This window comes from Comamonas denitrificans (assembly GCF_042654745.1).
GTDB classification, from domain to species: Bacteria; Pseudomonadota; Gammaproteobacteria; order Burkholderiales; family Burkholderiaceae_C; genus Comamonas; species Comamonas denitrificans.
Genome location: NZ_JBHSEY010000001.1, coordinates 111,096 through 161,346, shown reverse-complemented (window position 1 = coordinate 161,346; position 50,251 = coordinate 111,096). Strand labels below are relative to the sequence as shown.

Genomic DNA, 50,251 nt, shown 5'->3' with positions numbered 1-50,251 from the left:
CGCTCAAATCCGCGCCGCGATGCCCCGCTGCGCACGCCGTTGGCTACATGCGTGAAATATCCGGGCTAAATCCAGCTCAATCATGGCCACCACGCGATTCAAGGCGCTGACGATGCCCTCAAACTCGGCCCGGCGCAGCTTGGCGGCGGTGATGTCCATCATCACCCCATCCAGATACAACTGGGCATCGGACTGGCTGTAGGCCGCCCGGCCCGTTTCCGACACCCAGCGCACCCCGCCATCGCGGTCCAGGATGCGGTACTCCAGGTGGTAGGGTTGGCGCTGCGCAACGGCTTTTTCAACGGCTGCGCCCACCCATTTTTCATCGTCTGGATGCAGGATTTGGGCAAAAGAAACCTTGCCCTCGATAAATGCTTGGGCTGGCCAGCCGGTCAGGGGCAGCACCGAATCGCTGATGAACACCATGCTCCACAGCGCATCAATGCGGCAACGAAAAGTCGCCCCCGGGGTGTTTTTCGCCAGCGAGCGGTACTGCTCCTCGCTGCGGCGCAACAACTCTTCTACCGCTTCCTGGTGTTTGCGGGCCGCCCGCATTTCATCAAGCAAGTAGCGGTAGCGCAGATTGCCGTTCATGACCAGCACCAGCAGGCTCAGGCCCACCGTGACAATCGCCACCGCAATCGACAACACGGTTTGCACAGAAATGGCCATCGCTTGGCCAGCGGCGTACAGCTGGGCGATCGGCTCGGTAAAGCGCAGCGCGGCAATGCCGGTGTAGTGCATGGCGGCAATCGCACTGCCCATCATCACCCCGGCCAGCACCCCGTTGGCCCAGGAGCCAAGCGGCAAAAACCGCTGCAGCCCAAAGCGCACCCACAGCGCCAAGGCCGCCAGCACCACGGCCACCACCAAAGACAGCACAAAGCCCCCCAGGTCGTAGCGCATGAACGGGGCCAGCTCCGAGGCGGCCATGCCCACATAGTGCATGGTGCCAATGCCCGCGCCCACCAGCACGGCAGCCGCCCACAGCACCGGGGCCGAAAGCACCGGCCGCATGAGTACACGCAGCGCCACCCACGAGGCAAAAATGCTGGGCAGCACCAGCCACGGGTCGTGCTGCGCCCACAGCAAAGGATCGGGGGCCCAGCCTTGCACAAAAAACTGTCCCAGCATCAGCCCTCTCCTTGCTACGTTTTAGAACGCGTTCATGATCTCAAATGAAGGTGTGGGGGATGCGGTTCGGGATGGGCTGCAAGGCGCAAACCACAGCAATAGCTTGGCTATTGCGAGGATTTGCAACGACGCAGACCGCCCGAAGCCGCGCCCGCACACCCATGAGGAGATCGTGAACACGTTCTTAGAACGTGTTCATGATCTCGAATGAAGGTGTGGGGGATGCGGTTCGGGATGGGCTGCAAGGCGCAAACCACAGCAATAGCTTGGCTATTGCGAGGATTTGCAACGACGCAGACCGCCCGAAGCCGCGCCCACACACCCATGAGGAGATCGTGAACACGTTCTTAGGGGTGACTACAGGCCGCAATCCAAAGGAGAAAAGTCCAGTTGGTAGTTTTGCGGCCCTTGGGCGGCCACTTTCAGTGCCCCCATGCGGTTGCCCAAGGCCGCACAGCGGGGCAAATCCCAGCCCTGCAGCAATCCAAACAGCAAGGCACCACGCCACGCATCGCCACATCCGGTGGGATCGACCACGGCCTTGGGGGCCACGGGGGGCACCTGCACGGCTTGGCCCTGCTGCCAGACCTGGCAGCCTTGTGCGCCCAGCGTCACGACCAAGCCTTGCACCTTGTGGGACAGGGCGCTCAAATCCAGCCCCGTGCGCTCGCAGAGCATTTGGGCCTCGTAGTCGTTTACCGCCACCCAGCTGGCCTGCTCGACAAAGGTGAGCAGCTCCTGCCCATTGAACATGGGCAAGCCTTGGCCGGGGTCAAACACAAAGGGGATGCCCGCCGCATGCAATTGGGCCGCGTGCTGGAGCATGGCATCGCGCCCATCCGGGGCGACGATGGCGATTTTTGCCCCCAGGCTGGCATCAATCGTGTTCAAGTGCGCGTGGTTCATGGCCCCGGGGTGAAAGGCGGTGATCTGGTTGTTGTCCCGGTCGGTCATGATCATGGCCTGGGCGGTGTAGCTGTCCGGCACCTCCCGAATGCAATGGGTCGCAATGCCCAAGTTTTGCAAGCGCTGCACATACTCCACACCGTCTTGGCCCACGGTGGCCATGGGCACGGCCTGGCCGCCCAGCAGGTTCAAGCTGTACGCAATATTGCCTGCGCAGCCACCAAAATCGCGGCGCAGCGAGGGCACCAGGAAGGACACATTCAAAATGTGTAGCTGTTGGGGCAGGATTTGATCGGCAAAACGGCCTTCAAAGCCCATGATGGTGTCAAACGCCAGGGAGCCACAAATCAGGGCGGTCATAGCAACAATCTTTCTTCAGTTTTTTCAGTCTTAGGGATAAAACAGCTCCATGCGGTAGCCAGAAATAGGCTGCGGCAAGGCCTGTACCTGCATGGGCAAGGTGCCATTCCACTCGGCCCGAGGGCCCAGTTCAGGCGGCATGCCCAGTTCGGCAGGCAAAAATATTTTGCGCACCAACGGCTGGTCGCTGGCATCGGTCAGCGTCAGCTCCAGCGCCGGGGTGGCGACGATGCTGCTGGCCTGGTTGCGCACACTCAGGCCCAAGCGGTAGCGGCCCGGCGCAGTTTCCTGGTTAAAGGCCGAGCCTGCCACCACTACCATGCCAATGTTTTGCGGGGCGGCAATCGTGCATCCCAGGGCTGCGCACAGGGCGCTGAGCGCCGGACGCAACGCCGGGTTTTGTGCAGCCAGCGGGTTGCGCTGGTACACCACGTACTGCAATGCCAAGGCCAACGGCAACAGCACGCACAACAGCCCCACCAGCGCGCGCAGCCACGGCTGGTTCCAACGGGCGCGGCGCTGGGCTTGGCGCACAAAGCTGGGGGCGGGGGTGAGGTCATCGTCCGCATCCGCGCCCGCATCATCGTCTGCTGCCACGGCGGCGGCCGGCACATCCAGCACCGGCTCGGTACGTGGTGCGGCTGGCGGGAGTGGCGGAACGACTGGCGGCACCGGCAGCGCCCCAGCCAGCGGGTCGCGCGCGTGCGGTTCAAACGCCTCGGTAAGGTCTTGCACTCCATCGGGCACCGGGGCGGGTGCATCCAGCAAGCGCGACTCCAACTCCAGCTCCATGAATGGCTCTGGCCTGGGTGCAGGTTCTGGCTGCAGTGGTGGTTCAGCTTCCAGCTGCGGTTCCGGATCGGGCAGTGGCGCAGGTTTTGGTTCCGGTTCTGGCTCTGGCTCCGGTTCCGGGACAGGTTCTGGTTCAGGGAGAGGTTCTGGTTCCGGCTGTGGCGCCGGTTCCAGTTCCTGCGCAGGCGGCGGGAAAAATTCTGGCCGGGGCAAAGGCGTGCCCTCAGGCGCAGGCGCAGCTTCTGTCGCCGGTGCTGGCGGTGGCGGTGGCGGCACCGCCGGTTGGGGGGCGGCCAACGCCGCCTCCTGCTGCTCTTGCAGGGCGGCGGCGGCATCAAAGACTTCTTGACAGCGGCCACAGCGCACCCAACCGTCGGAAATCCGCAGTTGGTCAGGGACGACCCGAAACCGGGTTGCGCAAGAGGGGCAGCAGGTGATTAAGCTCATGGCCCGCAGATTGTAGAAGCTGGCTGCGGGGCTAGGCCATGCCGCGCTGTGCGGTCATGAGCACCCAGCCATCTTCGCTATCGGCCACTTGCAGGGGCAAATAGGGGGCGTAGGCCGCGATCAACTCTTCGGTCTGGCGCTCCAAAATTCCCGCCAGCACCAAATGGCCGCCCGCCTGCACATGGTTGGCCAGCAGCGGGGCCAGCACTTTGAGCGGCGTGGCCAAAATATTGGCCAACACGGTTTGGTACTGGCCGCTGGCCTGGTCGGGCAAACCGGCCTTGAGCTGCACCTGGTTGGCCTGGGCGTTGAGCTGGCAGGAGGTCACGGCATCGGCATCAATATCGACCGCATCAATGTCTTGCGCCCCAAACTTGGCCGCGCCAATGGCCAAAATGCCCGAGCCACAACCGTAGTCCAGCACCCGGCCCAAGCTGCCCTGGGGCTGGCGGGCAATCCAGCGCAAGCACATGCGGGTGGTGGGGTGGGTGCCCGTGCCAAAGGCCAGGCCAGGATCGAGGCGGATGCTGACCTTGGCGGCCTGCGGCAACTCGTGCCAGGTGGGGACGATCCAGAAATCGGGCGTAATGTCCACCGGCTGAAATTGCGCTTGCGTCAGGCGCACCCAGTCTTGTGGCTCCAGCGGCTGAATCCCCAGCAGCTGGCAGCCCGTGAAAAAGTCTTGCAGCGCCAACAGCTTGGCCGCCTCTTCAGCGCCCGCGCGCTCTTGGAACAGGGCCGTGATGCGGCTGCGGTTCCAGCCGTCTTTGGGCGCGGGCATGCCGGGTTCGCCAAACAGGGCTTGCTCGGCATCGGTGTGGGCATCCATGTCTTCGACCGAAACGCTCAGTGCATCCAGCGCATCGAGCGCATCGCTGATGTCTTCCACCTGTTCTTGTGGGCACATGAGGATGAGTTCAAACATGGGGTGAATCTTTCAAAATAAGAATAGCTATTAGCGCTTGTCAATACTCAATTTCAGGCCACAAAACATCTGAAATGATATTAACAAAGCGGTAATAGCTATATTAATAAGGCGACACACTGGTGCGTGCCGGGCCTGCTGGCGTATCAACGCTTGCGCTGGCTGAGCCAATGCTCCAGGTAGTGAATGTTGGTGCCGCCTTCGGCAAAGCCGGCATCGACCATCAGCTCTTGGTGCAGGGGCACGTTGGTTTTAATCCCTTCGACCACCACTTCAGACAAGGCCGTGCGCATGCGGGCCATGGCCTGCTCGCGGGTGTCGCCATAAACGATGATTTTGCCGATCATCGAGTCGTAATTGGGCGGCACAAAGTAGTTGTTGTACACGTGCGAGTCCACGCGCACGCCGGGGCCGCCGGGCATGTGCCACATGGTGACGCGCCCGGGTGAGGGGATGAACTTGAACGGGTCTTCCGCGTTGATGCGGCACTCAATGGCGTGGCCGCGCATTTGTCCGTTGATCTGGCGCTGGCTGAACGGCAGCTTTTCGCCCGCCGCCACCATGATTTGCGTTTTCACAATGTCCACGCCGGTGATCAATTCGGACACCGGGTGCTCCACCTGCACACGGGTGTTCATTTCGATGAAATAGAACTCGCCGTTTTCGTACAAAAATTCAAAGGTGCCAGCGCCACGGTAGCCAATTTTTTTGCATGCGCTGACGCAGCGTTCACCAATTTTTTCGATCAAACGGCGCGGAATGCCGGGGGCCGGGGCCTCTTCAATCACTTTTTGATGGCGCCGCTGCATGGAGCAATCGCGCTCGCCCAGATAGACGGCGTTCTTGTGCTGGTCGGCCATGATCTGGATTTCGATATGGCGCGGGTTCTGCAAGAACTTTTCCATATACACGGCCGGGTTGCCAAAGGCGACCTGGGCCTCGGCCTTGGTCATTTGCACCGCATTGACCAAAGCGGCCTCGGTATGCACCACCCGCATGCCCCGCCCGCCACCGCCGCCAGCGGCTTTGACAATCACCGGGTAGCCAATGGATTTGGCAATGCGGCGAATGGTGGCCGGGTCATCGGGCAACTCGCCCTCCGAGCCGGGCACGCAGGGCACACCGGCCTTGATCATGGCCTGCTTGGCCGAGACTTTGTCGCCCATGATGCGGATGGATTCGGCCGTGGGGCCAATGAACTGAAAACCGCTTTGCTCAACGCGTTCGGCAAAGTCGGCGTTCTCGGCCAAAAAGCCATAGCCGGGGTGAATGGCTTCGGCATCGGTGACTTCGGCCGCCGAGATCAGCGCCGGCATATTCAAATAGCTCAGCGGCGACGGCGCGGGGCCAATGCACACGGCTTCGTCGGCCAATTTGACGTATTTGGCATCGCGGTCGGCTTCGGAATACACCATCACCGCCTTAATGCCCATTTCGCGGCACGCGCGTTGGATGCGCAAGGCAATCTCACCACGGTTGGCGACTAGGATTTTTTTAAACATGAAAGAAGGCTCCTCGTTGTTTCGCGCCCCTGGCTGCTGCCGGGGCGAGCGCGCTGTACACGATGCTGGCACCGGCCACAGTGATGTCTGTAGCAGCGCCCACGTGGCAAGGCTTACTCAATCACGAACAGCGGTTGGCCGTATTCAACGGCTTGGCCGTTTTCTGCCAGCACGCGGGTGACGGTGCCGGTCTTGTCGGCCTCGATCTCGTTCAAGATCTTCATGGCCTCAATAATGCACAGCACATCGCCTTCTTTGACCTGGGCACCGATTTCAATAAACGGCTTGGCACCCGGGGCCGATGCGCGGTAGAACGTGCCCACCATGGGCGATTTCACTTGGTGGCCGACCACGGCCGCAGGGGGGGCCGGCAATTCAGCCACTGGGGCGGCAGGCGCTGCAGCCGGGGCAGCAGCCACTGGGGCGGCAGCGACAAATTGCTGCACCACACCCGCGCTTTTAACGATGCGGACTTTGCCCTCGGCTTCGGTAATTTCCAGCTCCGAGACGTTCGATTCGGACACCAAGTCAATGAGGGTTTTGAGTTTACGCAGATCCATGAAAGCTCCCACAATCATTCAAACAAGGGCGCGAATGTACCCTAATTTCGGGCTTTTGCGTTCTTTTGGTCTTATTTTTAATCAACGTCGGTGTGGAATTTTTTTATGCCGCGCGTGCCGTTGATTCAACAAACGCTATTTATGGTGCAACTGCAGCCGTCCAGCGCTGCAAAATTTCTTCGGTAAAGGCGCCAATTCTACGCTGCTTCAACTGCCCCGCCCCGTCAAAGAGCAGGGAAAACGGCAGGCCCCCGTTGCTATTGCCCAAGGGCCGCGTCAGCGTCACGCCCCCCGTTTCAGCAATCACCACCGGAAAGCTCAAGGGCTGGCGCTGCAACCAACGGGTGACATTGGCCGCCTTGTCCGCCGCAATGCCCAGCACCCGCAGGCCTTGGCCACCGGCCTGGGCTTGCGTTTGCGCCAGTTGGTCGAGCAAGGGCAGCTCTTTCACGCACGGCGGGCACCAAGTGGCCCAAAAATTCACCAACAGGGGCCGGCCCTGGCCTTGGAACTGCTGCAAGGCCACCATCTCGCCTGAAGGCAAGGGCAGCTGCTGCGCCCAAAAGTGATTCAACCCAGCGTCCAGCTCACCAGCTGCAGGGCGCACGGCTTGCCACACACCGAGGCCCACGGCGCTGGTGAGCGCCACCCCGCCAGCGGCAAGCAGCCATTGGCGGCGGGCGCTTTTGTTGTCTGTGCTTGTCATGCATCCTCCTGCGCGGCCAGCAAGGTTTGCAAGGCGCGTAAATCGCCGCGTGGGCTGCGGCCTTGGCTGTCGGGCTTCAGCGCTCCGCGCAGCTCGTCAAAATCATGAATCAGCAGGTGTACCCCCACCGTTTCGCCCAAGGGGGCGCACCAGCTGTGAATGCTCAAGGCATCAACCAGCGCCCCTTTAAAGCCGGGCACTTGGCTGACCTCAAAGCGCACTTGCCGATCCAGCAGGGCAATTTCAGCGGCTTTGGGGTCATCGCAAAACAATTGCAGATAAATATCGGATAAGCGCGTGGCCGTGCCCCGCCACACCGCGCCGGTCAGGTGGGGGCGAAAATCTTCCAGCCGCTGCATCCACTCCTGCGCCAAGGTGCGCAAGGCGTGCAGCTCCTGCGGCTGGGTATCGGCACAAAACAGCTCCAGGTAAGCGCGCACCGCATCTTCGAGCACGGCGTTATCGGGCAAAGCCGTGCGCGGGGGCAACCCCATTTGTTTGACGGCGCGGCGCTTGGCCGGCCCCCACTCCAAGCCCTCTTCAACAATCAGGCGGGCAGCGGTTTCGGCAATTTCTAGGGCAAGGGGACTGGACACATTCATAGCCGCCAAGCGTAGCAGAGCCAGCCACTGCGGCCCAATGGCAGCGCCGCTGAAGGGGCAAGCGGCAGATCAACGGCCATGCGGGCGCTTCAATGTTTGCGCCGCCACACCCACGGCGGGGTGGGCTTTTTCGTTTGCCACAGGCCTAGGCGGTAGGCGCGGGCTTGTTTTTCGGCATGGGCATAGGTGGCGGCATCCACCGCGCCTTGCTCTTTGGCATAGGCGCGGTACCACCAGGCCAAGCCGCGCGTGATCTGTGCATGGCCGGCATCCAGCGTCAAGGGGCAGTGGGCGGCACGGCAGCCGGGCTCGGCCACCAGTACCTTGCCCAGCCAACGGCCATAGCGGTCTTTGCCTTGCAGTTGCACCCGCACCGGCTGGCCAAAGACCAAATCGGACAAGGCTTTTTTTGACTGCCGCCCAAAGGCTTGGCGCAACTCCGGCGCATCAACGCCTTGCAAGCGGATTTTGTAGCGCTTGTTCTTGGCGCTGAGCACCGTAACAGTGTCGCCATCGGCCACGCCAACCACCTTGCCATGCACGCTGCTGGCGGCCTGCACAGCGCACGCGGCCAGCAGCAGCCAAGCGGCCACGGCCAGGCGCATGCGCCCAACGTTCAACAATTGCTTCAAACTTCTCTAACCTTCTGCTGTAACTGACTTCACTGGCTAACTTGACTGGCTGCGCATGCCCTTAGAACGTGTTCATGATCTCGAATGAAGGTGTGGGGGATGCGGTTCGGGATGGGTTGCGAGGCGCAAACCACAGCAATAGCTTGGCTATTGCGAGGATTTGCAACGACGCAGACCGCCCGAAGCCGCGCCCGCACACCCATGAGGAGATCGTGAACACGTTCTTAGTACACCCGCCCGGCTTTGAGCATGGCGTGCTGGCGCCGCTGCAGGCTGGTTTGGTCGGCCAGCTTGTCCAGCATGGGCGCAGCGTGGGCGTGGGTGATGGCCAGCCCCAGGGCATCGGCCGCATCCGGCCCAGGCAGCCCCGGCAGGCGCAGCATGTGCTGCACCATGGCCTGGATTTGCCCCTTGGCGGCGCGGCCATTGCCGGTGATGGCTTTTTTCATTTGCAAGGCGGTGTACTCGGCCACGGTCAAATCGTGCGCCACCAAGGCGGTCAAAGCCGCACCGCGCGCCTGCCCCAGCAGCAGGGTCGATTGCGGATTGACGTTCACAAACACAATCTCCACCACGGCGGTGCTGGGCTGGTAGCGCTGCACCACTTCGCCCAGGCTTTGAAAAATAATTTTCAGCCGCTGCGGCAAATCCCCCAACGCCACCCCCGGCGTGCGCGTGGTGCGGATGGTGCCGCTGGCCACGTACTGCAGCTGCGCCCCGTGGCAATCAATCACGCCAAAGCCGGTGGTTTGCAAGCCGGGGTCAATGCCAAGAATACGCATAAAAAGGAGCTGCTTTCGCTGATAAATCAACACTATTTTGCTGATTTAAATAGATAAACCAATAAACAAGAGCGCACAGCACTATTACTTTAAACAAAATCCCACACAGGCGCTAAGAACGTGTTCACGATCTAAGGAATCGCCGTGCCCGCCATGCGCCGCGCAATCACTTGGGCGCGTTGGCTTAAATACCCCGACTGCCAATGCTGCTGAAAGTAGCGCGGGCGCGGCAGCATGACGGCCAAACGGGCCGCTTCCAAGCTGGTCAGCCGACTGGCCGGTTTTTTAAAGTAATGCTGCGCCGCCGCCTCGGCCCCAAAAATGCCCTGCCCCCATTCGGCATGGTTCAGGTACAGCTCCAAAATCCGGCGTTTATCCAAGAATTGCTCTAATAAAAAGGCCAATGCCAGCTCTTGCCCTTTGCGCAGCAGACTGCGCTCGCCCGACAACAGCAAGTTTTTGGCCAATTGCTGGGTAATGGTGGAGCCGCCAACAATGCGCACCGGCTTGGCCGTGGATTTTTGCTCGGCCTGGGCCAAGGCTTTTTGGTTGCGCTGCCAGGCGCGCTCGATGGCCTGCCACTGCACGCCGTCATGTTCGGTAAACAGGTCGTCTTCTGCCGTTAAAACCGCTTTTTTCAGTGCGGGGGCGATGTTTTCATAATCCACCCACTGCTGCTGCCAGGGGCTGCGAACCCCGGTGTGCCAGTGTTGCCACAACTGGGTGCGCTCAAACGCGGTCGATTGCGGGGCCCACCAGGCCATCAAGGCAATGCGCAACACAAAAAACAACTGCAGCAACACCGCTGCGGCAATCACCGCCAGCAGCCAGCGCTCCAGCCCGGTGAGAAACGCTTTCACCACCGTCAAAGCATCATGCCTGCTGCGCCAGCAACAGATCGCGCAGCTCATCGAGCACCTGTGCGCTCGGGGGCTGCACGCCGCGCCACAGGGCAAAGGCCGCCGCCGCTTGCTCGACCAGCATGCCCAGGCCATCGCGGGCAATGCCGCCTTGCTGCCAGGCCCAGTCTAAAAAACCTTCGGCGGCCGGGCCGTACATCATGTCGTACACCAAGGCACCGGGGCGCACGCTGCCCTCGGGCACGGGCACTGCGCCGCCGCTCAGGCTGGCAGCGGTGGCATTAATAATGATGGAAAAATCACGGTCCAAGGCTTGCTGCTCTTGCGCCAGCAGCTGCACATTTTGCTGCTGGGCCAGGGCTTGGTGGCGGGCCACCAGCGCCTGCGCCTTGGCCGCGGTGCGGTTGCAGACGGTGATGCTGCGGGGCTGGGCCTGCAGCAGCGGCCCGAGCACACCCGCTGCCGCACCCCCGGCACCGACCAGCAAGAGATCGGCCCCGGCCAGCGCTACCCCGGCGTTGTGGGTGATGTCGGCCACCAGCCCCAGGCCGTCGGTGTTGTCGGCGTGAATCTGCCCGTCGGCGCTGATGAGCAAGGTATTGGCCGCCCCGGCCAGCACCACCCGCTGGCTGCAGGTGTGGGCGCAACGGGCCGCGTCGTGCTTGAAGGGAACGGTGACGTTGGCCCCTTTGCCGCCCTGGGCGATAAAGTCGCGCAAACTGTCGGCAAAACCATCTAACGGAGCCAAACGCGCTTGGTAATCGAGGTTTTGCCCGGTCAGCTGGGCAAAGCGCTGGTGAATCCAGGGCGAACGGCTGTGCCCAATGGGGTTGCCAAATACACAGTAATTGTCAGGTGTTGTCATCGCATGACCGCATGATCAGCACGATCCACAGGATCGGCGTGAGAAAAGTGATTAACGCTCATTGGCTTGTACATTGGCTTGCACATTGGCTTGCAGCACCTGGTCGCGCGTAAAGCTAAAGCGCGCTACGACCACAATTTGGTCGGCCTGGGCCCGCATGGCCGGGGTGAAGCTGCCAAAGGGGCCGGATGCGTAGGCAATGGCTTGGGCACGGCGGTCCAAATCTTGCTGGCCGGAGCTTTGCACGATTTCGGTTTCCAGCACCCGGCCATCGTGGTTGATGGTCAGCACCATGATCAGGTCGCCATACAGCTTGCGCCCGCCAACTTCGGGGAAGTTTTCCGTGCCTTTTTCCTCCACTTTGTGGCGCAATGCGTCGTAGTACACGGCGTAGGCCGCTTCCTTGGTGGCGGGGCTGATGTAGCGCTTTTTCGGGCGGGCGTTTTCTTCGTTGATGCGTTTTTCCAGCTCGGCCAATTGCTTGAGCAATTGCTGGCGCTTTTGCTCTTGTTGTTCACGGGCCTGCTGCTGGGCGGCTTCGCGCGGATCGAATTCGGGCAGGGCGGCCAGGCGCTGGCGCAATTGCGTGAGCAAGGTGGTTTGCCGCTCTTGCAGGGCATCGATCTGGCGTTGGCGCTCTTCAAAATCATCGCCAATGCGGGTCAGGGCCGAGTACGGCATGGGGCTGGTGGCCCGGCCTTGGGCGACATCGCCGCCGCCAGCCAAATTGGCCTGGGCAATGGCTTGGGCGTGCTCTGGGCGTTCTTGGCTTTGGGCATTAACCAAGATGACTTCCAGCGCCGTATCTTGAAACACCCGATTGAACTGCTGCGGGGCCACGATACGCACACTCAGCGGCACGGCGTGAACAGCCAGTGAGATGAGCAGCGCCAGCGCAAGTGGAGAGTTAAGCTTTTTCACGGCGTGGGATTATCGGGGCTGTCGGCCTCATTCACATCAACGGCAATGGCGATGGGACCGGCAGTGACTTCGGCACCATCGCCATCGTCCTCTGCGTCCAGCGGTGCATCGTCACTCGGGTCCTGCGGATCGTCCAAGCGGGCAACGACGGTGCCGTGAATGTCCAGACTGATCAAATCCACCTGCCCCAGCTTGACGCGCACCCGCGCCCCGCGCCCCATGCCCTGGGCACCGAGCACGTTCACCACCAGCGGCAAGCTATCGGCCCGCACCAGGGCACCGCCGGCAGCATCGTCGCGGATCAATGCGCCGTCGATCTCGGTGATGCCGTTTTGCTCCAAATACTTGAGCGTCCAAAAGCGCTCCATGCCCGCTTGGTAACTGTTGTACGCGCCGTAGGTGGCCTCAAAGTTGCTGATGATGGAGAACAAATCGGCATCTTTGGGCTTGAACGGTGCCGCCAGCGCTGCCGTGGCCCCGTGGCGGGCGCAGGCAATCACCTGCCATTGATTGACCAAATCCACATAGCGGCGCAGCGGCGAGGTGGCCCAGGTGTAGCACTTGACCCCCATGCCCGCGTGCGGCTGGGCTTTGGTGGACATGCGCACCTTCACCCCTGGGGCCATGCTGGCTTGGCTGCGGTAGATGCCGGGCACGCCAAAGTCGGCCAGCATTTGGCCCCAGCTGCTGTTGGCGACGATGGCGGCCTCGGCCACGATCAAATCCAGCGGGGAGCCGCGCTTGCGGGTGCTAATGTGCACGGTCTCGCTGCCATCGGGCTCGTTTTTGCCGTTGCCTTGCAGGCGAAAGCTGTAATCCGGGCGGCTGAAGTTTTCCGGCTTGCCGCGCACCACTTCGCGCTGGTGCTTCAGGTGCTGCGCCAGTTTGTGCAAGAACGATAGCTCGTTCCACACGTCTTTTAAGGATTGCGGGATGTTTTCTACCTGAACTTGGCTTATATCCTGCGCAAGGTGCTCTTCTGTGACGATGTGGTCGAGCTGGTCGTGGCGGAAGTTGTGCGCCACGGGCACGCGCTCTAGGCGGGTGGTTTTCTCCAGCACGTCCAGGCTCGCCTCATCGTAGGTGACGTACAGCGACACTGCCGGGTTGGCGCGGCCGGCATCCAGGGTGTAGGCCTGCACCACCTCATCGGGCAGCATGGTGATTTTGTAGCCCGGCATGTACACGGTGGACAGGCGCTGGCGACCCAGTTTGTCCAGATCCGAGCCGGGCGCAATCGCCAGCCCCGGTGCCGCAATGTGAATGCCCAGCGTGACCTGGCCACTGCCCAGCCCGGTGACGGACAGGGCATCGTCAATCTCGGTGGTTTGCGAGTCGTCAATCGAATACGCCTGCACGCTGGCCAGCGGCAAATCCTCGGGCGGCTGGGGCACTGGCAGGGCAGGAAAACCGGTGCCCTTGGGGAAGTTGTCCAGCAAAAAGCGCTGCCAGTGAAACTGGTAGGCCGAGGCAATCGCCCCGGCTTGCTGCAGCAGCTGCAGCGGCGCGGTTTGCGCCTGGCGGCTGGCCTCGACCACGGCTTTGTATTCCGGGGCGTTTTTGTCCGGCCGGAACAAAATTTTGTAGAGCTGCTCGCGAATGGGCTGCGGGCACTGGCCGCTGACCAGCTCGGCCGCCCAGGCATCCATCTGCGCTTGCAGCTGCTTTTTCTTCTCGATCGCGGCCAGCGCTTGCTGCAGGATTTCTGCCGGCGCTTTCTTAAACCGCCCTTTGCCCGCGCGGCGAAAGTAATGCGGCGCACCAAACAGCGCCACCAGCATGCCGGCCTGCTCGATCAGGCTGGCGTTGGCCGAGAAGTAGTCTTTGGCAATTTCGGCAAAGCCAAACTCGGCCTCGGGGGCAAATTCCCAGGCCAAGTCCAGCTCCACCTCGGCCGCTTGCGCCTGGGCCTGGGTCAGCAGCTCAGACGGGCTGGGCTTGTCAAACTTCAGAAGGATGTTGGCGGCTTTGACCTTGACCCGTTTGCCCGAGTCCAACTCGATTTGGGAGGAGGCATCGGCCTCGGAAAGGATGCGGCCGGCGAAAAATTTTCCGGCATCTTCAAACAATGCGTACATGGGGGCGGATTGTCCCATGGGGGTCGGGTGCTGCCGCCATTTTTTTCTTGTCGTTTTGCAAGCTCAGGGCAGTTCCAAAAAACTTAACACCTCGGGCACCAAGGTGGCAAAGTCACTGATGGCATGGTCCCCGCCCTGCACGATGCGCTGCTGCGCCTGGGGGTAGCGCTGCACCATCTCGCGCCAATCGAGCACCTCATCGCCGGTGCAAAAAATGCCCAGCTCCGCCCCCCCTGGGGGTAGCGCTCGCACCGACAAAGCGCGCAACTCGTCAATGTATTCGGCGCGGAAAAAAATCGCCTCTTCCTGTGCATTTGCAGGCTGGTGCCACAGCGGTTGGTGGCTGTCGATGTACTGCGCCAAAGTTTCATCCGGGGCCACCGCCGGGTTGAGCAGCACACTTTTGCAGCCCTTGCGCTGCGCCACGTAGCTGGCGTAGTACCCGCCCAGCGAAGAGCCCACCACCGCCATGCTGCGGCTGGGCCAATCGGCCACCCCGGCCAGCACCTGCGCCATGGCCTGCGCTGGCGAGGCGGGCAACTGAGGGCACCACCACTGCACCTGCGGATGGCGCTGGGCGATGATGTTGGCCAAATAGCGGGCTTTAAACGACTGGGGGGAAGAGCGAAAACCGTGCAGGTACAGCAAATGGGTGGTGGGCATACTCAATGATCGTAAATAGGTTCTCAGCACCGGATAATCGGCGCTTATGTCTACTGAATTTGACAAACCGTCGCTACTGCAACGCATTGTGCCCATGTTCTTGGGCTTCGATTGGGTGTTGCTGCTGCTCATCGCCCTGCTCTCTGGCCTGGGCCTGCTGGCGATGTATTCCGCGGGTTACGACCACGGCACGCGCTTTATCGACCATGGGCGCAACATGCTGCTGGCGGCGGCCATTTTGTTCGTCGTGGCGCAAGTGCCACCGCAAAAAATCATGTTTGCCGCCGTGCCGCTGTATGGCTTGGGCATCGCGCTGTTGATTGCGGTGCTGGTGTTTGGCATCACCAAAAAGGGGGCACAGCGCTGGGTGAATGTGGGCGTGGTGATTCAACCCTCTGAGCTGCTGAAAATTGCCATGCCGCTGATGCTGGCCTGGTGGTTCCAGCGCCGCGAAGGCGCGACCCGCGTGAGCGATTTTGTCGTCGCTTTTGGCCTGCTGGCCCTGCCGACGGCGCTGATTTTGAAGCAGCCTGACCTGGGCACCGCGCTGCTGGTGCTGGCCTCGGGGCTGGCGGTGATCTTTTTTGCCGGCCTGTCCTGGAAGCTGGTGCTGCCCCCCGTCCTGCTGGCGGCCGTTGGCATCGTGCTGCTGATTTGGAATGGCGATGCCCTGTGCATGGATGGCATCAGTTGGTACTTTCTGCACGACTACCAGCGCACCCGCGTCTGCACCCTGCTCGACCCCATGCGCGACCCGCTGGGCAAGGGCTTTCACATCATCCAGGGGATGATCGCCATCGGCTCGGGCGGCATCTGGGGCAAAGGCTTTATGGCAGGGACGCAAACCCACTTGGAATTTATTCCCGAGCGCACCACGGACTTCATCTTTGCCGCCTTCTCCGAAGAATTTGGCCTGGTCGGCAACCTCGTGCTCATCACCGGCTTTGTGCTGCTGGTGTGGCGGGCGCTGGCCATTGCGCTGCAGGCCACCACCCTGTTTGGCCGCCTGATGGCTGCCGCCGTCGCGGTGATTTTCTTTACCTACGCTTTTGTGAACATGGGCATGGTCAGCGGCATCCTGCCCGTGGTGGGCGTGCCCCTGCCCTTCCTGAGCTACGGTGGCACGGCCATGGTCACGCTGGGGCTGGCGCTGGGCATTTTGATGTCCATTGCCCGCGCCCAGCGTCTGGCGCGGCGCACGGCACAGCGCAGCGTCTAACCCAAGGGCGTGGTGCCAAGCACGTTCTCTCTACAATCGCACCCCATGATTGCACGCGAACCCACTATTGAGCGCCTGGCCACGGCCCGGCAACTGCTGCTCGAACCCTTTGGTCTGGACGAAAGCCATCTGGCGCAAGCGCTGGCCGCCATCCGCGCCCACCAAGTGGACGATGCCGACCTGTACTTCCAATACACCCGCGCTGAAGGCTGGAGCCTGGAAGAGGGCATCGTCAAAACCGGCTCTTTTTCCATCGACCAGGGCGTGGGCGTGCGCGCCGTCAGCGGCGAAAAAACCGCTTTTGCCTATTCGGACGACATCTCCCTGCCCAGCCTGCTGGATGCCGCACACACCGTGCGGGCCATCGCCAGCGCGGGCAAAAGCGCCAAAGTGCGCATCCCAAAAACCACGATTGCCCCCAGCCGCAGCCTGTACCCGGCACTCGACCCCATCGCCACCCTGGGCAGCACCGACAAGGTGGCGCTGCTGGGCAAGGTCGAAGCCCTGGCCCGCGCCCAGGACCCGCGCATCGTGCAGGTGATGGCGGGATTGGCCAGCGAATACGACGTGGTACTGGTCGCCCGCGCCGACGGCACCCTGGCCGCCGACGTGCGCCCGCTGGTGCGCCTGTCGGTCACCGTGATTGCCGAGCAGGGCGGACGGCGCGAAGTGGGCTCATCGGGCGGCGGCGGACGCTTTGGCCTGGCCTACTTTGACGATGCCCTGATTGCCGACTACGTGGGCGAGGCCGTGCGCCAGGCCCTGACCAACCTGGATGCCCGCCCGGCCCCGGCCGGCGAAATGACCGTGGTGCTGGGCGCTGGCTGGCCCGGCGTACTGCTGCACGAGGCCGTGGGCCACGGGCTGGAAGGCGACTTCAACCGCAAAGGCTCCAGCGCCTTCAGCGGCCGCATCGGCCAGCGCGTCGCCGCCAAAGGCGTGACCATCTTGGACGACGGCACCCTGCCCGACCGGCGCGGCTCGCTCAACATCGACGACGAAGGCCACGCCACCCAGGCCAATGTGCTGATTGAAGACGGCATCCTGAAAAGCTATATGCAAGACAGCCTGAACGCCCGCCTGATGGGGGTGCAACCCACCGGCAATGGCCGGCGCGAAAGCTACGCCAGCCTGCCGCTGCCGCGCATGACCAACACCTACATGCTGGGCGGCGACAAAGACCCGCGCGAGATCGTCGCCAGCATCAAAAAAGGGCTGTATGCCACCAACTTTGGCGGCGGGCAGGTGGACATCACCAGTGGCAAGTTCGTCTTCTCGGCCAGCCAGGCCTTCTGGGTGGAAAACGGCAAGATTCAATACCCGGTCAAAGGGGCCACCCTGGTGGGCAATGGCCCCGAATGCATGAAAAAGGTCAGCCTGATTGGCAACGACATGCGCCTGGACAGCGGCGTGGGCACCTGCGGCAAGGAAGGCCAGAGCGTACCCGTGGGCGTGGGCCAGCCCACCATGCGCATCGACGGGCTGACGGTGGGCGGCACGGCCTGATATTTTGATAGCTATTAGCGCTTGAACCGCAAGGGTTTCAGCCCATTTTGTTTAAAAAAAGGGGACGCTGCACAGCGTCCCTTTCTGCTTCTGCAGATGGCAGTGCGCAGTATCACGGCGTGCCTGCTGCGCCCTCCTTGGCCTTGGCGCGTTCAGCGATGCCCAGGAAATAGGAAATCGCTCATGGCGGCGGGAAGCTCCTATCCTGCAGCCCGTCGGCTGCGCCATTGGGACGGCGTGCAGCCGGTGGCCTGATGAAACATATAGCTAAAGGCCGAGGTGCCGGCATAGCCCAGGTCGATGGCGATGCTGGTCACGCTGCGCGGTGTGCTCAGCCATTCCAGCGCCAGCAGCAGGCGCAGCTGCTGGCGCCACTGCCGCAAGGAGGTGCCCGTTTCCTGCGCAAAGTGCCGGGCCAGGGTGCGGGCGGACATGCCCAGCACCTGCCCCCAAGCGTGCAGGCTGCGCGGGTCGGCGGGGTGGGCGTATAGCGCCTCGCACATCTGGCGCAGGCGTGGGCTGTGCGGCCAGGGCAGGTGGCGCTGCAGCTGCGGCAGGCGCTGCAACTGGGCGCGCAGCATGGCGTACAGCGTGTGCAGGTAGGCAGCGTCTTCCTGCCGCCCTGCGGCTTGTTCTAGCTCCACGATCAGCGCCCGCATCAGGGGGCTGACGGCGTACGAGGTGCAAAGGGCTGGCAGGCCCAGATCGGGCGCATCGTCCACATACAGATTGCGAAATGCCGCGCCATGCAAGGCGTGCGTAGCGTGGCGCGTACCGGTAGGAATCCAGATGGCCTGCTCCGGCGTGATGACGTACCGGGCGTGCGCCACCGTCACCAGCAGCGTGCCCGCCGTGGCATAGACAAACTGGTTCCAGCGGTGCGTATGCTCGGCAAACCCCTGGCCCGGCCCCAGGTTTTCCGAGCGCAGCACCACCGGCTGCGGCAGCACCTGCAAGGCAGGCACGGGCAGCAAGGCAGCCGTGCGGGTGGGTGAGGAAGGCATGGGGCGGATGTTTGGCATGTCGTCGATAGCACTTGTCATAGTATCGAAAAACCGCCGTCGATCGCATGGCTAGCATGGCGGCCTGAACCACCGGATGCCCGCGCCATGACCCCTTTCCCCCTTTCCCCCCACGATGCCGCCACCCGCTGGCGCGTGCTGTGCGCCGGTGTCTGCGCCCTGGTGCTGACGCTGGGGCTGGCCCGCTTTGCCTACACGCCGCTGCTGCCCATCATGCGGGCGCAGGCCGACCTGTCCCTGCTGGCCGGTGGCTGGCTGGCAGCCATCAACTACGCGGGGTACATGAGCGGGGTGCTGCTGGCCACGGCCGTCAGCGATGTGGAGCGCAAGTTCCGGCTCTACCGCATCGGCCTGCTGCTGGCCGTGGTCTGCACCGCAGGCATGGGGCTGACGACCCACGTGGCGCTGTGGGCGGCACTGCGCTTTGTGGCCGGGCTGTCCAGCGCGGCTGGGATGCTGCTGGGGTCGGCCCTGGTGCTGAACTGGCTAGTGGCGCACCGCCAGCGGCCAGAGCTGGGCATCCACTTTTCCGGGCTGGGGCTGGGCATTGCGGTGTCTGGCCTGGCCGTGGTGGGCATGGTGGGCTGGCTGCCGTGGGACGGGCAATGGCTGGCGCTGGGCCTGCTGGGCGTGGTGTTTTTCATTCCCGCCTGGCGCTGGATGCCCCGGCCCGCCACCTTGCCCACCACCGCCAGCACGGCAGCAGCCAGCGCCCCGCCGCCCTCCGGGCGCTGGATGAAACTGCAAACCCTGGCGTACTTCTGCGCCGGTTTCGGCTTTGCCATCGGCGCAACATTCACCGTCGCCATCGTGGAAAAACTGCCGCTGCTCGCCGGCCGGGGCAGCTGGGCCTGGGTCGTCGTCGGGCTGGCGGCCACACCGTCCACCTTTGTCTGGGACCGCATCGCGCAGGAAATCAGCGTGGCCCGCGCCCTGATGCTGGCCTATGCCCTGCAAGCGCTGTCCGCGCTGCTGCCGCTGCTGTCGGACGGTGTGGCGCTCAACCTCATTAGCGCTGCGCTGTTTGGCGGCACCTTTGTCGGCATCGTCAGCCTGACGCTGGCGCTGGTGGGCCGCCACTTTCCCGCCAATCCGTCCAAGGCCATGGCCCGCATCACCCTGGGCTACGGCGTGGCACAGATTGCCGCGCCTGCCATGGGCGGGATGATTGCCCGCGCCACCGGCAGCTATGCCGACGCGCTGGCGGTGACGACGGTCATCTTGGCCGCCGGTGTTGTGCTGCTGCAACTCCTGATCCGGGAAGAACGCAGAACAAAAGCATGAATATGCAGGATTTTTGCAATAACTATCAAAGAAAAAGAAAATTTGGTGATTTTTTGAATTTTTCCAGAATTTGACGCAATTTTTTTTCGCAAACTTTCCGCACCCATGTTGCACTGCGGCAAACGAAGTGCTACATTGCGGCGCTATGCCGATGTCCAGCGCTTTCTATTTTTACTTTTGGTTCTCTATCCCTGGCGGATGAGAGGCAAGCGCTCGCACACCCACGAACAACCCTCCCAAACAACCGCCGCAGCTGAAAAGCCCGGCGGTTTTTTGTTTTTCACGATCCCTTTTTTCACACAGAGGCACACATGACCGCTCAATACTCCCCGCCCGGTGACGCTTGGTACCGCAGCGCAGCCCCCAAAACTGGCCAGACTGACGACGAACGTATCAAGGACATTACTGTGTTGCCCCCTCCCGAGCACCTCATCCGCTTCTTCCCCATTCAAAGCACCCCTGTCGAAACCCTGGTCAGCGGCACACGGCAAAGCATCCAGCGCATCATGCGCAACCAAGATGACCGCCTGCTGGTCATCGTCGGCCCCTGCTCCATCCACAACCCCGAGGCCGCACTGGACTACGCCCGCCGCCTGGCCGACGTGCGCGAGCAGTACAAAGACACGCTGGAAATCGTCATGCGGGTGTATTTTGAAAAGCCCCGCACCACCGTCGGCTGGAAAGGCCTGATCAACGACCCCTACCTGGACGGCAGCTACCGCATCGACGAAGGGCTGCGCATCGCCCGCCAGCTGCTCATCGACATCAACCGCCTGGGCGTGCCCGCAGCCAGCGAATTTCTGGACGTGATCTCGCCCCAATACATCGGGGACCTGATCAGCTGGGGCGCGATTGGTGCCCGCACGACGGAGAGCCAAGTCCACCGCGAACTGGCCTCGGGCATTTCGGCACCGATTGGCTTCAAAAACGGCACCGACGGCAACATCCGCATCGCCACCGATGCCATCCAGTCGGCCAGCCGGGGGCACCACTTCCTATCGGTGCACAAAAACGGCCAAGTGGCCATCGTCCACACCGCTGGCAACCAAGACTGCCACGTCATCCTGCGCGGTGGCAAAACGCCCAACTACGATGCCGCCCACGTGGCCGCCGCCTGCGCCGATTTGGAAAAAGCCGGCCTGCCCGCCACCTTGATGGTCGATTGCAGCCACGCCAACAGCCACAAACAGCACGAGCGCCAAAAAGACGTGGCGGCCGACATCGCCCAGCAAATCGAAAGCGGCTCGCGCCAAGTGTTTGGCGTGATGCTGGAGAGCCACCTGGTGGCCGGAGCGCAAAAGTTCAACGCCGGGCAAGACGATGTCCGCCAGCTGGTCTACGGCCAAAGCATCACCGATGCCTGCCTGGGCTGGAGCGATACCGTTGCGGTGCTGGAGCAACTGTCCCAGGCCGTACAAACTCGCCGTGAGCACGCGCACGCGCCTGAGGCCGCACTGCTGGATTAAAAACAATGGCAGCCACCGCTGGTAAATACTGTCTTTTTGATGACTTTCAGCCGAAAGTATTTGCCATTACTGCGGTGGCAGCTCTGATTAATTTGTTGTTTTTAACTATTTATAGTGACAATCCCGAACGTGTCTGCAATCGGCTTGGGGTAAGCTGCTCTTTTTTCACCAACCATCTGCCGCGAGGATGATTTATGAGCAGTGAACTCATCGTACGTTTCAATCCGCAACAAGAATGGCGCATCGACCTCTCGCGCCTGGAGCCCATGGGCATGGAAGAGGCCCGCCGCTGGCTGGATGACCAATTTACCGCAATGGAATGCGAACCCCTGCGCGCCAGCGGCAAAGTGCTCCTGGCCGACAAAGTGCTGCTGGTCGCCCAAGCCGCCGGCCCCCGCCGCCTGGACGATGCCGACTGGCGCACCGCCTACGCCCGCGCAACCCACGCCATTTTGGTCAAACCCATGATCACCATCGACGTCGCCGCCATGGCGGTAACCTACTAAGCCACTAAGCCACTAAGCGGCCCCTGCACACCGGCACCCCAGACCGCGCACCCAACAATAGTCAAAAAATGCGCTCTGCCCAGCGGCTCGCCTCTTGGCGCTGCCGGCTGTGCGCACAAGGCCCGCACACGCGCTTTCACTGCACGGCTTGCCGTGCTTTTGGGCTAGAAAAGAGAACGCCATGCCGCAAAAAATCGCCATCGTCCTGCACGCCGCCCCTTATGGCAGCGAGCGCTGCCTGTCCGCCCTGCGCATCGCCAACATGCTGGCCGCGCACGATGCGCAGCCTGAAGTCACCGTCTTTTTAATGTCCGATGCCACCGTGCTGGCCCTGCCTGGCCAAAACGACGGCCAAGGCGGCCAAGGCCTGCAAAGCCACCTGCAAATGCTGATTGAGGCCGGTGCCACCGTGCGCGTCTGCCGCACCTGTGCCCAAAACCGTGGCCTGCTTGAGCTACCCTTGCTGCCCGGCACCGCCATCGGCAACCTCACCGAGCTGACCGACTGGATCATGGCCGCCGACAAAGTGCTGACGTTCTGAACCCCAGGAACTTTGGCTTTAGCACTCGCATCTATCGAGTGCTAATATATGGTGCTGGATGAAAGGACGAATTGCGATGAACCACACCCCTGCTTGCACTGCAACGGCCTTGGCGCCCACCAATCCCTGGGCGCTGCTGCCCTCTTTGGGCAACCTGGATGCCTACATCAGTGCAGCCAACCGCATGCCCATGCTCACCCTAGAGGAAGAGCAGGAGTACGCCCGCAAACTCAAAGACCACAACGACCTGGATGCCGCCGGGCGGCTGATCTTGTCGCACCTGCGCCTGGTCATCTCGCTGTCGCGCCAATACCTGGGGTATGGCCTGCCACAGGGCGATTTGATCCAAGAAGGCAACGTCGGCCTGATGAAAGCCGTCAAGCGCTTTGACCCCGACCAAGGCGTGCGCTTGGTCAGCTACGCCATGCACTGGATCAAGGCCGAAATCCACGAATACATCATCAAAAACTGGCGCATGGTCAAAGTGGCCACCACCAAAGCGCAGCGCAAGCTGTTCTTTAACCTGCGCTCAATGAAGCAGGGCATGCAAACCGATGCCGCGATGGACAGCGATGCCGCCCTGCGTGACACACTAACGCCCGAGCAAATCGACACCATGGCCAGCAAACTGGGGGTCAAACCCGAGGAGGTGATGGAAATGGAAGCGCGCTTGGCTGGCGGCGATGTGCTGCTGGACCCTGCGCCCAGCGACGATGGCGAGGCCGCCTTTGGCCCCATCACCTACCTGAGCGACCACCGCGATGAGCCCACCGCCATGCTCGAATCGCGCCAGCGCGATGTGCTGGCCAGTGATGGCATCGCCCACGCGCTGGACGGGCTGGATGAGCGCAGCCGCCGCATCGTTGAGCAGCGCTGGCTGCAAGTCAATGACGACGGCAGCGGCGGCATGACGCTGCACGAACTGGCCGCCGAATACGGGGTCAGCGCCGAGCGCATCCGCCAGATCGAAGTGGCGGCCATGAAAAAAATGAAAAAAGCACTGGTGGCGTTTGCTTAAAAATAATACTTTATTACGAAGTCAAAATAGATAGCAATTTGACCTAAAAACCCCCAAAGACCCAGCAATTAGCTGGGTTTTTTGTTGGCGTAATACAACTGCCGAATCTCGCCATCCTTGTTGAAGTTGCGACCAGTAGCGAAAGAATGCAAGCGCCGGACAGTGCCTTCACAAACGCCATAAGCCTCCCCAATATCAGAATTTGGGATGCCGCAGCCCACGAGCTGGATAACCTCGTTTTGCTCTTCAACGGGTAATTTGAGAGGACGACCAATGCGCTTGCCGCGCTTGAATGCTTCGAGCTGGCCAGCCATGCAGCGCTCTCTTATCAGTGAGCGTTCAAACTCGGCAACAACCCCCAAAATTTGCAAAACCATGCGGCCCATGGGAGTGCCAACATCAATAGGTTCTGTCAAGCTCTTCAGCGTTGCGCCAACATCCTGGACATGTTCTGCAATTCTGATCAAGTCGCGAAGACTACGGGCGAGCCTGTCGAGCTTGTAAACAACGAGCTCATCGCCAGGGCCAAGGCGCTTGAGCAAAGCTTCGAGTTCCGGACGCTTTTTCACTGCAGATCGTTTTTCTCGGACAACTTCAGCACAATTGGCTAAAGCTAAAGCGCTATCTTGTAAAGCGGTGTCCTGGTCAATAGTAGAAACGCGAGCGTATCCGTAACGCATAAATGCTCCTTTTAGTATGTGACGAAATAACAGCTTGCGCGGCGTTCTTTTCCGGCTCTCCCTAGTCGGTCGAGAAACATCCTGCCAACAAGAAGAGCCTTTGCCCACCCTTGAGCTGAAGCGATGCAAAAAGACCGCGCCCCTAGCATGGTGCCGACGCGCTGGAAACCGAAGGGGCGATAAGACGGGCAATTTGCGCGAGAAAAGCGCGACAGCCCCGCTACGCTACATCGCGCCTCTTGAGTAGGCCGCTTGCATGAAAAGGCCAGTGACGAAATAAAGAATAGAAAAATACAAATTGACTTTTTTAAAGACACTACATGTAGTGTTTTTTTGTTTGTCAAGACACTAAATAACAACCTTAAAAATTAGTTTTTTCTATTTGCATTGGCAACGGTAAGGCCAACAGAAGGGATGTCACAAACAACAGACCGGCGCTGGCCAGCAAAGACAAGATAAGCAGCGCAGTCGCCCAGGTGCTCAAATTTGTAGCCGTAGCCGGTCAAATCGTGGGTTGTGATGTTGAAAATGGGGTAGCCATTTTGTGAAATTGCCAAGGTGCAGATTTTTTCTTTGCCTTGAAATGCCATGCAGCCAGTGAGGTGAACCTGGTAGCCATGGAAAGGGTCTGGCCTTTTGGCCTGGTCGGAAGCAAGAGCGGTTTCTAGTGCTGTTCCTGGTGCAGGTTCTGGAGCTGTTCCTGGTGCTGTTCCTGGTGCGGTTCCTGGTGCAGGTTCTGGTGCAGGTTCTGGTGCAGGTTCTGGTTCTGGTTCTGTTCCTGGTGCAGTTTCTGGTGGGTGTAAATTGAAGGTTTTAAAAACATCTGGCTTTGGATTTTCTTTTTTGCCGAAAGCATTAAAGCCAATATAAACAAGAGTTAAAAGGCTCAAAAAAACAAAAACCCAAGAGAAACGATGCCATTTAATGTGAGCAGGGCTAACATCTTTTGCGGATGATTGCTTTACCGTGCTGCCTTGGGTGTGACTTTTATAAAGCCGGAAATACTGGGGTTCATATTTTCGCTGTTCGGTGCTGACTTCACCACCGCGGAATCCTGCAAATACTTTGCGGATGTAATGATCATCTTTTCCCAAGAATCCAGCATTGCGGACGCGAACGTGAAATTCAGCCAAGGCAGAAATATCGTCGTCAAGGGACCCCATGCGCTGGGTGAGCAATAAAACATCAGCGCCAAAGTGACGAGATATTTTGAACCACTGAATTATTTCATCTGGAGTTCCACCACCACCGCGACCAATGCGAGGTTTTGGAAATGAAACGTGACATTCGTCAATGACGTAAAGAGGGCCGATATTGCCTTTACCGCGCCATTCATCATAAAAGTCCCAGACAGAACCAAAAAGACGGCAGCCAGTTGGGGGGGGAATGTAGGGGCGACCGTCGTGCAATATCGGTAAATCATAACGCTCATCAACGTCAAATTCACCAACGATAAAAGCACGTTCACCACGGTTTGCGGCTTCAGCGTCCCACCTGCCCAAAATGGGTAAATTTTCGGTTCTTATATCCAGAAGTGGCATTAATTCAGGATAAAGAAATTCGAATGCATCCCGGATTAAAGGAAGATTGGTAACTACCTTTCGGCCAGATCGGAGGGTAGGAAATATGTGATATACGAGAGCTTCGTAACTTTTGCCGCCGCCTGGTGTGCCTTCTAAAAGATTAATCATGAGCCAAGCCTGACAAATGGGATTAGCTGCAAAGCAAAGCGAATAAGAATACCTGTCGCGATTATGGCCATGGCGGAGGGAAGACCGATAGCACTCAAAATTGCGGAAGTTTCAGCGGGAATTGAAGACCATAATGATGAAACTTGCGAAGTTAAACCATTAATGTTAAACAATTGACCAATGTTTTGTAATAAATCAGCAGCAAGAGAAAATAAACTTACAAAAAGCCAAATAAACAAATCAGTTAAAACAAGCCAGGCAGATTTAAAAACTTCAACAACCAAAAGGCCGAACCATTCAACAAAGTCAGTTATTGCGGTAAATATCCCTTTTATATATTCAAGGATAGAATCAAGAAATCCAGAATTATCAGCGGCAAAAGCTGAAGGACTGATAAAAAAGAAAATTAAATAAAGAATTTTTTTCATTTTAACCACCAAAAACCAAAGCCCTGAAAGTAAATACTGCTGTTATCTGAACCATAAGCCATAAAAAAGGCCAAAGAATACAAGGTGGGGATATGTCAAAAGTTCCAAAATTAACAACGCCAATATCTAAAGAGATGTTGAAATTTTGACAAGCACCGCCAGAATCTGCAAACTTTGGAACAAAAGCATTTACAAGACCGTCAAATATGGCGCTTGCTTCTTTTAAACCTGAATTTTGATAAGCACTAGAAAATCCATCAGGATATTTGGATTCATAAATAGTGGGCATTTTCCATTCAGGATGAGAAGCCGTGCCTGTGCTACCTGGGCCTGTGCCTTCACCCTCCCCTTCACCATCGCCTGTGCCTGTGCCTGAGCCTGAGCCTGTGCCTGTGCCTGTGCCTGTGCCTGTGCCTGTGCCTGTGCCTGTGCCTGTGCCTGAGCAAACACCAGACGCGGGATTTTTTTGACAAAAGTCAGCTTCAGAATAAACGGTAGAAGTGCCAGAAACGCCAGTAACAGCGCCGCTAGAATCTTTTGTTGTTGTGGTTTCTGTTACCGTGCATTTACCGTCAGTGCATGAAACGGTTGATTTTGTTTCACTGGTAGAGCCATCAGGTTTATTTTCTGTTTTTGGTTGATAGTCAGTTTCTTTTTCAATAGCAGGAATACAAACTTTTTTATCACCGACAAAACCTGGAAATTCACCTTGTTTGCAAGTCTTTTCAGGGTCAGGATCAGTTACTTGATCAGAATGAACGCAAAAATCACCGGTAAATGAAGCAGGGCCAGATGCAATACTTCGGCCTTCATTATCTTTGTAATATACGCTAATGCCGGTAAATTGAAGGTAACAGCCCTTAGAGCAGTTATCAAGCGGAGGATTAGAACAAGCACCGCCAGGAGTTGAGCCAGAGTAATAAACGTCAAATCTTGGAATGCGCTCATTCTTAAAACTAGAGCACGTGGATTCTATTTCTTTGCAAGGGTCAGGGGGGTCAGGTAATACGCAAGAATTACCGTCTTTTTCTTCGTAGCCGGAATTACAGACGCATTGAGAGCCGGAAGCCGTGGAATTTTGGGGGCAATATAAAGAACTAAATTTAACAGCCTTATGATTTGGGGTATGTCTATTACCTGAATCATTGTATTCATAACACCTGAAAATTATATTATCTATTTGTTGGAATCCATAATAAGATTTACCATCATGCAAAGTCTGATATTTACATGCCTCATCAGGAGAATCAAAAACCATATTAGGAAAATCAGAATAATATAATTTATATTTTTCAACTTGAATAGAAGGAATAGCGGCTAAAGAATTAAAACTCAAAAAAGATAAAAAGAATAAAAAAATTAAGCGGAAACGATTCATAGCTTCACCATCAGACAAAAAACAAGGGCGCTAATCGCCCCAATGAAGGCCATGAAGACCTTTATCAAGACAATTAGCGCCCCTGTTAGCACGGTGAAGCCTTAGACCTTACGAACCGCGCGTTTGCCCAGGTCAATGCCTTTGAAGGCCATGGTGATGCCAATGATGCCCACGCCCAAGGCGATGACGGCGGCTGCTACTGTGGTAATGTCGATTGCTGCAAAAATGTCAGTCATTTTGTAATCCTCGAAAGTTAAAAAGATAGCGAAAATGCTACCAGTAAGGGGACAGTATCCCCTTAAAGCTAGATTTTCTTGATTGCCTTGATACCAGCAGAGATTGCAAAGCCCATATACCACCAGGTCAGAACGGAACCAGCACCAAAGGCATAAGCCAAGGCAATTTCACTTGCTTCGATTTGCGCAATTGATTGAGCAATGATATCTGCAAGGGAATAAAGAGACTGTTCAGAAACAGGGCAAGGCAATACATCCACGGAACAAGCAAGAAATTTCATTATTGGGCAGCTTTTTGCTTTAATGAGTTTTCGTGAGGGCGAGCAGAGAGAACGACTTCTTTGGTTTCCTTGCCATTAGAAACGCGCTCAATTTCCAAGACAGCCATAAAAGGCAAGGGAATACGCTGCATTGCAAAAACGGTGTCAGCATTGGGCATTTTCCATTCTTCGGTGGTGATACCGCCCTTCAGGTTTTCGCCTGGTTTGTTGTAACGTTCGTCAAGTTTTACGCGCGAATAAAGAACGCCGGAGTTAATGCCTTCGCCCTGGACAAAGCCCTTAAATGCCTTGAATCCAACCACTTCAATGGTAAGTTCCATCTTTCAAATCCTCAGTTTGTGGCAGCTCATACCAATCGGGAATAGAGACAGGGCCGAGCTGAATAACCCTGACTTTAGGTTTAAATTGAATTACGTTACTTTTAATAGCAATATCAACACCAAAAGGCAATAATGCTTTGCGATGTTTATAAAAAGTAGCGCGAGACATTTTTGAATCGAGATCATCCCCAGCCATCCACATGCGATAAGTAGATAAGAGGTGCTTGGGTAGCGAGGTCATATCATCGACGTGAGCAGATTCGCCGCGAGTGAATACCTCGAAACGCTGTTTGAATTCGTTTTCTAGAAGTTTCATATCAAAACCCCCTAAATAATGGCAGCCCATATCATGGAGTTTAGTTGCCTTAAATGTAAACTCGACGCGAACTAGCCCGACAGAATCGCACCAATCAGCAAGGTGGACAACAAAAGGATTTACAGGGCCTTTTTGGAAGCTATCCATTTCAATGCGTTTAATATGGCGCCTTAATTCAGGGCCTTTTGTGTAAGCTTTGATATAAAGACGACGAGAGCCACGGCCAAAATCAACGGTTTCAGCATCGCCATAAGTGCCGGTTTTGAGCCTGCTAGCTTGCTGATTTTGCAGATGGCGCATATAAGCGGATGCGTTTTCTTTACTGCCGGTGGAAAAGTTAGTGGTTATATCAACGCGGGTGACAATGGCACCAGTCCAACAAGAGCGAGGTTCACCCTTGAAATTGGTGATGAATTTATTACCCTCAGTAAAAGGCGGTAATCCGTAGCGAGAAAGAATGCCGTTAATTATTTGAAGGCATTGAGAAAACGTGTAGCCAAATACATTATCAGGTCGGCCGAATTTAGAAACGTTTCCATCAAACCAGACGGTTTCCCCATCGCAACGAATAAAAACGGCGGTTTCGTGACTGCCCTCGATACGCTCTTTTTTGAGAGTGACGGTTTCAACAGCCCCATCCCTGTCAATGCGCATGAAGGCACCGCCTGCAATTTTGGGAAGGCCGCCGCACTCATGCCGCTGATAGATGCTGAGCCAGTCACAGAAGCCGATACGCTGAAATTTCGTAGGTGCAGAAGGCCACCAGTCGGGAGAACGAAAAACAGGGTTTTGCCCCTCGGTGGCAGCGGTGGTTTTTTGGTCGAAAGTCTCACCCGTGAGACTAAAGTGACGTGTTACTAGCACGTCACGCCCCCGACAGCCCCCGCCAGCGCCGGCGCGGACACCTCCCCCGAAGGGGCCCCCTCCGCGCCCGCACAAGCACAGCGGACGCAAAGACGGGTGTTTTTGCAAGACACGGCAAAGCGGGAAATTTCCGGAGCATCAGATTCGACAATCCAGGATTCAGGGCCGTTGATGGGGTGACAGGGGGCAATTTGGTCGAGATCGCTCATTCTATGGATTCCTGATATTCAGCTACCAATTCTTCTTTTTGACAAGAAGGGCAAAAAATGGAAATTGAACGATAAGACTCATCGCCATCCAAACCCAAATGAATAATTTCCCGAAAAGAAGATAAAGAAGCAAGGCCAGACCAAGAGCAGGAAAGACAAATAACTTTTAAATCTCTATAAGAAAGATACCAGCCATCAAAACTGATTTTTTCAAGATTAGGGTTGTTATTAAAAAGATGAGCGCCGCAGGATTTACAAGATGCAGAGTAATCGGGCAAGGTGTGGCAAAAATGCTCAATATCAGAGCTGCCGCAGTACTGACAAAAATTAATATAAGTGGTGGCTTTTAAAGTCATTTGATGCCCTCCACCTGGCCGACCTGGACGGAAGCCGCCAGGCAAGCGCCCTGGTCGTATTGACCAGGCAGAGGACAAGGAGAAATAGACGGGTGGATGTACCGGAACCAGATTGCAAGCGCCAAGATGTTCAGAGCGAACAAAAGAAAAGAAATAGCGACAATCAAAACCGCAATAAGGAGGTAAGACGTGGAAGAAATACTCTCATTCACCGTCAAAGGGGTGATGCTGATGTTCTTGGCAGTAGCTGTTTTCGCGGTACTGGTCATCAGAAAGACGATCAAGGACGCGAAAGAGGAACGAAAAAGACGAAATCGCAGGGGTAAGCGATAGGGAAGAGGTGACATGCTGGCGGCTCCTTGGGTTGTGGAGCCGCCGGCTTTGCTTCAGCCGACCAGGTGGACGGCAGCGCAGTCTTGTGACTTCCCCTAAAAGCGCCTTATCCAGACTCGGGGAGCGGCTCCAGCTAACGTGTCGTTAGTTAGAGGGATGCTAACGACTCGTCACCCAAAAAGCTAACCAGTCGTCATATCATCAAGACTGCTTGACGAAAGGGCAGAAATATGACCTCAACAATTCAACTACTCGAAAAAGCGCTGCAATCAAAGCGGGCTGCTGACTGGTGCAGAGATTTGAATATCAGCACAGCCGCTTTTGCACAGGCAAAAAAAAGAGGACGGCTAAGTCCCTTGCTTGCTGGAAATATCGCTATAGATTTAGGAGAAAATCCAGATCATTGGATGGCCGTTGCAGCCATCGAAGCCGAGCGAGAAAGCCCCCTGAGAGACAGGCTCAGGGCTTCCCTACTGCGCATTAAGTCATAGCTATTTGCGCTTAATGAATAATACTTTCAGCGCAAATAGTTGCAAAAAACACTGATTATTCAGCGCTAGCAGCTCACAAAAAAACCGACCTGGGCAGGTCGGTTTTTTGTTTTAGTCGTAGCTGCGGGCGTCTTCAATCACCTTGCCGTCGTTGGGCAAGCGCCCTGGGTGGTGAAACTGCACCTCACAGCGTAGCTTGGTGACTTCGCGCACGGTGTCTTGCAGCAATTGCACCAAGCCGGGGGCCGTTTCCAGGGTCTCGACGTGCAAGGTCATCTGGTCGTTGGCCATGGCCCCGGTGATGACCAGACGCACGCGCTGGATTTGGGGGAAGCGCTTGGCCACTTCAATCACCTGCCCGGGCTGCACGAACATGCCGCGCACTTTGGTGGTTTGGTCTGCGCGGCCCAGCCAGCCTTTGATGCGCACATTGGTGCGGCCTGTCGGGCAGTGGCCAGGCAGGATGGCGGAAAGGTCGCCCGTGCCAAAACGGATCAGCGGGTAGTCGGTGTTCAGGGTGGTGATGACCAGCTCGCCAACCTCGCCCTCTGGCACCGGGTCGCCGGTGCCGGGGCGCACGATTTCGACGATCACGCCTTCATCCACCACCAAGCCTTGCCGGGCTTCGGTTTCGTAAGCGATCAGGCCCAAGTCGGCGGTGGCATAGCACTGGTAGCCGGTCACGCCACGCTCTTGCATCCATTGCTGCAGCGACGGTGGGAAGGCTTCGGCCGAGAGCAGGGCCTTGCGCAGGCTGGGCAGAGGGGTGCCCATGGCCTGGGCTTTTTCCAAAATCAGTTTCAAAAAGCTGGGGGTGCCGATGTAGCCAGCGGGCTGCAGTTCGGCCATGGCCTGCACTTGCTGCTCGGTTTGGCCCGTGCCGCCGGGAAAGACGCTGCAGCCGATGGCGTGGGCACCGTTTTCCATCATGGCCCCGGCGGGGACAAAGTGGTAGCTAAAGCAGTTGTGAATCAGCTCGCCGCTGCGAAATCCGGCGGCGTAGATGGCGCGGGCCATGCGCCAGTAGTCTTTGCGCTGGCCTTCGGGCTCGTAAATGGGACCGGGGCTGGCAAAAACGCGCGGCATGGCCGGGCCAAAGCCGTGTGTTGCAAAGCCGCCAAAGGGATTGGTGCTGCGCTGGGCTTGTTGGCGCTCCAAGAGCTGGTATTTGCGCGTGACCGGCAGCTGGGCCAGCGCAGCGCGGCTGGTGATGCTGGCGGCATCAACGCCAGCCAGAATGTCCGCAAAGGCTGGACTGTGTTTCTGCGCATGGGCAATTTGCCCCGGCAGCGCAGCCAGCAAGGCCGCTTCGCGTTCCTCTGGGGGGCGGGTTTCAAGGGTGTCGTAAAACGCAGACATGGTCACTCTTTTCAGGGGATATTATTGGTATTAAATCAGTCTCTAACCATTGCAGAGTATATGGATAAAGATATCAATATTAATATTCAAGCCAACCAGCGTTTGCGGCGCTTATAGCTTTTCACGTCTTTGAAGCTCTTGCGCTCGCTGCCGCCTACGCCCAGGTAAAACTCTTTCACGTCTTCGTTGCTGGCCAGCTCTTTGGCCGGGCCATCCATGACGATGCGCCCGCTTTCCATGATGTAGCCGTAGTCGGCGTATTTGAGCGCCATATTCGTGTTTTGCTCGGCCAGCATGAAGGTGACTTTTTCTTTGTGATTGAGGTCTTGCACGATGTTGAAGACTTCTTCGACGATTTGCGGCGCCAGGCCCATGGAGGGCTCATCGAGCAGCACCATGCGCGGGTTGCTCATGAGGGCGCGGCCAATGGCGCACATTTGCTGTTCGCCGCCCGAGGTGTAGGCCGCTTGGCTGGTGCGCCGGGTTTTCAGGCGTGGGAAATAGTTGTAAACCTTTTCCAGGTTGCGGGCGATTTCGGCCTTGTCGGTGCGGGTGTAGCTGCCGGTGAGCAGGTTTTCTTCGATGGTCAGGTGGGCAAAGCAGTGGCGCCCTTCCATGACCTGTACCACGCCGCGCTTGACCAGGTCGGCGGGCGAGAGGTTTTGAATTTCTTGGCCTTCCAGCATGACGCTGCCTTTGGTGACCTCGCCGCGCTCGCCTTTGAGCAGGTTGGAGATGGCCCGCAAAGTGGTGGTCTTGCCCGCGCCATTGCCGCCGAGCAGGGCAACGATGCCGTGCTCTGGCACTTTCAGCGAAACGCCTTTGAGTACCAAGATGACGTGGTTGTAAATGACTTCAATGCCATTGACTTCGACCAGCGGCTGGGTTGTGGAAGCGGGGGTTGCAGTGCTCATACCATCACCTAATGTTAGTTATAGCTGCAAGCGCTTGTATTGAAAGCGCTTGCAGTGTTTTATCTATCTAAATGACTTAGATAGTGCGACAAATGCTATGTTATTTGCAGTCGCGGATTTGAATGTTTTTCTCTTTGGCGTAGCGCTCGCCGTACTCTTTCACGAGCGGATCGACCATGCTCTTGTCGGCCTGGTACCAGTCAGAGACAACGTTGAACTTGGCGCCATCCCACTGGGCGATGCGCGACCAGTCGGTGCCCATGTGGTTTTCGCAGCTGGTCTTGACGGGGCGCAGCACCTTGCCAAAGCCCAGTTCGTTCAGGCGCTTTTGCAGGCCGTAGGGCAGCTGGCCCACGGGCGTTTTGCGGTAGGCCTGAATTTCTAAAAAGTCGATGATGTTTTCAACAAACTCGCGGTGCGCCAGCTCTTCGCGCCGCGCCGGGCCCAGGTGGAAGGCTTGCTGCAGCAGGTTGCACTTCATCTTCAGGTTGCGCCCGGTCATGATGTTGTCGATCACGCTCATGCCCTTGAACAGCGCCAGGTTCTGAAAGGTGCGGGCCACGCCCATTTCCGCCACTTGGCGGCTGTTCATGTGGGCAAAGGTTTGGCCCCGGAAGGTGATCGAGCCTTCGCTGGGCGTGTACACGCCGTTGATGCAGTTGAGCATCGAGGACTTGCCCGCCCCGTTGGGGCCGATGATGGAGCGAATCTCGTGCTCGCGCACGTTGAAGGAGATGTCGGTCAGCGCTTTGACACCGCCAAAGCGCAGGCTGATGTTTTGGATGTCCAAAATGACATCGCCAATTTTTTTCTCGGACATGGCGCTAGATTTTTCTTGGGCAATCGGGTGAGAGGAATCGCTGGGGGCAGCGGCGGGGGTGGCCGTGGAGCCGGAGTGTTCTAGAACAGCGTCGGTCATGAGCACCCTCGGTCAGGCCGCTTGGCGGGTGGCCGCAAAGACCTGCCCTTCCAAAATTTGCAGCGTGGCGCTGACGCTGCCCGTGCGCCCGTCTTCAAACTTCACCTGGGTTTCAATGAACTGCTCGGTCTTGCCGCTGTACAGCGCCTCGATCAGCACGGCGTATTTCTCGGCGATAAAGTTGCGGCGCACTTTGCGGGTGCGGGTCAGCTCATCGTCATCGGGATCCAGCTCTTTGTGCAGCACCAAGAAGCGGGCCACTTGGGTGTCGGCCATGCCTTCTTCGGCGGCCAGGCCGGCATTGACCTGGCGGATGCAATCGGCAATCAGCGCCAGCACCTGGGGCTTAGAGGCCAAGTCCACATAGCCGCCGTAGGGAATGCCCTGGCGCTCGGCCCAGTTGCCCACGGCTTCGTAATCAATATTGACAAAGGCGCACACCTTGTCCTTGCCGTTGCCAAAGCACACCGCCTCCTTGATGTGCGAGAAGAATTTGAGCTTGTTCTCAATGTAGTTGGGCGCAAACATGGCCCCGCTGGCCATCTTGCCCACGTCCTTGGCACGGTCGATGATGCGCAGCTGGCCGTTGGCACCAATCACGCCCGCATCGCCGGTTTTGAAGTAGCCGTTTTCATCCAGCACCTCGGCGGTGGCATCCGGGCGCTTGTAGTACTCCTTGAGCACCGACACGCCTTTGAGCAGCACTTCGCCGTTCTCGGCAATCTTCAGCTCAATGCCGGGGGCGGCCTGGCCCACGCTGTTGATATCGACCTGGCCATCGCGCTGCAGACAAACATAGGCGCAGGTTTCAGTTTGGCCGTACAGCTGTTTGAGGTTGATGCCAATGCTGCGGAAAAACTGGAACAGCTCCGGCCCAATCGCCGCGCCCGCGGTGTAGGCCACGCGAATGCGCGACAGCCCCATGGCATTGCGCAGCGGGCCGTAAATCATGAAGTCGCCCAGGCGGTACTTGAGTTTGTCCAGCGCCCCGACCGGCTTGCCGTCCAAAATGTCTGAGCCCACCCGCTTGGCCACATCCATGGCCTTTTTAAACAGCCATTGTTTAAACGGGGCCGCATCTTCCATGCGAATCGACACCGAGGTGAGCATGCCCTCAAACACCCGGGGCGGGGCAAAGTAGTAGGTCGGGCCCACTTCGCGCATGTCAATGCTGACGGTGGCTGCCGACTCGGGGCAGTTGATGGTGAAACCGGCCACCAGCCATTGTGCGTACGAGAACAAATGGTCGCCCACCCAGGCCGGGGGCAGGTAAGAGATCACGTTGTCGCTGGGGCCCAGCTTGTCCACCTCCACCCCGCCCTGGGCCGAGCCGATGAAGTTGGTGTGCGTCAGGCACACCCCTTTGGGCTTGCCGGTGGTGCCCGAGGTGTAAAGAATCACCGCCACATCCTCAGCCTGCACACGCTGCTGCATGCTGTCCCACACACCCGGGTGGTCTTTATCCCAGGCGGCACCGAGCTTTTTCAGCTCTGCAGTGCTGATCAAACCGGGCTCTTCGTATTTGCGCAGACCGCGTGGGTCGTCGTAAATGATGTGGGTGATGCTGGGCACGGTCTCGCGCACTTCCAGCAGTTTGTCCACTTGTTCTTGGTCTTCGGCAAAAGCGAAGTGGATGTCGGCATCCTCCATCACAAACGCCATTTCTTGGGCCACCGCATCCTGGTACAGCGGAATGGGCACGGCCCCCAGGCTTTGCACGGCCGCAAAGCCCATGTAAACGTTGGGGCGGTTGTCGCTGACGAAGGCCAGGTTTTGCCCCCGGGCCAGCCCCAGCGCCGCCAGGCCACAAGCAATGTTGCGCACGTCGCGGGCGACATCGGCCCAGGTCCAAGTCTGCCAAATACCGAACTCTTTTTCACGCAAGGCAGGGGCTGTTGGGCGCTGCGTTGCGTGGCTTAGGAGCAGGTGCGGAAAAGTGTTCGCCATGGCGGTTCCTCACAAACAATGTTCTGGAAATTCCTGAAAATGGTGCCGTCAGTTTTATGTAAAAAAGTCTGCTTGGCACCCGATTTCCAACAATCGTAGTGGTGAGTTTGACGTTATTGTGTCTTTTCGTTTACTTTCCTGGTGAAAGTCCTAGTCGGGTTATCCTGCTGCTTACCGCGCTAATTGGCTTTTTACTGTGGTTTATTTTCATCATTTCGCACCGTCCGCCCAGGGAAATGGGCCCTCCCTGTGGCAAACCCTAGGGGACAGAGTCTTTATCTGCGCAGATGCTTCACGGTTATGAGTTCGACACCTTCTTTGTACCAACGCAGGCGCACCCCTTGCGCGCAAGAACTGGATGGCATCCCTTGGTTGCGCCTGCTCCAACCCCATGAGCGTGATCGGGCGGTGAATGCCATCCATGTCACCCAGGCCAACCCCGGAGAGTACGTGTGCATGATCGGGCGCCAAGTGACCTACTGGTTTGGTCTGATCGATGGCTTGCTGAAAATGAGCTCCGAAAATGCCCAAGGCGTGAGCATGACCTTTGCCGGCCTGCCCCCTGGAGGGTGGTTTGGCGAAGGCACGGCCATCAAGCGCGAGTCCTACCGCTACAACGTGCAGGCACTGCGCAAAAGCGTGGTCGCTGGCCTGCACATTGACACCTTTCATTGGCTGCTGGACAACTCGCTGGGCTTTAACCGCTACATCATGAACCAGCTCAACGAGCGCCTGGGCCAGTTCATTGGTGCGCGCGAGATTGATCGCCTCTCCAGCCCCGACCTGCGCGTGGCCCGCAGCTTGGCCGCCTTATTCAATCCGGCGCTCTACCCTTACCCTGGTGGCAATCAGCTGCTACGCATTACGCAGCAAGAACTGGCCTATTTGGTAGGGCTGTCGCGCCAACGGGTCAATGAGGCTTTGGCCACGTTAGAGGCTGCCGGTGCCATCCAAGTGGAGTACGGCGGCTTGCGGGTGGTCGATTTGGAAGCCTTGCGCAACGGTTTTTTTCAAAGCACCAAGTCCGCTTCTGCCCACGAAAAAGTGGATTAACCCCGCCCCCAGCAGCACGGATGGGCAAAATTTTTTTATGCAGTGCCTGCCTTGCCCTCTTTTCTTGCCCCCGCTGCGGGCCAGGGGCCGACAAAGCGGCAGTGGTACAGGCACAATTGCGCCTTAATTTGTCTTGCCTAGAGTTGGCCATGCCCCCCTTTAAACCCAAATCCTCCTCCGGTGGCCGCCCTGCCCGCCGCGACCCTTCTGCCACCCCACGCCGCGAGGGGGGCGACCGGCCCAGCTTCCGCAGTGACGACCGAGGCCCACGCCGCGAAGGTGGCGAGCGCCAAGAACGCCGTTTTGAAGGCGGTGACCGCCCGCAGCGTCGCTTTGACAACGACCGCCCCAGCTTCCGCAGTGATGACCGAGGCCCGCGCCGTGAGGGCGGCGAGCGCCAAGAACGCCGTTTTGAAGGCGGTGACCGCCCGCAGCGCCGCTTTGAGGGCAATGACCGGCCGCCACGCCGTGAAGGGGGCGAGCGCCCCAGCTTCCGCAGCGACGACCGAGGCCCGCGCCGTGAGGGCGGCGAGCGCCAAGAGCGCCGTTTTGAGGGTGGTGACCGTCCGCAGCGCCGCTTTGACAACGACCGCCCCAGCTTCCGCAGCGATGACCGAGGCCCACGCCGCGAAGGCGGCGAGCGCCAAGAGCGCCGTTTTGAGGGTGGTGACCGCCCGCAGCGTCGCTTTGAGGGCAATGACCGGCCGCCACGCCGTGAAGGGGGCGACCGCCCCAGCTTCCGCAGCGATTACCGAGGCCCGCGCCGTGAGGGCGGCGAGCGCCAAGAGCGTGGCCCGCGCAGTGACCGTCCCCAGCGGGACTTTTCAGATCGTGCGCCACGCGGCGACTTTGACCGCGCGGCACAGCGCTCGGCCCCTGCGCCAGAAGGCGAACAGCCGGGTCGGCGGGGCAGCATTCGCACCTACCGCGCCCCGGCCAGCCTGAAGGGCAAGGCCGCGCCGATCAAGGTGATTCGCCCAGAGGACACCCCGCCCGAGGGGGCAGAACCGCGCTTTCGCCACCGCAAGCCACGGGCTGAATAAATAGCTGGTTGCGCTTATAAACAAAGCGATTGCGCTTTAAATCAAGTTAAAACCTTTACAAAGAGCGCGGTAAGCGCTCTTTTTTTAGCTGTTTTTCCAAAGAATGCCTGGGCCAATGTCGGCCAACGTAGCGCACCCCAGTTGCGCCATGGCCAGCTCCAACTCGCTACGCAACAGGTGCAGCATGTGGGCCACCCCCAGCCAGCCCGCACAGGCCAGGGCGTGCAGTTGCGGTCGGCCCACCAACACGGCGCTGGCTCCCAAGGCCAGGGCTTTGACCACATCGGTGCCCCAGCGCACGCCGCTATCGAGCAGCAGCGGCACATGCACCGCCTGGGCGATGGCGGGCAGCACTTCCAGCGGGCTGACCACGCCGTCCAGCACCCGCCCGCCGTGGTTGGAGACGATGAGTGCATCCACCCCCGCTTCGACCAGCTGGCGGGCCTGCGCCGGGTGCAACACGCCTTTGACAATCAGCGGCAGCCGGGTGTGCGCGCGCAGCCAGCGCAACTCGTCCCAACGGGGCGCTTGCTGTACCAGCGGGGTGCCAAACAGCGGCGGGCCGTCGATGCTGCTGGCCTGCGGGCGCGGGGCGATGTGGCGCAGGTTGGCTGCTTGCACACCGGCGGGCAAGGCAAAGCCGGAGCGTTTGATGCTGGCATCCACCGTCCAGACGATGGCCTCGTAGCCCGCGTTTTCGGCCCGCTGCACCAGCTCCAGCGTGTGCTGGCGCTCGGCCTGGGAATAGAGCTGAAACCACAGCGGCCCGCGCCGCTGCAAGGCGCTGCGGGTGTGCTGTGCCTCGTGCGCAATCGCCTCCAGCGTGTGACTGCTCAGGGTGCTGGCCACCATGCCCGCTTGCAAGGCGGTGGCGGCGCGCACGCTGGCCAGTTCGCCCTCAGGGTGGGCCAGGGTTTGGTAGGCCACGGGGGCCAGCAGGATGGGGTGTTCTAGCGGCTGGCCCAGCAGGGTTTGGCGCGTGTGCGCGGCGCTCAAATCGGCCAGCGGCTGGGGCAGCAGGCGCAGCGCATCAAAGGCAGCGCGGTTGTGCGCCAGGGTGTGTTGCTGATCGGCCCCGCCCTGGATGTGCTGCCAGGCGCTGGCTTCGATGTGCTGGCGGGCCTGTTGCTCGTAGTCGGGCAGGCTGGTCAATGGTGCCGGTGTTGGCAGCGCAGGCTCGACGGGCTGGCCCAGGATGTTCAAGCGTGCAGGGCGTTGGGTGTGTTCCATGGCGTGCATGTGGCAGGAAGTTAGGTTTCTGCCCACATGCGTAGCAGGTTGTGGTAGTGCCCCGTCAGGCTCAAGGCCTCGGCAGTTTCCCCGTGCTTGGTGCGCAGGCTGGTGATGGCTTGGTCTATTTCAAAGAGCAGGCTGCGCTTGGCAGTGTCGCGCACCATGCTTTGCGTCCAGAAAAAAGAGCAGACCCGCTCTCCCCGTGTGACCGGCTCGACCCGGTGCAGGCTTGTCGAGGGGTAAAGAATCAAATCTCCTGCCGGGAGCTTCACTTCGTGTGTGCCGTAGGTGTCTTCTACGACTAACTCGCCGCCGTCGTAGTCTTCGGGGTCGCAGAGAAACAATGTGCTGGAGACATCGGTGCGCAGCCACAGATCCGAACCGGGTACACGCCGTGCAGCACCATCGACGTGGGTGCCGTAGGTTTCGTTGCCGGCTTCGGCGTAGCGGTTGAACAAGGGGGGCATGGTGCGTGCGGGCAGGGCTGCGCTAAAAAACTGTCCATTGGCGGCCAAGGCTTGCAGGATGATTCGGCCTTGCTCCAGCGCAACGGCGGAGTTTTCGGGCAATTGCCGGTTACGCTTGACCAGTACGCCCTGGTTGCCTGCCGTGGTCCGTCCGTCCACCCATTGCGCGGCATCAATGGCGGCGCGCATGGTTGCAACTTGTTCACGGGTCAGTATGTTGGGGATGTGCAGCAGCATCAAAAGTCCTTTACAGAAAAACCCCGCCACTTGCGTGGCGGGGTTGGTTGGGGCTAGGCAGCGGTGGTTGCCATTAGAACTTGAAGTTGGCCGTCAATCGTGCCGAGCGCTCCAGGCCCGGGGTGTAGCGAAAGCCCAGCTTGTTCATGGAGGTCATGTATTTCTTGTTGAACAGGTTGAAGACGTTCAACTGCAAGTCCAGATTTTTATTGACTTGGTAAGAAACCATGGCATCGGCCACCCAGTAGGAAGGAATGACGCTGGGCGTGGTCGCATTCTTCACTTCCCGTTTGATGCTGGCGGTGTAGCGTGCGCCGCCGCCCACGGTCAGCCCCATCGGCATGCGGTAGGTGGACCACAGAGAGAAGGCGCTTTTCGGGGCATGGGGCAGGCTGTCAGAGCCATCCTCTGTCATGGCCGCACCTTTGGCGACCTTGGTTTTTTGCAGGGTGTAGGCGGCAATGACGTTCCAGTCCTTGGTGATTTGGCCCGTTGCCGACAGCTCGATGCCCTGAACCCGCTTTTTGCCGCCTTGCGTGATGGTGCCATCGTCCTCGGTATACACCTCGTTGGTGATTTCGGTACGGAATAAGGCTCCGGCCAGCAACAGGCGCTGATCCAGCAGCTCCCACTTGGTGCCCAGTTCCAGCGTTTTGGATTTCTGGGGGTCCATATTGGGGTTGTTGGCATTGTTCGCATTGGCAGAGAGAGAGTAAGCGCCAAAACTGGCTGTACCGCCTGGGGGCAGTTGCGACAGGGCGTAGTTGGCGTAGATGTTGCCGTTAGGGGCCAGTTTGTAGAGGGCGCCCAGTTTGTAGGTCAGCAGGTGGCCGCTGGCATCCAGGTCGGTGGTGCTGGTGGCGTTGCTGGTGTGGTATTTAGTTTTGTAGCGGTCGTAACGCAAACCGGCGTTCGCTTGCCACTGCTCGTTGAGCTTGAGGGTGTCAAAAGCGTACAGGGCTGCCGTGTTGGTGGTCCACTTGCCATCATGCCCGTTGCGGGTGAAGGTCAGGCCGCTGTGGGTGAGTGCGGGGTTGTAGAGATTGACAGCGGGAATGGTGCCGACTTTGTTGAGGCCATAGTTGGTTTGCTCCTCGCGTGTCAGCTCCAGTCCAGCGCTGAGGCTGTGTTCGACATTGCCAGTTTTGAATTTGGTGCTCAGGTTGGTCTGGTTGGTGAGAATTTCGTTTTCCAACTGTTTGGCCGCACCCAGGCGCGAAATGGTCCAGTTTTTAGGATCAGGGTCGGTGGAGGTGATACCGCCAGCCGTCAATGCCAGGTAGTCATCCTTGTTGCGGCCCCAGCGCGTGGTGTTGCGCAATGTGGTGTCTGCACCGAAGTCTTGCTCCAGACGCACTGTCAGCATGCTGGCTGTGGAGTTGTCGTGCGAGTCGGAGCTGCCGTAGTAGTTGCTGCTATCAACTTTGGCCGCAGTATTGCGATCGGCATTGGCCCCCGCATGGCCGGACCAGCCAATCAGGGGAACGCCGCTTTCAGGCGTGTTGGTTTGCTTGACGTGCAGCACGTCAAGGAAAGCGCGGGTGCTGGTGCCCAAGCCCAGACCCAAGGAGGCAGCAATCCCCCAACGGTCGTTTTTCACTTCATCGCGGCCAGCCACGCCCGCCTCTTGCCCCATCACGTTCAAGCGCACGGCAGTGGTATCGCCCAGTTTGCGGTTGAGGTCTGCGGTGGTGCGTTTGTATTGGCCACTGCCCAGGCCCAGGCTGCCCGAGAAGCTGTTTTCCAGATTGGCTTGTTTGGTGACCAGATTGATCGAGCCGGCGGGGGAGCTGCGCCCATAGTCGGTGCCTGCTGCGCCTTTGGTCACCTCCAGCGCTTCAATGTTGAACATCTCGCGCGAGAGGGTGCCCAGGTCGCGCACACCATCAACGTAGATGCTGTTGGACGCATCAAAGCCGCGCATATAGATGGCATCGCCCATGGTGGGGCCGCCATTGCCTTCGCCTGCGTTGAATGTGCCCGCACCGGGGATGTTGCGCAGTGCTTCGGTCAAGGTGGTCGCGCTTTGGTCTTTGAGCACCTGCTCGTTGATAACCTGGATGGTTTGCGTGGTTTCTGCCAGGGGCGCGGTGTATTTGGGCGAAGCCAATGGTGCCGGGGCATAGCCAGTTTCTTGTGTGGCTTGCACCTTGACTTCTTGCAAGGTGGTTTCTGCCGCAACCTGTGCATGGGCTGCGGGCAGCCCGAGCGATGCGACAGTGGCGGCAGCAATCAGGCTGGCTGAGGGGTGTTTACGACTTTTGATGTGCGGAGAAGATTTCGACATAACCGAAGTTGGTGAGAATGCGTTTGAGAGAAAGCAAGAACTTGTTGCTTTTAGCAATGCCGCCTTGCATACGAGTCGCTCTTGAAATTCCCTCCGTCAGCCCTACGTACCCCTGCGTTGCCGGGCTTGTCCGGTGTGTTTTTTGGTGATTTTTCTATGAGCAAACATACCCATTCCTTTCAGGCCGAAGTGGCGCAATTGCTGCACCTGGTCACCCACTCGCTGTACTCCAACCCCGAAATCTTTCTGCGCGAGCTGATCTCCAACGCCTCCGATGCGTGCGACAAACTGCGCTTTGAAGCCTTGAACGACAGCAGCCTGTACGGCGATCAGCCCAACCTGGAAGTGCGCCTGGCGTTCGACAAGGATGCCAAAACGCTGACCATTACCGACACCGGCATCGGCATGAGTGCGCAAGAGGCCATCGACCACCTGGGCACCATTGCCAAGAGCGGCACCAAGGCGTTCATGGAGCAGCTCTCGGGCGATCAAAAATCCGATGCCCAGCTGATTGGCCAGTTTGGCGTGGGCTTTTATTCCGGCTTCATCGTGGCCGACAAAATCACCGTGGAATCGCGCCGCGCGGGCCTGCCCGAGACTGAAGGCGTGCGCTGGACAAGCAGCGGCACGGGCGACTTTGAGGTGGAAACCATCACCCGCCCGCAACGCGGCACCAGCGTCATCCTGCACCTGCGCGATGACCAGCTGGAGTTTCTGAACGCTTGGAAACTCAAATCGCTGGTGAGCAAATACTCCGACCACATCAGCCTGCCCATCCTGATGGAAAAGGAAGAGTGGAAAGACAGCGACAAAGAAGGCGAACCCGGTGCCATGGTGAAAACCGGCGAGTGGGAAACCGTGAACAAGGCCAGCGCCCTGTGGACGCGCGCCAAAAAAGACATCACCGCCGAGCAGTACCAAGAGTTCTACAAAAGCATCAGCCACGACCACGAAGACCCGCTGGCCTGGGCGCACAACCGCGTGGAAGGCAACAGCGAGTACACGCAGCTGCTCTACATCCCCGCCAAGGCCCCGTTTGACCTGTACACCCGCGACAAGCACGCGGGCATCAAGCTGTACGTCAAGCGCGTGTTCATCATGGACGATGCCGAAGCGCTCATGCCGCAGTACCTGCGCTTTGTCAAAGGCGTGATCGATTCCGCCGACCTGCCGCTGAACGTTTCTAGAGAACTGCTGCAAGAAAGCCGCGACGTGCGCCTGATCCGCGATGGCTCGGTCAAGCGCGTGCTGTCGATGCTGGAAGACCTGGCCAAGCACGACAAGCACGAGGCCAGCACCGATGCCGACGGTGTCACCGACGTGGTCAGCGAAGAAGACAAGGCCAAGGAAGGCAAGTACACCCGCTTCTACGCCGAGTTTGGCCCGGTGCTCAAAGAAGGCCTGGGCGAAGACTTTGCCAACCGCGAGCGCATCGCCAAGCTGCTGCGCTTTGCCTCGACCAGCAGCGACGCGCCCACCGTGGGTTTTGCCGATTACAAGGCGCGCATGAAAGAGGGCCAGGAAGCCATCTACTACATCACCGCCGACACCCTGGCCGCGGCCAAAAACAGCCCGCAGCTGGAAGTGTTCAAGAAAAAGGGCATTGAAGTGCTGCTCATGACCGACCGCGTGGACGAGTGGGCGCTCAATTACCTGCACGACTTCGACGGCACGCCGCTGCAAAGCGTGGCCAAGGGCGCGGTCGATTTGGGCAAGCTGCAAGACGAAGAAGAGAAAAAGGCCGCCGAGGAAGCCGCCGAAGCCTTCAAGCCCCTGCTGGCCAAGCTCAAAGAAGCGCTCAAAGACAAAGCCGAAGATGTGCGCGTGACCTCGCGTCTGGTCGATTCGCCCGCCTGCCTGGTGGTGCAAGAAGGCGACATGAGCAGCCAGCTGGCCCGCATGTTGAAACAGGCCGGGCAGAGCGTGCCCAACAGCAAACCGGTGCTGGAGGTGAACCCCGAGCACGCACTGGTGAAAAAGCTCGATGGCAGCGTGCATTTCCACGACCTGGCGCACATTTTGTTTGACCAAGCCCTGCTGGCCGAGGGCGGCCAACTGGAAGACCCGGCGGCCTACGTCCAGCGCGTGAATGCGTTGCTGGTTTAATTAAAGTAGCTGATTGCGCTTTGATTTAATGGTTTTTTATAGTTTTTAACGTAAATACCTATAATTAATAAGCGCAAGCAGCTATTAAAAATATAAAACCCTGGTGGGCATGCCTGCCGCCAGGGTTCTTTTTTTGCCGGTTGTTTTGCCGCTTGTTTTGCCCATTGATCCGGGGCGATGGACAGGCAAAAAAAAGCCGCTGCCCAGGAAACTGGCACAGCGACATCAAGAAGGGAACTGGTTCAAAAAAAGAAAAAAAGCTGGGCTGTTTTACACCTGCATGTTCATCACATCGGTGTAGGCCTGCACCAAGCGGTTGCGCACTTGCAGCGTGGCTTGAAAGCCGATTTGGGCTTTTTGCATGGCGACCATGGTCTCTTCCAGGCTGACGGCCGGGTTTTCCATTTGCACTTGGCGCTGTAGGTGGCTGGAATTGTTTTGGGCTGCGCTGACCGAGCGCAGGGCGCTTTCCAGCGCCACGCCAAAACCGTGCCCCTCGGCTTCTGCGGCCTGGATGGGTTTGGTCAAACGGGCGGCGGCATCGTTGGCGGTGCGCAGGGCAGACAGGGCGCTTTGAATGTTTTGAATGCGGGTGTCCATGGTGTGCCTCCTGATCGGGGTGAACTTAACTTGACCGCAATCGTAGTGGTCTGCGCTGGCGCTGGTGAAGGGAAAAACTGGGCAAAAGGGGGGCTTATCGCCTGACCGCAGGGCAGGGATATTTGAATAATCGAGAGCACCTTGGGTTGCGTGCCGACCCTTGTAACTCGTTGGAAAAAAGAATATGTCCGCCCTTGCTGAAGTTCCTGCTGCTCAGACTCCCCCCGCTGTTACCGGCACCCCTGGTACAGGTGTTGCTGCCTTGCAGCAGCGTTTGAACCAAATGGACCGTGGGCAACGCCTGCGCTGGGGCGGCCTGGCCGCCTTGGCGGTGGTGGCCGTGGTGGCGGCGGTGCTGTTTTCCCGCCAGCCCGATTACAAGGTGCTGTTCTCCAGTTTGACGGACAAAGATGCCGGGGCCATCGTCGCCCAGCTGACCCAAATGAACGTGCCTTACCGCTACACCGAGGGCGGCGGGGCCATTTTGGTGCCGGCCGACAAGGTCCACGATGCCCGCCTGAAGCTGGCCACCCAGGGCCTGCCCAAGGGCTCAGTGGCCGGCTTTGAGGTGATGGACAACAGCAAATTTGGCATCACCCAGTTCCAAGAGCGTGTGAATTACCAGCGGGCCCTGGAAGGGGAGCTGACCCGCTCCATCCAAGGCCTGTCGGCGGTGCAAGATGCCCGCGTGCACCTGGCCTTGCCCAATCAAAATGGTTTTTTCCGCGAGCAGCAAAAGCCTTCGGCCTCGGTGATCGTCAATCTCTACCCCGGCCGAGGGCTTGATCGCACGCAAATTGCCGGCATCGTGCATTTGGTCGCCTCCAGCGTGCCGGAGCTGGCCCCCAGCAGCGTGAGTGTTTTGGATGAAAGCGGCAAGCTGCTCTCGCAAGAGCCCGATGGCAAAGACGGTGTGGTCGATCTGCAGCAGCTGATGTACCAGCAGCAGCTGGAAAAACAATACGTGCAGCGCATTTTGGACATCCTGGAGCCGGTGGTCGGCCAGGGCAACGTCAAAGCGCAGGTCACCGCCGATTTGGATTTTTCGCAGTCCGAATCAACGTCTGAGCTGCACGCGCCCAACCAAGGCGAAAGCGTCAATAGCGCCATTCGCAGCCGCCAATCGGTGGAAAGCACCGGGGCCCCCAAAGACCTGCCGCCCACCGGTGTTCCTGGGGCCACCACCAACCAGCCCCCCCAAGCAGCCGCTGCACCGATTAACGGCCAAGCCCAGCCTTTGCGCACCGCGCAAGAAGGGCAGAGTGATTTCCTGGCCATTCCTGGCAGCAAGCGCGAAGTGATCACCAATTACGAGGTCGATAAAACCATTCGCGTCACCCGCAACAGCACCGGCGGCATTAAACGCATGACGGCGGCGGTGGTCGTCAATTACCTGCCAGGCACCCCGGCCGAGGCCGGTGGCGTGGCCACGCCCCAGCCCATGACCGAGCAGCAGCAAGCGCAAATGCTGGCCTTGGTGCGCGAGACCATTGGCTTTAACGCCGAGCGGGGCGATTCGGTGAACCTGATGAACACCCCGTTCCAGGCCGCGCCGCGCTTGGCCTCGGACTTGCCGGTGTGGCAGCAGCCCGAGACCATTGAAATGGTCAAAACCATTGGCTGGCCCGTGGGCTTTGTGCTGGCGGCGCTGATTTTGATGTTTGGCGTGGTGCGCCCCCTGGTCAAGAGCCGCCGCAAGAAAGAGATGCAGGCCCAGCTTGATCTGCTGGAGGCCGAGGAGCTGGAGCGCCCTGCCCTGCCGCAAAAACCGGGTGATTTGCCACCCGAGCAGATCCGCTTGGACCAGGCCCGCGCCTTGGCCAAGCAAAACCCGATTGCCGTGGCCAACATTATTAAAACTTGGGTCAATGGGCCAGAGGCGTGAGCGCCGGCTGCCACCTATCAACGTAAAGAGTAATGGCTATGGATGACCGTGGTTTGAATGATGCTGCAATCTTGCTCATGTCCCTGGGCGAGGAAGAGGCGGCCGAGGTGTTTAAGCACCTCTCGCCCAAAGAAGTGCAAAAACTGGGCGAAACCATCGCCCGCATGCGGGGGGTGACCAAAGAGAAAGTCGATTTTGTGGTGGCGCGGTTTACCGACGATTGCGCCTCGCAAAGCTTGCTGGTGGAAGATGCCAGCGATTACGTGAAATCGGTGCTGCGCCGCGCCCTGGGGGACGATAAGGCCTCGCTGCTGCTTGATCGCATCTTGCAAGGCGGCGATGTCTCGGGCATTGAAAGCCTGAAATGGATGGACCCCGTCTCGGTGGCCGAGCTGCTGCGCAATGAGCACCCGCAAATTGTCGCGGCGATTTTGGTGCACCTGGAGTACGAACAATCGGCCGCTGTGTTGATGCAGCTGCCAGAGCGCATGCGCAGCGAGGTGATGCTGCGCGTGGCCACGCTGGAGGGGATCCAGCCCTCGGCCTTGAAAGACTTGAACGAAGTGCTCTACCAAGTGCTGGCCGGTGGCGACAAGATTCGCAAAACTTCGCTGGGCGGCGTGAAAACTGCGGCCGAGATGATGAACTTGCTCGGCGGCAACGCCGATGTGGCGGTGCTGGACACCATCCGCAACTACGACGCGGATTTGGCGCAAAAGATCATGGACAAGATGTTCGTCTTCGACGACCTGGTCAAGCTCGATGGCCCATCGCTGCAGCTGGTGCTGCGCGAAGTGGCCTCCGAGACGCTGATCGTGGCCCTCAAAGGCGGCTCCATGGAAGTGCGCGACAAGATTTTGGCGAATATGTCCAAACGCGCCGCCGAAGCGCTGCGCGAGGATTTGGAAGGCCGGGGCCCGATGCGCCTGTCCGAGGTGGAAGCGCAGCAAAAAGAAGTGCTCAAAATCGTGCGCCGTCTGGCCGACGAGCAGCAAATCACCATCGGTGGTGGTGCCGAAGACGCTTTCGTTTAACAGGAATGCGCCATGGCAAACACGACCAACCATTCAAAAACACGGTTCATCCCCAGCGAAGAGCTGCAAGATCGGCAGGTGCGCTTGTGGCGCTTTGGCGATGTTGGCCTGGGCACCCCAGGGGGCAGCGTGCTGCCGCCCCTGGACAGTGGCGCTGGCCTGCAGCCGTTGATGCAAGAGGCACCGGCAGAGAGCGCGCTGGAGGATGCGGCATATTTGCCCGAAGCCGACGATGCTGCCGCGCCCGAAGAGGCCGAGCCTGCCGCACCGGCGCTGGATGAAGAGGCTTTGCAGCAGTTGCTGGAGCAAGCACGCCAAGAAGGCTTTGCACAAGGCTTGGAGCAAGGCCTGCAACAAGCGGGCCAAGAGTGGCAGCAGCGCATGCAGGACTACCAAAACAACCAAGGGCGTGAGCAAGGCCAGCGCCTGAGCGAAATTGTCCATCAAGCGCAAAACGGCATTCAGGGCTTGCAGCAGCAGGTCGCACCCGATTTGCTGCAACTGGCGTGCGACATTGCCCGCCAAGTGGTGCGCCAGGAATTGCGCACCAACCCCCAAGCCTTGATGCCCGTGCTGCGCGAAGCCTTGGACATGTTGGGCGCAGAAACCAAGCCCGCCACCGTGCGCCTGCACCCGCAGGACTGGCAGGTGCTGGAGCCGCATATTCGCGCCGCCATGCCCAATCCAAAAGTTGAATGGCTGCAAGATGCCAGCGTGCCCCTGGGCGGCTGCTTGGTGGAAAGCCAAGGGGCCCAGGTCGATGGCAGCCTGGAAAAACGTTGGCAGCGGGCCGTGGCGGCCCTGGGCCTGGTCTCTACCTGGTACGAGGGGGCCCCCCATGGCTGAATTGGCCCAGCAGCTGCAAGCCATGCTGCAGCAAGGCAGTGCCCGGCTGAAGCAGCCTTTGCCGCTGCCCCACCACGGCACCTTGACGCGGCTGACCGGCCTGGTGCTGGAATCCTCAGGCCTGCGTGCACCGGTCGGAGCGCAATGCCATTTGCAAATGCCAGGGCAAGAGCCGGTGTTGGCCGAAGTGGTTGGTTTTGCGGGCGATCGGGCATTTTTAATGCCTGCGGGCGATATCCAAGGCCTGTCGTGTGGCGCAACGGTGACGGCGGCACCGCCGTTTATTCCCCCGCTCCAATTGGGCGACACCCAGGTGCCGGACATGGCCACCGGGGTGCTGCGTTTGCCCATTGGCGATGGCTTGCTGGGCCGGGTGGTCGATTCCCAAGGCATCGCCCTGGACCATGGCGGTGATTTACAGAATGTGCAAGCCATGGAGCTGGAGCGCGAGCCGCTCAATGCCATGGAACGCGCCCCGGTGCGCGAAAGCCTGGATACCGGCGTGCGCGCCATCAACAGCCTGCTCACCGTGGGGCGCGGCCAGCGGCTGGGCTTGTTTGCCGGTTCTGGGGTGGGCAAATCGGTGCTGCTGGGCATGATGGCCCGCTACACCCAGGCCGACATCATCGTCGTTGGCCTGATTGGCGAACGCGGCCGCGAGGTCAAAGAGTTTGTGGAGGACATCCTCGGCGCCCAAGACCGCAGCCGCGCGGTGGTCGTTGCCGCCCCTGCGGATGCCCCGCCGCTGCTGCGCATGCAAGGGGCCAGCTATGCCACGGCAATTGCCGAGTACTTCCGCGACCAAGGCAAGCACGTGCTGCTGCTCATGGATTCGCTCACCCGCTATGCGCAGGCCCAGCGCGAAATTGCCCTGGCCATTGGCGAGCCACCGGCCACCAAAGGCTATCCCCCATCGTGCTTTGCCAAGCTGCCCGCGCTGGTCGAGCGCAGCGGCAATGGCTTGAATGGCGTGGGCTCCATCACGGCGTTCTATACCGTGCTTTCAGAAGGCGATGACCAGCAAGACCCAATTGCCGATGCTTCGCGGGCGATTTTGGACGGGCACTTTGTGCTCTCGCGCGCCCTGGCCGAGCAGGGGCATTACCCGGCGATTGACATTGAGCAATCGGCCTCGCGGGTAATGCACAACGTCGTCTCACGTGAGCATTTTGAGTTAGCTAGGCGCTTTAGGGCCGTCTATTCGTGCTATCAGAAAAGCAAAGATTTGATACAAGTAGGGGCGTATGTGAATGGCTCGGATCCGCAAGTAGACGAAGCCATTCGCTTGCAACCAAATATGAGCAAATTTCTCCAACAGACCATGTTTGAAGCTGCGCCCATGGAGCAAAGCGTGGCAGACATGCAGGCCGTCCTGGGCACGGCTGCTTAACACAAAGAAAACCAAGGAAAGGGGTGGTTATGTCTGCATTGAATGCCTTGA

The 50,251-nt window shown here is 59.0% G+C and carries 51 protein-coding genes and 2 pseudogenes (1 of these 53 running past the window's edge); 17 read left to right on the top strand and 36 right to left on the bottom strand.

Going from position 1 to position 50,251, the window contains the following annotated elements:
• Positions 1-3 precede the first annotated feature (3 nt).
• The 16 genes and pseudogenes from ACFO24_RS00850 to ACFO24_RS00775 all read right to left on the bottom strand — a co-directional run bounded on the left by ACFO24_RS00850 (position 4) and on the right by ACFO24_RS00775 (position 14,735).
• Positions 4-1,134 (bottom strand): MHYT domain-containing protein, encoded by a 1,131-nt coding sequence (locus ACFO24_RS00850; RefSeq protein ID WP_377736230.1) that lies wholly within the window; start codon positions 1,132-1,134, stop codon positions 4-6.
• A 357-nt stretch (positions 1,135-1,491) separates the two neighbouring features.
• On the bottom strand, positions 1,492-2,400 hold the full coding sequence (locus ACFO24_RS00845; protein WP_377736227.1) for a carbohydrate kinase family protein: 909 nt from the start codon (positions 2,398-2,400) through the stop codon (positions 1,492-1,494).
• 30 nt (positions 2,401-2,430) lie between these two features.
• Positions 2,431-3,192, bottom strand: coding sequence for a DUF3426 domain-containing protein (locus ACFO24_RS00840; RefSeq protein ID WP_377736242.1), 762 nt, complete (start codon positions 3,190-3,192; stop codon positions 2,431-2,433).
• Between the two features lie 378 nt (positions 3,193-3,570).
• Positions 3,571-3,639, bottom strand: a pseudogene (locus ACFO24_RS00835) (MJ0042-type zinc finger domain-containing protein); the annotation flags it as partial.
• 31 nt (positions 3,640-3,670) lie between these two features.
• A complete protein-coding gene (gene prmA / locus ACFO24_RS00830) occupies positions 3,671-4,564 on the bottom strand; it encodes a 50S ribosomal protein L11 methyltransferase (protein WP_377736224.1) in 894 nt (297 codons plus the stop codon).
• 146 nt (positions 4,565-4,710) lie between these two features.
• The gene (gene accC, locus ACFO24_RS00825; protein ID WP_207574630.1) at positions 4,711-6,066 is read right to left on the bottom strand and encodes an acetyl-CoA carboxylase biotin carboxylase subunit; all 1,356 of its coding nucleotides are present in this window, start codon (positions 6,064-6,066) and stop codon (positions 4,711-4,713) included.
• A 113-nt stretch (positions 6,067-6,179) separates the two neighbouring features.
• Positions 6,180-6,626 (bottom strand): acetyl-CoA carboxylase biotin carboxyl carrier protein, encoded by a 447-nt coding sequence (accB, locus tag ACFO24_RS00820; RefSeq protein WP_207574629.1) that lies wholly within the window; start codon positions 6,624-6,626, stop codon positions 6,180-6,182.
• Between the two features lie 139 nt (positions 6,627-6,765).
• Entirely contained in the window at positions 6,766-7,332 is a 567-nt protein-coding gene (locus tag ACFO24_RS00815; RefSeq protein ID WP_377736221.1) for a TlpA disulfide reductase family protein, read from the bottom strand.
• Positions 7,329-7,934: a hypothetical protein gene (locus ACFO24_RS00810; RefSeq protein ID WP_207574627.1), complete on the bottom strand. Its 606-nt coding sequence runs from the start codon at positions 7,932-7,934 to the stop codon at positions 7,329-7,331. Before ACFO24_RS00810 ends, ACFO24_RS00815 begins: the two co-directional genes overlap by 4 nt.
• Before the next feature lie 89 nt (positions 7,935-8,023).
• Positions 8,024-8,566, bottom strand: coding sequence for a thermonuclease family protein (locus ACFO24_RS00805; RefSeq protein ID WP_377736218.1), 543 nt, complete (start codon positions 8,564-8,566; stop codon positions 8,024-8,026).
• Positions 8,567-8,790: 224 nt separating this feature from the next.
• Positions 8,791-9,348 carry a crossover junction endodeoxyribonuclease RuvC gene (gene ruvC, locus ACFO24_RS00800; protein ID WP_207574626.1) on the bottom strand — a complete coding sequence of 186 codons (558 nt, stop codon included), beginning with the start codon at positions 9,346-9,348 and terminating at the stop codon, positions 8,791-8,793.
• 131 nt (positions 9,349-9,479) lie between these two features.
• A complete protein-coding gene (gene mtgA / locus ACFO24_RS00795; protein WP_377736214.1) occupies positions 9,480-10,208 on the bottom strand; it encodes a monofunctional biosynthetic peptidoglycan transglycosylase in 729 nt (242 codons plus the stop codon).
• Between the two features lie 13 nt (positions 10,209-10,221).
• Positions 10,222-11,073, bottom strand: coding sequence for a shikimate dehydrogenase (aroE, locus tag ACFO24_RS00790; protein ID WP_377736212.1), 852 nt, complete (start codon positions 11,071-11,073; stop codon positions 10,222-10,224).
• A 51-nt stretch (positions 11,074-11,124) separates the two neighbouring features.
• Entirely contained in the window at positions 11,125-11,994 is an 870-nt protein-coding gene (locus tag ACFO24_RS00785; protein ID WP_377736210.1) for an energy transducer TonB, read from the bottom strand.
• Positions 11,991-14,072 (bottom strand): ribonuclease catalytic domain-containing protein, encoded by a 2,082-nt coding sequence (locus ACFO24_RS00780; RefSeq protein WP_377736240.1) that lies wholly within the window; start codon positions 14,070-14,072, stop codon positions 11,991-11,993. The genes ACFO24_RS00785 and ACFO24_RS00780 overlap by 4 nt, the downstream gene beginning before the upstream one ends.
• Positions 14,073-14,135: 63 nt before the next feature.
• Positions 14,136-14,735, bottom strand: a complete 600-nt coding sequence (locus ACFO24_RS00775) for a YqiA/YcfP family alpha/beta fold hydrolase (RefSeq protein ID WP_207574622.1) — start codon at positions 14,733-14,735, stop codon at positions 14,136-14,138.
• Positions 14,736-14,781: 46 nt separating this feature from the next.
• Between ACFO24_RS00775 and rodA the strand changes: the two genes are divergently transcribed.
• Together rodA and tldD are read left to right on the top strand one after the other, a co-directional pair.
• On the top strand, positions 14,782-15,954 hold the full coding sequence (rodA, locus tag ACFO24_RS00770) for a rod shape-determining protein RodA (protein ID WP_377736207.1): 1,173 nt from the start codon (positions 14,782-14,784) through the stop codon (positions 15,952-15,954).
• Between the two features lie 45 nt (positions 15,955-15,999).
• On the top strand, positions 16,000-17,460 hold the full coding sequence (gene tldD, locus ACFO24_RS00765; protein ID WP_377736204.1) for a metalloprotease TldD: 1,461 nt from the start codon (positions 16,000-16,002) through the stop codon (positions 17,458-17,460).
• Positions 17,461-17,660: 200 nt separating this feature from the next.
• Here the strand turns inward: tldD and ACFO24_RS00760 are convergent, their stop codons facing one another.
• On the bottom strand, positions 17,661-18,464 hold the full coding sequence (locus tag ACFO24_RS00760) for an AraC family transcriptional regulator (protein ID WP_377736201.1): 804 nt from the start codon (positions 18,462-18,464) through the stop codon (positions 17,661-17,663).
• A gap of 105 nt (positions 18,465-18,569) precedes the next feature.
• On the opposite strand from ACFO24_RS00760, the gene ACFO24_RS00755 reads away from it, so the two are divergent.
• The 6 genes from ACFO24_RS00755 to rpoH all read left to right on the top strand — a co-directional run bounded on the left by ACFO24_RS00755 (position 18,570) and on the right by rpoH (position 23,297).
• Complete coding sequence (locus tag ACFO24_RS00755) at positions 18,570-19,766, top strand: YbfB/YjiJ family MFS transporter (RefSeq protein ID WP_377736199.1); 1,197 nt, start codon at positions 18,570-18,572, stop codon at positions 19,764-19,766.
• Between the two features lie 311 nt (positions 19,767-20,077).
• Positions 20,078-21,232, top strand: a complete 1,155-nt coding sequence (locus ACFO24_RS00750) for a 3-deoxy-7-phosphoheptulonate synthase (protein WP_377736196.1) — start codon at positions 20,078-20,080, stop codon at positions 21,230-21,232.
• Between the two features lie 5 nt (positions 21,233-21,237).
• Positions 21,238-21,423, top strand: coding sequence for a hypothetical protein (locus tag ACFO24_RS00745; protein WP_377736194.1), 186 nt, complete (start codon positions 21,238-21,240; stop codon positions 21,421-21,423).
• 3 nt (positions 21,424-21,426) lie between these two features.
• Positions 21,427-21,738 carry a hypothetical protein gene (locus tag ACFO24_RS00740; RefSeq protein WP_207574615.1) on the top strand — a complete coding sequence of 104 codons (312 nt, stop codon included), beginning with the start codon at positions 21,427-21,429 and terminating at the stop codon, positions 21,736-21,738.
• Between the two features lie 181 nt (positions 21,739-21,919).
• Positions 21,920-22,279, top strand: a complete 360-nt coding sequence (locus tag ACFO24_RS00735; protein WP_377736191.1) for a DsrE/DsrF/TusD sulfur relay family protein — start codon at positions 21,920-21,922, stop codon at positions 22,277-22,279.
• Positions 22,280-22,355: 76 nt separating this feature from the next.
• Complete coding sequence (rpoH, locus tag ACFO24_RS00730) at positions 22,356-23,297, top strand: RNA polymerase sigma factor RpoH (protein ID WP_377736189.1); 942 nt, start codon at positions 22,356-22,358, stop codon at positions 23,295-23,297.
• A 68-nt stretch (positions 23,298-23,365) separates the two neighbouring features.
• On the opposite strand, the gene ACFO24_RS00725 is transcribed toward rpoH, so the two are convergent.
• The 10 genes from ACFO24_RS00725 to ACFO24_RS00680 form a co-directional block, all read right to left on the bottom strand.
• On the bottom strand, positions 23,366-23,977 hold the full coding sequence (locus ACFO24_RS00725) for a recombinase family protein (protein ID WP_377736186.1): 612 nt from the start codon (positions 23,975-23,977) through the stop codon (positions 23,366-23,368).
• Positions 23,978-24,345: 368 nt separating this feature from the next.
• Complete coding sequence (locus ACFO24_RS00720) at positions 24,346-25,668, bottom strand: zonular occludens toxin domain-containing protein (protein WP_377736183.1); 1,323 nt, start codon at positions 25,666-25,668, stop codon at positions 24,346-24,348.
• A complete protein-coding gene (locus tag ACFO24_RS00715; protein ID WP_377736181.1) occupies positions 25,665-26,096 on the bottom strand; it encodes a DUF2523 family protein in 432 nt (143 codons plus the stop codon). Before ACFO24_RS00715 ends, ACFO24_RS00720 begins: the two co-directional genes overlap by 4 nt.
• A gap of 1 nt (position 26,097) precedes the next feature.
• Positions 26,098-27,474: a hypothetical protein gene (locus ACFO24_RS00710; protein WP_377736179.1), complete on the bottom strand. Its 1,377-nt coding sequence runs from the start codon at positions 27,472-27,474 to the stop codon at positions 26,098-26,100.
• A gap of 101 nt (positions 27,475-27,575) precedes the next feature.
• Positions 27,576-27,710, bottom strand: coding sequence for a hypothetical protein (locus ACFO24_RS00705; RefSeq protein WP_377736177.1), 135 nt, complete (start codon positions 27,708-27,710; stop codon positions 27,576-27,578).
• 68 nt (positions 27,711-27,778) lie between these two features.
• Positions 27,779-27,991, bottom strand: a complete 213-nt coding sequence (locus tag ACFO24_RS00700; protein WP_377736175.1) for a hypothetical protein — start codon at positions 27,989-27,991, stop codon at positions 27,779-27,781.
• Complete coding sequence (locus ACFO24_RS00695; RefSeq protein ID WP_377736173.1) at positions 27,991-28,311, bottom strand: hypothetical protein; 321 nt, start codon at positions 28,309-28,311, stop codon at positions 27,991-27,993. The genes ACFO24_RS00700 and ACFO24_RS00695 overlap by 1 nt, the downstream gene beginning before the upstream one ends.
• Positions 28,295-29,491: a phage/plasmid replication protein, II/X family gene (locus tag ACFO24_RS00690; RefSeq protein ID WP_377736171.1), complete on the bottom strand. Its 1,197-nt coding sequence runs from the start codon at positions 29,489-29,491 to the stop codon at positions 28,295-28,297. Before ACFO24_RS00690 ends, ACFO24_RS00695 begins: the two co-directional genes overlap by 17 nt.
• Positions 29,492-29,696: 205 nt before the next feature.
• A complete protein-coding gene (locus ACFO24_RS00685) occupies positions 29,697-30,056 on the bottom strand; it encodes a hypothetical protein (RefSeq protein ID WP_377736169.1) in 360 nt (119 codons plus the stop codon).
• Positions 30,053-30,403, bottom strand: coding sequence for a hypothetical protein (locus ACFO24_RS00680; RefSeq protein ID WP_377736167.1), 351 nt, complete (start codon positions 30,401-30,403; stop codon positions 30,053-30,055). Before ACFO24_RS00680 ends, ACFO24_RS00685 begins: the two co-directional genes overlap by 4 nt.
• Before the next feature lie 216 nt (positions 30,404-30,619).
• Between ACFO24_RS00680 and ACFO24_RS00675 the strand changes: the two genes are divergently transcribed.
• Positions 30,620-30,880: a hypothetical protein gene (locus ACFO24_RS00675; protein WP_377736165.1), complete on the top strand. Its 261-nt coding sequence runs from the start codon at positions 30,620-30,622 to the stop codon at positions 30,878-30,880.
• A 111-nt stretch (positions 30,881-30,991) separates the two neighbouring features.
• Here ACFO24_RS00675 and ACFO24_RS00670 read toward each other — a convergent pair whose 3' ends face one another.
• The 4 genes and pseudogenes from ACFO24_RS00670 to ACFO24_RS00655 all read right to left on the bottom strand — a co-directional run bounded on the left by ACFO24_RS00670 (position 30,992) and on the right by ACFO24_RS00655 (position 36,019).
• Positions 30,992-32,239, bottom strand: coding sequence for a phenylacetate--CoA ligase family protein (locus ACFO24_RS00670; protein ID WP_207574612.1), 1,248 nt, complete (start codon positions 32,237-32,239; stop codon positions 30,992-30,994).
• Between the two features lie 86 nt (positions 32,240-32,325).
• Entirely contained in the window at positions 32,326-33,153 is an 828-nt protein-coding gene (locus tag ACFO24_RS00665) for an ABC transporter ATP-binding protein (RefSeq protein WP_377736161.1), read from the bottom strand.
• Between the two features lie 286 nt (positions 33,154-33,439).
• Positions 33,440-33,973: pseudogene (locus ACFO24_RS00660) on the bottom strand (ABC transporter ATP-binding protein); the annotation flags it as partial.
• Positions 33,974-34,084: 111 nt separating this feature from the next.
• Entirely contained in the window at positions 34,085-36,019 is a 1,935-nt protein-coding gene (locus ACFO24_RS00655) for an AMP-dependent synthetase/ligase (protein ID WP_377736158.1), read from the bottom strand.
• 300 nt (positions 36,020-36,319) lie between these two features.
• Between ACFO24_RS00655 and ACFO24_RS00650 the strand changes: the two genes are divergently transcribed.
• Together ACFO24_RS00650 and ACFO24_RS00645 are read left to right on the top strand one after the other, a co-directional pair.
• Positions 36,320-37,072, top strand: a complete 753-nt coding sequence (locus ACFO24_RS00650; RefSeq protein ID WP_207574606.1) for a Crp/Fnr family transcriptional regulator — start codon at positions 36,320-36,322, stop codon at positions 37,070-37,072.
• 149 nt (positions 37,073-37,221) lie between these two features.
• Positions 37,222-38,115: a hypothetical protein gene (locus tag ACFO24_RS00645; protein ID WP_377736153.1), complete on the top strand. Its 894-nt coding sequence runs from the start codon at positions 37,222-37,224 to the stop codon at positions 38,113-38,115.
• Positions 38,116-38,199: 84 nt separating this feature from the next.
• On the opposite strand, the gene ACFO24_RS00640 is transcribed toward ACFO24_RS00645, so the two are convergent.
• From ACFO24_RS00640 to ACFO24_RS00630, 3 genes are all read right to left on the bottom strand, one after another.
• On the bottom strand, positions 38,200-39,345 hold the full coding sequence (locus ACFO24_RS00640; RefSeq protein ID WP_377736151.1) for an alpha-hydroxy acid oxidase: 1,146 nt from the start codon (positions 39,343-39,345) through the stop codon (positions 38,200-38,202).
• Positions 39,346-39,365: 20 nt separating this feature from the next.
• Positions 39,366-40,052, bottom strand: coding sequence for a Fe2+-dependent dioxygenase (locus ACFO24_RS00635; RefSeq protein ID WP_377736148.1), 687 nt, complete (start codon positions 40,050-40,052; stop codon positions 39,366-39,368).
• Positions 40,053-40,125: 73 nt separating this feature from the next.
• Positions 40,126-42,339, bottom strand: coding sequence for a catecholate siderophore receptor Fiu (locus ACFO24_RS00630; protein WP_377736145.1), 2,214 nt, complete (start codon positions 42,337-42,339; stop codon positions 40,126-40,128).
• A gap of 156 nt (positions 42,340-42,495) precedes the next feature.
• Here ACFO24_RS00630 and htpG point away from each other — a divergent pair, with 156 nt between their 5' ends.
• Entirely contained in the window at positions 42,496-44,445 is a 1,950-nt protein-coding gene (gene htpG / locus ACFO24_RS00625) for a molecular chaperone HtpG (protein ID WP_377736143.1), read from the top strand.
• On the opposite strand, the gene ACFO24_RS00620 is transcribed toward htpG, so the two are convergent.
• Positions 44,442-44,663, bottom strand: coding sequence for a hypothetical protein (locus ACFO24_RS00620; RefSeq protein WP_377736140.1), 222 nt, complete (start codon positions 44,661-44,663; stop codon positions 44,442-44,444). The two genes, htpG and ACFO24_RS00620, sit on opposite strands and share 4 nt — an antisense overlap.
• A gap of 52 nt (positions 44,664-44,715) precedes the next feature.
• The gene (gene fliE / locus ACFO24_RS00615; protein ID WP_377736138.1) at positions 44,716-45,045 is read right to left on the bottom strand and encodes a flagellar hook-basal body complex protein FliE; all 330 of its coding nucleotides are present in this window, start codon (positions 45,043-45,045) and stop codon (positions 44,716-44,718) included.
• A 184-nt stretch (positions 45,046-45,229) separates the two neighbouring features.
• Between fliE and fliF the strand changes: the two genes are divergently transcribed.
• The 5 genes in view from fliF to ACFO24_RS00590 are tightly spaced (at most 38 nt apart) and all read left to right on the top strand, a layout consistent with a single transcriptional unit that may run on beyond the window.
• Entirely contained in the window at positions 45,230-46,930 is a 1,701-nt protein-coding gene (gene fliF / locus ACFO24_RS00610; protein WP_207574600.1) for a flagellar basal-body MS-ring/collar protein FliF, read from the top strand.
• 38 nt (positions 46,931-46,968) lie between these two features.
• A complete protein-coding gene (gene fliG / locus ACFO24_RS00605; RefSeq protein ID WP_207574599.1) occupies positions 46,969-47,964 on the top strand; it encodes a flagellar motor switch protein FliG in 996 nt (331 codons plus the stop codon).
• Between the two features lie 12 nt (positions 47,965-47,976).
• Positions 47,977-48,810 carry a FliH/SctL family protein gene (locus ACFO24_RS00600; protein WP_207574598.1) on the top strand — a complete coding sequence of 278 codons (834 nt, stop codon included), beginning with the start codon at positions 47,977-47,979 and terminating at the stop codon, positions 48,808-48,810.
• Positions 48,803-50,200 (top strand): flagellar protein export ATPase FliI, encoded by a 1,398-nt coding sequence (gene fliI / locus ACFO24_RS00595; protein ID WP_207574597.1) that lies wholly within the window; start codon positions 48,803-48,805, stop codon positions 50,198-50,200. Before ACFO24_RS00600 ends, fliI begins: the two co-directional genes overlap by 8 nt.
• A 29-nt stretch (positions 50,201-50,229) precedes the next feature.
• Positions 50,230-50,251, top strand: partial view of a flagellar export protein FliJ gene (locus ACFO24_RS00590; RefSeq protein WP_207574596.1) — the start only. It continues 443 nt past the right edge of the window; the window shows 22 of its 465 coding nt (coding positions 1-22); it begins with the start codon at positions 50,230-50,232; the stop codon falls past the right edge of the window.

Excerpts from the sequence above, each read along its gene's own strand:
- ACFO24_RS00850 (WP_377736230.1), bottom strand. The coding sequence starts at position 1,134 with ATGCTGGGACAGTTTTTTGTGCAAGGCTGGGCCCCCGATCCTTTGCTG.
- ACFO24_RS00845 (WP_377736227.1), bottom strand. The coding sequence starts at position 2,400 with ATGACCGCCCTGATTTGTGGCTCCCTGGCGTTTGACACCATCATGGGC.
- ACFO24_RS00840 (WP_377736242.1), bottom strand. The coding sequence starts at position 3,192 with ATGGAGCTGGAGTTGGAGTCGCGCTTGCTGGATGCACCCGCCCCGGTG.
- prmA (WP_377736224.1), bottom strand. The coding sequence starts at position 4,564 with ATGTTTGAACTCATCCTCATGTGCCCACAAGAACAGGTGGAAGACATC.
- accC (WP_207574630.1), bottom strand. The coding sequence starts at position 6,066 with ATGTTTAAAAAAATCCTAGTCGCCAACCGTGGTGAGATTGCCTTGCGC.
- accB (WP_207574629.1), bottom strand. The coding sequence starts at position 6,626 with ATGGATCTGCGTAAACTCAAAACCCTCATTGACTTGGTGTCCGAATCG.
- ACFO24_RS00815 (WP_377736221.1), bottom strand. The coding sequence starts at position 7,332 with ATGACAAGCACAGACAACAAAAGCGCCCGCCGCCAATGGCTGCTTGCC.
- ACFO24_RS00810 (WP_207574627.1), bottom strand. The coding sequence starts at position 7,934 with ATGAATGTGTCCAGTCCCCTTGCCCTAGAAATTGCCGAAACCGCTGCC.
- ruvC (WP_207574626.1), bottom strand. The coding sequence starts at position 9,348 with ATGCGTATTCTTGGCATTGACCCCGGCTTGCAAACCACCGGCTTTGGC.
- aroE (WP_377736212.1), bottom strand. The coding sequence starts at position 11,073 with ATGACAACACCTGACAATTACTGTGTATTTGGCAACCCCATTGGGCAC.
- ACFO24_RS00780 (WP_377736240.1), bottom strand. The coding sequence starts at position 14,072 with ATGTACGCATTGTTTGAAGATGCCGGAAAATTTTTCGCCGGCCGCATC.
- ACFO24_RS00775 (WP_207574622.1), bottom strand. The coding sequence starts at position 14,735 with ATGCCCACCACCCATTTGCTGTACCTGCACGGTTTTCGCTCTTCCCCC.
- rodA (WP_377736207.1), top strand. The coding sequence starts at position 14,782 with ATGTCTACTGAATTTGACAAACCGTCGCTACTGCAACGCATTGTGCCC.
- tldD (WP_377736204.1), top strand. The coding sequence starts at position 16,000 with ATGATTGCACGCGAACCCACTATTGAGCGCCTGGCCACGGCCCGGCAA.
- ACFO24_RS00760 (WP_377736201.1), bottom strand. The coding sequence starts at position 18,464 with ATGCCTTCCTCACCCACCCGCACGGCTGCCTTGCTGCCCGTGCCTGCC.
- ACFO24_RS00755 (WP_377736199.1), top strand. The coding sequence starts at position 18,570 with ATGACCCCTTTCCCCCTTTCCCCCCACGATGCCGCCACCCGCTGGCGC.
- ACFO24_RS00750 (WP_377736196.1), top strand. The coding sequence starts at position 20,078 with ATGACCGCTCAATACTCCCCGCCCGGTGACGCTTGGTACCGCAGCGCA.
- ACFO24_RS00745 (WP_377736194.1), top strand. The coding sequence starts at position 21,238 with ATGGCAGCCACCGCTGGTAAATACTGTCTTTTTGATGACTTTCAGCCG.
- ACFO24_RS00740 (WP_207574615.1), top strand. The coding sequence starts at position 21,427 with ATGAGCAGTGAACTCATCGTACGTTTCAATCCGCAACAAGAATGGCGC.
- ACFO24_RS00735 (WP_377736191.1), top strand. The coding sequence starts at position 21,920 with ATGCCGCAAAAAATCGCCATCGTCCTGCACGCCGCCCCTTATGGCAGC.
- rpoH (WP_377736189.1), top strand. The coding sequence starts at position 22,356 with ATGAACCACACCCCTGCTTGCACTGCAACGGCCTTGGCGCCCACCAAT.
- ACFO24_RS00725 (WP_377736186.1), bottom strand. The coding sequence starts at position 23,977 with ATGCGTTACGGATACGCTCGCGTTTCTACTATTGACCAGGACACCGCT.
- ACFO24_RS00720 (WP_377736183.1), bottom strand. The coding sequence starts at position 25,668 with ATGATTAATCTTTTAGAAGGCACACCAGGCGGCGGCAAAAGTTACGAA.
- ACFO24_RS00715 (WP_377736181.1), bottom strand. The coding sequence starts at position 26,096 with ATGAAAAAAATTCTTTATTTAATTTTCTTTTTTATCAGTCCTTCAGCT.
- ACFO24_RS00710 (WP_377736179.1), bottom strand. The coding sequence starts at position 27,474 with ATGAATCGTTTCCGCTTAATTTTTTTATTCTTTTTATCTTTTTTGAGT.
- ACFO24_RS00705 (WP_377736177.1), bottom strand. The coding sequence starts at position 27,710 with ATGACTGACATTTTTGCAGCAATCGACATTACCACAGTAGCAGCCGCC.
- ACFO24_RS00700 (WP_377736175.1), bottom strand. The coding sequence starts at position 27,991 with ATGAAATTTCTTGCTTGTTCCGTGGATGTATTGCCTTGCCCTGTTTCT.
- ACFO24_RS00695 (WP_377736173.1), bottom strand. The coding sequence starts at position 28,311 with ATGGAACTTACCATTGAAGTGGTTGGATTCAAGGCATTTAAGGGCTTT.
- ACFO24_RS00685 (WP_377736169.1), bottom strand. The coding sequence starts at position 30,056 with ATGACTTTAAAAGCCACCACTTATATTAATTTTTGTCAGTACTGCGGC.
- ACFO24_RS00680 (WP_377736167.1), bottom strand. The coding sequence starts at position 30,403 with ATGTCACCTCTTCCCTATCGCTTACCCCTGCGATTTCGTCTTTTTCGT.
- ACFO24_RS00675 (WP_377736165.1), top strand. The coding sequence starts at position 30,620 with ATGACCTCAACAATTCAACTACTCGAAAAAGCGCTGCAATCAAAGCGG.
- ACFO24_RS00670 (WP_207574612.1), bottom strand. The coding sequence starts at position 32,239 with ATGTCTGCGTTTTACGACACCCTTGAAACCCGCCCCCCAGAGGAACGC.
- ACFO24_RS00665 (WP_377736161.1), bottom strand. The coding sequence starts at position 33,153 with ATGAGCACTGCAACCCCCGCTTCCACAACCCAGCCGCTGGTCGAAGTC.
- ACFO24_RS00655 (WP_377736158.1), bottom strand. The coding sequence starts at position 36,019 with ATGGCGAACACTTTTCCGCACCTGCTCCTAAGCCACGCAACGCAGCGC.
- ACFO24_RS00650 (WP_207574606.1), top strand. The coding sequence starts at position 36,320 with ATGAGTTCGACACCTTCTTTGTACCAACGCAGGCGCACCCCTTGCGCG.
- ACFO24_RS00645 (WP_377736153.1), top strand. The coding sequence starts at position 37,222 with ATGCCCCCCTTTAAACCCAAATCCTCCTCCGGTGGCCGCCCTGCCCGC.
- ACFO24_RS00640 (WP_377736151.1), bottom strand. The coding sequence starts at position 39,345 with ATGGAACACACCCAACGCCCTGCACGCTTGAACATCCTGGGCCAGCCC.
- ACFO24_RS00635 (WP_377736148.1), bottom strand. The coding sequence starts at position 40,052 with ATGCTGCTGCACATCCCCAACATACTGACCCGTGAACAAGTTGCAACC.
- ACFO24_RS00630 (WP_377736145.1), bottom strand. The coding sequence starts at position 42,339 with ATGTCGAAATCTTCTCCGCACATCAAAAGTCGTAAACACCCCTCAGCC.
- htpG (WP_377736143.1), top strand. The coding sequence starts at position 42,496 with ATGAGCAAACATACCCATTCCTTTCAGGCCGAAGTGGCGCAATTGCTG.
- fliE (WP_377736138.1), bottom strand. The coding sequence starts at position 45,045 with ATGGACACCCGCATTCAAAACATTCAAAGCGCCCTGTCTGCCCTGCGC.
- fliF (WP_207574600.1), top strand. The coding sequence starts at position 45,230 with ATGTCCGCCCTTGCTGAAGTTCCTGCTGCTCAGACTCCCCCCGCTGTT.
- fliG (WP_207574599.1), top strand. The coding sequence starts at position 46,969 with ATGGATGACCGTGGTTTGAATGATGCTGCAATCTTGCTCATGTCCCTG.
- ACFO24_RS00600 (WP_207574598.1), top strand. The coding sequence starts at position 47,977 with ATGGCAAACACGACCAACCATTCAAAAACACGGTTCATCCCCAGCGAA.
- fliI (WP_207574597.1), top strand. The coding sequence starts at position 48,803 with ATGGCTGAATTGGCCCAGCAGCTGCAAGCCATGCTGCAGCAAGGCAGT.